Below are 57,671 nucleotides of genomic sequence, written 5' to 3' on the forward strand. Positions count from 1 at the left end.
GCAAACATTAGCAGAAGCTGGTACATCTGACAGTGTATTAATGACGCCGCTGCGAACTCGTCAATATGTAGATACCAAAATACAGAATGACCTTAAATTCAAGATGGAATCAGGCTTCTTGTATTATTTCAATGGATTGGAGTGGAAACGAATGGGCGGCGGCATGATGGTAGCTAGTAACAATGTGCGAGAGACATTTCAGGCTTCTGAAATTTACGGCTCTCAAAACCACAGATTAGTGGGTAAGTTTGCCCCGCCAACAACAGGTGAGATGATAGTAACCGGTCAAATGTGGGGAAGACATCTACAACCAGGATCAAATTGGCTTCGCGGAGGGCTAGTTGCGAATCAGGCAGCAGGAGGGCGTAATGGTGGCGGTACAGCCCCAGGTGGGAACTTAGTCAGCTTTGGTAACACTTATACTCAGGCAAATATAGACTGGCGAACGCCAATTGGCACATACATGGTGCCTTATGCGGGTGTTAAGACGCATATATTTACGGCTGGCGATGATAGTGTTCCTGTTGATACGTGGATCAATTTCGAAACGAGATACCATGTTATAGAACCTACTCCAATCTACTTTTTCCTTGAGGGTTATGTTGACTACATGCATTTGAAAGTCAATAACGTTTCAATAAAATTTGATATTATCTAATACGAGAGGGGGAACAGTATGAAGTATGTTATTTTTTATAATCTAGATGGTTCGCTTATTGGGTACTTACCTACTAAACATGTGGCAGAATCGTATGATGGGCTTGCCTATTTTGTCTTGGATAACCTCCCAGAAATGCTATCAAAGACACCAGAAGATAAAGTTGTATATGTTGATATGATTACCAAAACATTAAAGTTGGCAGAGAAGCCCCTTGAATCTCCAAGGCAGCTTACGGCAGAGGAAGAGATTGCAAAGCTCAAGGAAGAGGTTGCAGCACTTACCGAACTACTGAAGTTACAATTAAAGTAAAAACACAAACGCTACCGATACGGTGAGCGTTATTTTTATGCCCAATGAGGCAGAAGGAGATTGATTATGGAGCGCTGGGAATTGCTAATTAAATGGGGAGCTGCTGCAGTAGGAGGCTTTACATCATTTTTATACGGAGGTTGGAGCTCATTGTTGACAGCATTAGCAGTTATTGTTGCGGTTGATTATATTACTGGATTGGCCGCAGCATACAAGGAGGGAAAGGATAACCCAAACGATGAAACAAAAGGACTTAATAGCGAGGTAGGATTCTGGGGACTCGCTAAAAAATGCCTTATGTTCTTAATTGTCGGGATGGCTCACCACATCGATATTATCTTAGATGTAAATGTATTAATGGTTGGTTCAATCTACTTTTTTATTGCTAATGAAATTATCTCTATCAGTGAAAATTTAGGTCGAGCTGGGATCAGCTTTCCCGACCAGCTCAAAGATGTAATTACAGTATTGAAGGGAAAAGGGGCGGGGAAACAATGAAGATTATCCAAAAAGGGAATAAGTATACAAACTACAGCAGCAGGGACGGACATGTACCATGCTGCATCGTGAATCACATTAGTGCCGGCAGCATGAGCAGCATGGATAACTGGTTCACGAGCAGCGGCAACACAGTATCGTCGGCTCACTACGGAGTGTCCAAAGATGGCCGTATACACCATTATGTTGACATCAAACTCATGGCATGGGCAAACGGAATAACATCAACAGCAACAACTCAAGCGCCTGCTAAGATTGTGCGCGATCATCCAGGAGTCAATCCGAACAAATACACAGTATCGATTGAACATGAGGGCACAGACGGAAATTTGACGGAGGAGCAGTTCGCGGCCAGTGTTTGGCTGCACCGTCACATCCAAGCCGAGATTAAGCGGATATGGAGCAAGGAGCTGCAGCTTGATGATTATCATGTGATCGGGCATTATCAGATAGATCCCATCAGAAAAGCCAACTGCCCAGGGCCAAAGTTTCCATGGTCCCGATTATACAAAGAACTAAAGGGGGAAAATGAAGTGTCAAAGATACCTGTTAAAATTATTGCGGATGGAAAGAGCATACAAAATGGATTGATAATTGAAAATGTGACATATGCACCGGTACGAGTGCTAGCTGAAGTTTTGGGGGCGCAAGTCACATGGGACCAAAAATCTAGCACTGTATTACTCGAATCGCGGCAATTCGGGAAATAAGGGGATATCAATAAGTGAGTAATTTAAATCTGCGTATGGTTATGGCATTGGCAAAGTCTTTAGCAACGAGGATGCAGCAGCCGTCAATTGCCTCTAGTCGAGTAGCTTGCCTGGGGGACTCTGTAACCCAAGGAGATGTTGCTAATGTCAGGAGATATACGACATGGTTGGAGTGGTTAACTAATAATACAGTGATTAACTCAGGCGTAAATGGTAACACAATACAACAAATGCTTGTCCGAGTGGATGTAGACGTTATAGCTCATCGACCTGGTATATGTGTGATCTTCGGCGGTACAAATGATATAAATGCTGGACGTAGCATAGTGGCAATGGCAACGGATATTAAATCAATTACGAGCAAATTACTGGCGGTAAATATAAACCCAATTTTTTGCTCATTGCTACCCAGAAATGATAACGTGGCCTTAATGCCGGCAATATATCGCTTCAATGAGTGGTTGCAGCTTTATTGTCAGCAGCAGGGTTTTATTTTTATTGACCTTTTTAGTGTATTTGCCAACATTGATGGTAGCCCCAAGGATGGTTATTTGCTTGCTGACAAACTACATCCTACAACGACCGGAATGCGCGTTATAGCTGACTGTATTTCTAGGTATATCCCTAAGGCTCGAACATATGATGTTGTCGCTAAAGGCGACATGTCTACGATAGTACCCAATCCGCTGTTTGACTCAGGTACAGATGTTGCTGTTGGATGGGGTAAATACGGAAATGCGGGCTCCTTATTAACTTATAATCGAGATGCAGGATGGCAAAGTGTAATGAAAGGTAAGGGGGGAACAGTTCAGACAGGCGGTTTTCAGGTTAAACTGCCTACATCTCTAGTAGAGAGTAAGACATATCGTGTCGAGATGGTACTAGACTTTATTGCCTCTGTTGAGAGTCAGGTGATGTCTTACTTTCAATTTAAGAATAATGTCGGTGGTGTAGTAGGCGGAGCTATCTATTTTCTTCGTTCTCCGACGTTAAACAGACTTGATACATTGAGGATATTTGCTGATATCTCTGTGCCTACAGGAGCTATTACTACTGAGTGGATAACATTTGCACAATCTACAGATACGTTTACATTACGTATTGCTAATCCGAGGATTACAGAAGTTCTATAGTAGTAATAGTTCTATCGCTCACAATTATTTAATGATAGAAACGAAAAATAATTGCGGTAAATACCACTCAGTTTTTCGTTTACGAATACCTCCAAATAATATAGATTTACAAATGTAGAAACTATAATATTTGGAGGTAATAATTTCCATGAATAAAAAGTTTGTATCTGTTCTTGTAGCAAGCTTTGTGGCAACATCATTGTTTTCTACATCAGTGCTCGCATCAACACCATTAAATGCCCCTAAAGATATTTCACAAAGTTCGGAGAGAATCATTGAGCTGGGTAAAGATGAGTTTTCTGCACGAGTTTTAAAGTCAATGAGTGACATCAGCCCATACATATCTGTTGATTCAAACAAACAATATCATCTAGATCCATCAGCAGAAAAAGTGGTTGGTAAAGAAATTTATGAACATTATTTGCTCGGAGTAAATAAATTAAATATAGTAAATCAACTTACGCCAGCAGCAGTCAACAACGACAAAATCATTAATTATGCATACAGCAATTCATATTGGTGGGGTGTTGCTGTTACGTATGACGATGCAGAGACCAAGAGAATGGTTTATGCACTTCAACAAACAGCTGCGGTAGGGACTTTCCTTGCAGGAGTCGCTGCATTTATTCCAGTTGCCCATTTAGGCTCTATCGTGGCGTTGGCTGAGACATTAGGTGCTACCTGGCTTGCAAATTCTATGTCTTATCACAACAATGGTAGAGGAGTCACAATGAACATTCATTGGTTGATGGTTCCTTATATCGAAATTACTTCAAATTAATTTATTTAATCAACTGGGGAGGTGACGAACATGGCTCTACATTTGACGTCGATTTTGCTCCTCATATTTATTCCGATCGTGTTATTTACTGCGGTAGTGAAAATAATATTTAAGAAAAACACATCTCGAGCAGATAATATTATTTTTGGTGGGGTGCTTGGTTTATTTTTTTTAGTTGTACTTCAGCTTTTGTACTATGGTAATGCCACTCTCCAAAATTTATTACCACTGTTACTCTCCTTAGTCGTCCTAATTCTGATTAAATCAAGATGGAAAAAAGGAACACGTTCATAAATTGTTCTTTTAAAAGAGCCGGCGCTCTTATAGTCGGCTCTTTTTTGTCTATTTATTTAAGTCACTTAACGGGGTATTCTCAATTCCACGCTCAGAAATTATTCTGTTAACTATGTCTTCATGAAACCCCATGAATTTATTTCTATTGGATGCGATTGTGTTGATTACAAATGATCCAATAAAGAGACTGATAGTAATAGCTAATAGGATTGCAATTGGTGAGTCTATGTAATCACCAAGAACTTTTAAGAAAGAGTCGAACAACAGCTTGAATGAGTTTGGCTCTTCTTTACGATCAACTTTATTACTCATTCCAAGGAAGTAATTTGAAATACCAGTAATTGAGAACAAAAGCACAAATGTCATAAATGGAAACATTAGCTTAACGAAAAGATCCGTTATTATATTGACCATTTTAGATTGATACATATAGCTTCTTACTAAAAATTTTTGAATGACGATTTCTCTGTCACTGCATTTTGAATATGCGTTGTAGGTGTTAATGTATTTACCACGTGGACTAATTTTTTTTCCTGTATTTATATAGTATTTAATAGGTAGTAAGACATATCTTTTATCGTCAAGAAACTGACTTATTTCTCGACCTATAATAATCCCGATAGGTCCGATTATTAAGATGAAATAAAGATAATGCATTGAAAGCTCCTTTCATATATTCACTGCATTTTAAACATAGATGATTCACGATCATAATAGATTCACCGGAACTATTCCGTACCTTAATGGAACGTGGAGAATATTTTAATACAACTCCTGCATCAACGAAGCAATATACTCCTGCACTATCCTCTTGCCAGACTTCGATGTTGGCTTGAAAGAAGGCAGCAGCTAAGAATTCAATATCTGCGTTTAACATGCGGTTCATAGTGACAACTCCTTGTGGTGAGTATGTGGATTGTATTCGACAATGGTGAGTGATTTCCTTCACGTTGAATGTACTATTAAAAATGAATGATATTCCACAGTTACCCCAAATGATAGACGTTATTACTAAATAAGGACGTATTGAAATCGATCGGAGCGCCGATAAAAAAGAGAACCATAGGGGCTGCGATCAGGGGCTCTTATAGTTGTGGAGTAAAGGTCGTTATGATATAATAGAACATGTGTTCCTATTGTAAATCCGTTCATAATCAGGGAGTATGTAACTATATTACATGTCGAAAAATACCTGATAATTGGGACGGAGGACGGATTGTGTCTAGAAGATTTCATTATTTCAATGTATTCATTACCAAGAATGGAAATGCTACAACATTGCAGTTTTCTGATTTTATTGAGCAAGTACTTTTGATTAATTGGGCCAATAGAATTAGAAAAATAAATCTACATCCAACTTCTTTATTTGAAGTCGCTGTTCCTGTAGTTGATCAAACTTGTCGAGTTGCTGCAATTGGAAAGTACAGACAACAGGTGAAACCATATATTGGCGACATTAATACTGATACTGCGAAAATGATTAATAACGATATTATTGAAATGGTAACTTTGGTAGTAGCTCCAATGACAAGAACTGTGCTTGTAGAGTTTAATTTCTATGGTTGTAAAGTAAAGGATATAGAAGCATACTTTAATTCTTTTTTCGCAACAAATGATCAAAATGAACAATGGGGAGTTATTTTTACTCCTGTGAATTCTGATAGGAGTATAGAAAATATACGAGCTTCTAATGATATTAGAGACGTAAGCTTAAAGATGAATACGAGCATTAGTAGTTTTGAAAAGTTGTTAGCCACATCACAAGAGCCCAATCGAAGAAATACATTGTTTGGAAAATTACTAAACCTTATCAAGGATATTGAAGAAAATACCGATGCTCCTATTGTTAACCTATCGTTCGGAAAGGGAAGGAAAAGAAAGATTGATTTAGATGCAGGGGAAATCTTGAAACTAATTGAATTATTGGATATAGATAATAATGAATCTGTTCAATCATGCCGTGTGGAATATAAAAATATTTCCACAGGTAAGTATGAGCCTTTGGAGTTGAAAAACGTAGGTATCCGAAGCGACGTAATTCTAGAGAATGATAATGGAAATCCCGGTTGGGATTTTGTGGGCGATAAAATTCTTGAAAAATATATTGAGAAAAAACGGCCTGGGAGTGCTTCGCGACTTGATGGTAAGATATCTTATGTTAAGGCAAAATTACCAGATTTGATAGAAGAACCGAGAGAAGAACATGCAGTACCAGTACAAGAAGGACAAAGGCGAGATCTTCAAGAGGATAATCTGTTAGCCCTGCATGACTAAATTGTAATGGGGGTTGTACAAAATAAAATGAAGAAGGATACTGATTGGATCGATATAATAGGATGGGTAATAGAGAAGGGCGCCATAAGATTTTTATGTTGTACATATAGTCTAGTCTTTCTTATAAATAAATTATTGCTTAATATGCACTTAGGTTCACACTCAATTGATAAATTTCTTCTGGTTAACTATGAGATGTTAATCGAACCCAACATTGGAACAATCACTACCATAGCTGCTGTTTTTGTTGGTATTTACGTCACTGTACTTTCAGTTTTAGGGAGTATAAAAGCGAATTCATTAATTGCTTTATTGAAGGGTAATGATTTAAGTGAACTTTTTAAATTTATTAGAACGGGAATGATTTCATCTTTTTTTATTATTTTTTACTCTTTGTTTGCAGTGGCCGTACCAAGTAAGTTTACTCAAGCTTTTATATTCTTTCTTTTAATAATTTGTATGCTCTTAACTGCGCTTCGATTTGGAGTTAACATACTGATCATCTATAGTCACGACTTGAAGGAACTTGCGGGTAATCTTGATAAAGAAAAGGAGGCCATTGAGAAACAAAATTATCTGATGATTAGACTAGAAGAGTTCTTAGAACAACAAGAAATTGAGAGACTTAAAAATTCCTCTCTAAAGAAACAAAAAGTAATCAATTTAAATAACAAATCTGAGAATTAATAGTCAGTTCTTTTACAATTTCAGAGTTCTCAGTAGGACTATTACAGCCGATATTATAGACCTAATAAAGAGCCGCAGGGATTATCCTGCGGCTCTTTATTGTTATTGAACTAAGCGTAAATGTCCATAGTTCTTAACGTATAGATTCTTAAACTCAGAGGTGTTTAACGCAAGGGCGTTGCTCATATCTTGAACAGAATATTTTAGATCATCCTGATATATTTTAACAACATCATCAAGAAGAGATGGTTTCTCAATCGGAGGAGCAAGTTCCGGTGGTTCAGTAGTTCTATAACCTAATTTACCCATTTGCATCCAATAATACCTTGTTTGTCTTTCGTTAACATAACCTAGATCTGATGCTTTTTTAAGCATTGATCCCATTGATGTTTTCCAGTATGGCTTAATTGAGGCCAGCTTCTGGATAGAAATATCTTTTAACATAGGCGCGATATCCTTTGTTGGCATCAGAAACTCAGAAGAGAATCTATCTGCCTGTTCTTCAATGTCCTCTCCATCAGAAGGAAGGTTTCTATGAAGTACCAAGTGACCTAACTCATGACAAAGCGTAAATCGAATTCTATCCATAGGTCTGTCATAATTAACAAAGATCAAAGGCGGAGATCCTGGCGGCCATAAGGAGATCCCATCAATGTTTGCTTTCTCAAAATCGAAAGGAACGATTATTGCACCTGCTTCTTCTATCAAATCAACAACGTTATCAATCGGTCCCTTGGGTACCATCCATGCTGCTCTAACAATTTGAGCAATTGTTTCAATATTGCCATCATGTTCGTCGGGATCAATATTAGGAACGTTTATATCGCCGATATCAATGGATTTGAGTAGTGTGTCAATTTCCATCCTTCGTATTTCGAGTTTGGCATAGATTTTATTAAGCAACTTTTGTGAAACGGATTGGCGCTTTCTATGAAAGTACTCACTAATACCAACCCCATAGATGCGATCATTCCGCATAAAAAATGATTCAGGGTAATTAAGAGTTGAAGACAATTTTTCTACATCGTCTGCAGCTAAAGGAATTAGCCCGTTTTCTAATTTAGACAACTTACCTTGGGAAATTCCTGAAAAATCTGCAAGCTCTTTCTGTCCTAAACCTCTAGATTCACGTGCAAGTACAACCATTTTGTTATTAAAGGTATCTTCACTTTTAACTGTTCTCATTTACTACATCACCAACATTTTTGTTTTTAGGCTGAGGCCTTCTTCTACGCTGTCTGGTTGTTGCTTCTTGGGTGAATGCAATTTGTTGAACATTATTCATCTCAGATTCAGTTATATTCCACTCCCACAAGTTGTGATTGCCGTGCCTGTATGTGATATGGATACTTTCAATACCGGTGCGCAACGCATTAATACAATATCCAACATGAAGCAAACCATCTGGAGGCATATCTGGAAGTTCTAATTGTTCAATTTCTTGATAATTTAATTTAATAAGTTGCTGTGTGCTAATTCCATGACCAAGTCTATTTTGATCAAACATTTTAAAGCGCAATACAACTCTTTCCTCAATAACAAGTAAAAACAACTTGTTTTTATAAATAAATCTGGTTTTAGGTACTCCATCAAAACAATCTTTTATACAGTCTACCACTAGATCATGGCAATTTGACGCGTCAGACCTTTTGGATAGTTTGTTTCGAAATAGAGCTAACTCCGGCCCAGAAAAGTAACGATTAACGGGTTCAAGAATTGAGCTTCTCAATTTAGATAGATAAGGCCTTAGAATTGTTTGGGCTTCACCCTGTGTAATTGACGGCATAGAAGAGTCCCTTTCTTTGTTATTTATAATATGCATCTTAACAAATATCATTGTCAAAATCAATGAAAAATATTCCTAAAATATTCTTCAGTGGATTTCTGGTTGAGTTCGCCTTGGAGTTGAGCCTTAATCTAGCTTAAGACTGTAGTTCTTTGTTGAGGTGTTGTTATGAGCGAGTGGTATGTACAAATAAATGAAACAATGCATCACCTCAATATAACCAAACTTTAGCATTGAGGTGATACATTGACGATGAGATTTCAAACACTCATAAGCTCAAGCTTGCCATTTGTCTTATTAAATGCAAATGTGTACACGGCTGCAATTGCATCGCCTTTAATGTACCTGGCGCCGGCCTTACAATGCGGGCAGTCTCGATCCACCCAAGGTACAAGGTAAAAGCCTTTGCTGCAGCAGCCACATAATACATGCTGGACGATTATTTCCATATGGTCAACTCCTTATTTCATTCTCCACCTTGAAATTTATTTTCTATTCCGGAATGCGATAACCAACGCGACAAGACTCACTACCAGGGCAGCTATACTGAATGACCAAGTAATATATTCCATAGCTTGTCCTTCCTCCTGTATTGTTTTGAGGGGAGGGCATATGATAAGATTGGGGGAGTAAGGGGTGGTGCTACACCCCTTACCAAAAAGGTACTAACGTTTGCGCTGCCTGCGCCGTTTAGTGCCTCTTTTCTTTTTACGGCTTGCCTTATGTAGCATCATGGCTGTGATCAATTGTACGACTGCCGTAAAAAGCTGTACCCAATCCTTCATGCCCTCACCTCCATTACGTGATTGACACCAAAATCGTGTCATTCGCACTCATAATATAACATGACACTATTTTGGTGTCAACGATTATTTGACACTTTTTTGGAGTCGTTATATATTGGTGTCAGAGGTGAGACAAGTGAAGAGAATTAAATCAAATTTAAAACCTCTTGCAGATGCTCGGGGGTTAAGTGTTCGTCAAATTGCACGTGATATTGACTATCGATTCGAATCTGTACGACAACTATATAATGACGAATCAAGGCAATTCCCTCGTGATTTACTGGACAAGGTGTGTAACTACTTCCATTGTGATATAAGCGAGTTATTGGTTTTAACTGAATATGAAATTGAACAAAAAGAGCCGCAGGAATAATCCTCGGCTCTTTTGTATACTATTCGTTTAGCATCTGACGGCAATCTAGGCTTTAGTTATTAGATAAGGGGTTATGGATCTAGTTACAGAAGTGTCATTAAAAACACTAATCACCCATTGATTGATCTGTCTAGGATAGCTTTCAATCGCAAAGGCTTTTTGAAAATTTGCGATAGACCATCCACCACTAACAACTTTCCTATTGCCACTGTTTATTGTGATTTCAAGAAAAGAGTTCGGTTCGATCTGCACATCAGTAAATACCAGTCGTCGGAAACCACCTCCGAGATTATCTGTAGACTTTAGATCAAAATTAGGTCGCAGAGCAACAGTTTTTTTCTTTTTTAAGCGTCTATTTTTTAAATTGGGTACCAACGATTTTCTAATCATTTATTATCCTCCTTAGTTCAACTAACTTAATTAAATGCTCCTACTTATTAAATAGTGTGGTTGGGTGTCATGGCTGCAGGTTAATTAAGCTGTTGACTATTTCTGCGGTTTTTTTGTTGAGAGGTAAAAATTTCGTTTGATAATAGAACGTACATTCGCATATAATACTCATTGACAGAACAGATGTTCTATTTAGGGGTGATTGGTGTGTTTGAAAAGTATATTGGGCAGACCGTCGAAATCATTTACGAGGATCAACGAGGTAATATCACACAACGCAATATCTTAATTCGGAGCATTAAAAACGGATCTGTTTATGCAATATATCTAAAATCTAAAGCCTGTTTCTCGTCCGAAATCGATTTATCTCCTACTAAAACCAAAAAGCTGTAAGGTTTTGAAGTGAGGGACTTTTCGACCGAATACGTTAAATAAAGATTTCATAAAAAACATAAGACATAACTTGATTGATTCCTAAGTATGATATATGGTATATCGAGTAAGGGTAATCCCATATTTATACTTTATTTCTAGTTATTATTTATCCTGGAACACAATCATTTAACTTAGGTGAAGCGAAATGACCCAGTAAAGGAGGAAAAAGCGACGCCACCCTTGAGAGATAGAACGAAGAAATGTAAGTGCATAGACCCAGTATGACATGGGAGGGTAAACCGTCGAGGGAATGGTGTGGATATCCAAGGTGCGTTCATAGGAACGTATCCATAGATTGGGAAATGAGTCCCAAGCTCTATTCCACCTACGGTTTTCTCAAAGACACATGTCATCACAGCATGATCTCTCTATCTATTGAGAATGTAAACGTAGAATACTAAGAAAACGAGAGCAAATGAAAGATAATATTAATTCATATTGGGAGATGAAAATTTGTATGAAAAAAGTATTTCCTATTTTTTTAGCTTTTGTTCTTTGTTTAATTCTCTCAACTAGTGCTTTTGCAGATATTTCAGTATCTGATGACAAAATGAAAGAAATCATATTGGAAAAATACTCGTTTTCAGAAGATTTCGTAAATGATTTATCATATGAAGATCTTCAGAAGTATTATAAGAATAGTTACCAGATATTAAATTCAACTAAGACTGAGACATATATCAAATTTAAATATGATATGTCTGAACCGAAAAAACCCAAAGAGATATCTCAGACTAAAGCAACAAAAAAAGAATATGAACTCTCTCTCAATCAGCCAGCAATTCAAACAAGATGTGGTATTTCAAGTGGTTATGATTGCATCCAAGAAGGTTGGGTGAAATTAGAAACGTATATCAGCAAAACTTCATCAGATGAGGGAAATGTTTCTGCCAGATTTCAATGGCTAAAGGCACCATATTTTAAAGAAACGGATGTTTTAGCAATTGGATTGAATTCAAACTTCTCTCCTGTACCTGGCACTGAAAGTGCGTCTTATACATACGAAATATGGGACGGAATATTACGAACAATAAGTTATGGTATTGCTAGTAAAAGAGATAGTGGTGGATATGCTTATAAAATTGAACTACTCGATAATTTATCTGCAAGTTTTCCTTTTGGAAGACATAGTGAAATTTTTAGAGGTTATATGCAATACGATTTTATAAAAATTAGTGAGGATGCAAAAGCTGTTGATGCCTTTTCTCATTATGCGCATCAGGAAACACACAAACATTTAAATGTCTCAATATCAATGCCTGTAGGTGGTGGATTTTCGCTTTCAAATCAAACAAAATTCGATATCTTAACTGGCCACGCTCAACTAAAGTGGTAATATCGAGAGAGAGTGTTCCAAAAGTAACAATTCAAGAAGATTGGTTTCATCTTATTCCCAGAAATCATGAATATTAGAATGGAAAAGGAGTTAAGCGACTTGCATGTGCTTAACTCCTTTGTTTCTTTCGTCTATGGCTGCTTTTTCGCAGATTGTGGGAAAGCGAAAGCCACTCGACCTCGAGGTTTACCTTGGGTAAGTCTCGAAGCAGGAATCTCTTAAATCCCAGGTTGTTCTTTATATCACCAAATACAGGCTCTGGCTCAATCAACCGTTGAATCGCTAGCGCATATTCTTCCATGTGTAAAATATCTAAGGTAGCGGCTGAGATATGAGTGAGTGGTGATTGATATGAACCTGATCAACAGGCGTGTTAAGCTGCTGCAGGATGATGAGTGGCAGTGGATCAAAGTAGAGGATATATTATCTATATCTTAAGTCCTAATTTATTAGGGCTTTTTTTGTTGGTTTACCATCATTTGCATGGCTTTATATCTATCTACTATTATAATAGTTATATAAACAGCGAGGCGGTGAACTGGTGTCGAGCGCACTATTTATTGTGATAGGCACAATTGAGGTATTTGCAGTACTAACTACAGCACTTAGGATTTTTAGATTTAAGGTCAGCTGGTATTTAAGAGATATATTGATTATGTCGGTTGTTCTTGCGTTATCATCATATTTAATACGAATTGTCCTAGCTATACCGTATTTGGATATGCCAATAGCAATACTAGCTGTTATTGTGTTTATGAGATTTGCAATAAAAGTTAAACCGCATTATGCCGTGATATTGTCTTTGTCAGGTTATGCATCTTACATATCTGTGCAGTCCATTGTTTATTTTTTATTAAGTCTCATTTTAGATTTCGACAGTGCACTATTAACTCAGCAACAAGGGACTTATCTATATTTGCTTCAATTGACTACAGCCGGCACGACGATGCTATTATCGTTTCTCTTGTACAAGTTAGGACTAGGGTTTACTTTCATAATTCATCCACCTCATAGCTTTAACATAAAAATTAATAAGAAAAAAGAAGGTAAGGTGTTTTACGCTACTGTAGCAACATTCTTGATACTGTCCGGAGCTTTAGGTTTTCTGCTGTCAGGGTATGGGTGGGTTGCCTACATAATCGTAGCTCTTAATTTTATTGCACTTTACATTTTGCTACATCGTAGGAGCGAGCAAGAGTGATAGATAAATCTGCTAGTAGCTTGGCAAAATACTTAATTAACAACGGTAGTAATGTAAGTAACGAAATTCTTTGTTATGCTATCTCAAACATTTTAAATATAGTTTTAGTATCAGTTGTGTCGCTTACAATTGGTTTTATTACAGGTACGCTGATAGAAACGTTAATCGCTCTAGTTGCCTTCGCAGCTATTAAGCATTACTCAGGCGGAGTACATATGGCATCTATGGATCGATGCTTTGTATTGTCAACAATTATAATCACTGTACCACCTCATGTTGTCATGACGAACAAAATTGTGTTGATAATCACGCTTGTATCCATCGTCGCTTACACGTTGTATGCACCGAATTACACAGAACAATTAGTACGCCCTTTTAATAAGAGACGTAATAGGCTTATATCAATAGTTATAGTAGGGGCTAACCTATATTTACAATCGTCAACACTTGCACTTATTTATTTTGTTCAAGGATTGATGATAGTACCATATTCGAGGAAAGGAGAGACTAAACCATGAAAAAACAACTAGTACAAGTAGCATCTAAAGCTCTTTTGTCAGCTGCTCGTAGGTTTTCAAAGCAAGCTAAAGTGTTTGCTGGAGCGCTTCCAATACCGAAAGAATTGCAGAAATAAGGTGTTGATATGGAGTTATTAGGGGTAAGAGTTGAGAATGGTAGACCAGTAGGGGACTTTGACACGTTTACCATAGATGACTTGTACTTTGCCGAAACGTTCAGCCCAAAAGCCAATCACTTGTTACCCCTTTTTCACACTCGTAAGGGTACATTTACAGTTCTCACAACCTTAGATGAGCATTATGTTGCTTTTTCAAAATACGAGTTCATAAAACTCCTTGATTCAAAAAACTTTGCTAATTTAAACAACATAACGCACGCAGAACCATTTGGTAGGGGGGCAAAAGCATACTTTAATGATTACCCTCTGCCGATCACGGTGTCTCGCGACAAGAAAAAATATATTCGACATTTAATGACAAAGGGCCTTTAATTAATAAGGCTCTTTTTCATTCCTATTACCATGAAAAAAAAGATGGGTCAAGGCCAGTTCAACCTAGGGTGATCTGGCCGATTTTGACGACCTGATTCGACACAAGTACCAAGTAATTTGTGCTAAGCTTAATACGTAACATAACATGTCAGGAGGGAGATAAAGTAGCTTCACCCCGTAATTTGATTCGATAGTACTTCAATAACACTCCTCAATTAAACAAAACCTAGCAGATAAATTAACAGACAAAACAACGAAGAATCACCATAAAAAGAACACGTGTTCGTATATAATAAGAACAAAGGATAAGTAAAAGGGGAATTAATAAGGAAGGAAGTGATAAATAACCTGTCGGCTACACGAATGATAACGATAACAATTGTATAGGTATAAATTGATTGGGAGCAAATTGCTCTCATTTTACCCGGGTGCGGATACCTATTATCCGCTGTGCTTACTCTTTTTTTTCGATAATCCACTCATGTAAGTCTTCCATACGAACGTCTAGTAACAGCGCAGCCATGTATTCGTCTTCTGGCTTCATTACACGTTCATTGTTACAGAAGTGAGAGATTATTCGCTTTGGTCGCCCAGACCTCCGTGCATATTCAGCTTGCGTCCAGCCTTTTTTGGCGATCATTTCCCCGAGTAAGCAACGTCCTCGGGTGACATGCAATTTTATTACTCCTTTCTATAAGAACTGTAGAATTAATTATACAACAAATAGGAGAGTCACAGATGACAATATCGCACATTATAAGCGTCCCGTTTGAATTGGATGAAAAGTGTATGCTTATTTATTTACGAGCAATACTTATTGCGCTTGATGTTAAAACACCAGTGGCCGTCCAAGCCAACACTCCAACGAAGACAATTAGATTTGATATAAAATAAAATGGGGCGCCCCCAATGATGCCCCCAGAATGCCCCCAAAAGTATTTAATCATATTTAATCCTATTATATTAGATGCGTGAATTTACACGAAATATAAGGTTATTTTCATACTTATTTATCTGTATTTCAAGCGCAGACATGTATCGCACACAAGTTCACCAATGGGAACGCGATCAATATATGACGTTGTACTAATGCATCCAACCCCTAGGAGCCACAAGGCTTCTGGGGTTTTTATTTTGTTGGGCATTTTTATTGTTTGCTAAGATGATTGCCATTTGCCCAACAAATGCCCAACTATTTATTATGAGAGCCAACAAAAAGTGAATTGAGCTTGTCCTCATACTTATCCAAATTCCTCGCTTATAGTTTTTAGAAATGTGTGCGTAGACATCTGAAGTGATTTGTATACTTCCATGTCCAAGTCTCTTTTGTAGGTATTTCATATCTACATCTGCTTCAAGCATAATTACTGCATGAGTATGTCTAAGTGCATGTATCGGTACTGATGGTAAATCTGCACGTTTCGATCTTCGCTCGAATGCGTTGAATAGGCTTGATTTAGGCATAAAATTACCAGTATCTCTGCACAATACTAGATTTAAATCATGATGATACTTATCATTCAGGTTTAATTTATTTCGGTTCTGGTATTTCATATGATCTTTTAAATCATTTACTAGTGATTGGCTTATTTTAATTATTCGTGGAGAGTTAAATGTCTTGGTATCGCCAAATAACTCTTGGTCTTCATCCGCAGAAAAATCAAGGGTCTTATTAATGTCTATTTTCATTTCATTCAGGTTAATATCAGTCCATTGCAGTGTAGCGGCTTCTCCTTTCCTCATTCCAGTTTCTATGAGAACCTTGAAAAAATCCAATAGATGTAACCATATTCATAAGCAGATTTTAAAAGAACTGGGACATTATCAGATTCAATAAAGTTAATTTCACCCTTTTTCTTTTTTTGCCCTTGATTACAACTCCGTTACAAGGGTTCTTCTCCAACTTCCCAATAGTAACCGCTATTTTCAAGAGCACTATGATTGTCCTCAGAGGTGACAAGGTTCGGCTGAAGACGGGGAAGTCTGCGGAAGTCATAGATGTTTGGGGTACCGCTCGGACCTGGTACAAGTTTAAAACCAATGATGGACAGATCGCCATAACGATGTCTGAAGCTGTTAAATCGATTATCGTCAGCAGCCTGAAAGTTAAATCTAAATCCAGGAGGATGTCATGATAAAGATTAGCAAACTTGAGATAGAAAACGTCAAACGAGTCAAGGCCGTTTAGATCGAGCCGACAGCAAATGGATTGACCATTGTAGGCGGTAAGAACGAGCAAGGGAAGACAAGCGTTCTTGACTCAATAGCTTGGGGGCTAGGCGGTAATAAATATCGGCCATCATAAGCAGCGCGTGATGGCTCTGTGATCCTGCTTTACCTGCATATTGTGTTGAGCAATGGCTTAATCATTGAGCGTGAGGGTAAAAATTCCGATCTGAAAGTCATTGATCTGAATGGCCAGAAGGGTGGTCAGCAGCTCCTTGATAGTTTCGTCGAAGAGTTGGCCATCGATCTACCAAAGTTTATGAATACTTCCAAATAAGGAAAAGGACAACATACTGCTCCGGATCATCGGTGTGAGCAATCAACTGCACGAGCTTGAATAGCAAGAACAAGAGGTTTACAACACGCGGCGTGCAATAGGACAAATTACTGATCAAAAGGAAAAGTACGCCAAGGAACAACCATACTTTACAGACGCTCTCAAAGGAACCTATCTCTGCGTCAGCGCTGATTCGGCAACAGCAGGATATTCTAGCACGAAACGGCGAGAACCAACGCAAGCGGCAACGGTTTGGTGATATTCAGGCACAGCGTGAACGTCAATGGCAAGAAGTCGAGCGAATAACAAAATATGTTAAATGATGCACGTGCAAAAATTGATCATCTTTCTAATGACATGGAGATTGCGCATAAAGACTCCTTAGATCTACTGGACGAGTCAACAGCCGAACTCGAAACTAACATTTAGAAAATAGACGAGATTAGCCGAAAGGTAAGAGCCAATCTAGACAAGGACAAGGCTGAAACAGACGCAAGTGACTACCGTGTGCAGTATGACAAACTTATTTCTCAGATCAACAGATCCGTCAGCAGAAGACTGACTTGCTGGCAAACGCAAATTTACCACTGCCAGGTCTATCCGTTGATGATGGTGGGCTGATAGACAATGGCCAACGCTGGGATAACATGAGTGGCACCGTTCAAGGCTGGAGTGCTCCTACATCATCGCCAGGGACATGGAAGGCAGGTGAATTTTAATGTTCACGTTGACAAGTGGCAAAGTCCAGAAAGCTAAAAAGGTAGTGCTGTATGGTCCGGAAGGTGTAGGCAAATCTTTGCTTGCTGCACATTTTCCTAACCCCGCATTTATCGATACTGAGGGATCGACAACAGAACTCGACGTGCGACGATTTCCCAAGCCCACAAGTTGGGAGATGATCAGACAGCAAGGACCATCAGAAATCGGGACGTTGGTTATCGACACGATCGACTGGGAGGAAATGCAATACACATCATCTGTTTGTGCGCAATATGGTAAATCTGGAATCGAACAATTTGGGTGGGGCATGGTTATACGTATGTAGCTGAGGAATATGGAGCTTTTTTAAACTTGCTCAGCGATGTAGTAGATGCAGGCATCAACGTAGTACTGACAGCTCACTCTAATATATCCAAATTCGATCAGCCGGATGAGATGGGATCATATAATAGATACCAACTCAAATTAGGAGCGAAAACAGAATCTAAGACAGCAGCACTTACTAAAAAGTGGGCAGACATGGTCCTATTCATCAACTACAAAACGTTTGGCGTAACATCTCAAATTGACAGCAAGGGTAAGGCAACAAAATACAAGGCGCAAGGCGGAATACGGACCGTCTACGCTACGCATCATCCTGCTTGGAATGCGAAGAACCGACACGGTCTGCCTGATGAGTTTCCGCTGGCCTATTCGTATATTGCTCATATCTTCAATGGTCCTAGCAATACAGCTCCGCCGCTTGTCCCTCCACGAAATTACCAGCAGGATGAGACGTGGACAGTGCTACAACCTAGTGGTGGACAAGTGAATGCTCCACCAGCACCAGCACAAGTCCATGATACATCATCACAGGCAGCATAACAGGCTTTTGGACAAATGACAGGCGGACAGCAACAACTACAACAAGAGCAGCCGCCCACACAGCCAGCAGGCAGTGACATAGCGGCAACTATTAATTCAAACATTCCGAAATCGCTGGCAGATTTAATGGTCCAGCATCAAGTATCGGAACTTGAAGTTCAAATGGTCGTTAGGCGAAAGGGATATTACCCAATGGATACGCCAATTACCAATTACGATCCATCCTTTATCGATGGCGTACTGGTGGGGGGAATGGCAACAAGAGTTCAGCATGATTCAAAAAATCAGGGAAAACATCTCGTTTTAATACAGCATAGGGGAAATTCAATGACACAAAACGTAGAATGTGAATTAGATTGGGATGATCAGATTCAAAAGGACGGCGGAGAATTTATTCTGCTGCCAGCTGGTGACTACGACTTTACGGTGACATAGTTTGAGCGTGTGCTCGTCCTTGCCCACCGAGGAGAGTTACTAGACCAGGCAGCGGACAAGTTGGAGAAGTCAACTGGTCTAAAGTGTGCCGGGGAAAAAGCAGAACAAACATCTGTTGGCAGCTGGTTCCGGGTAGTCGTGGGTAGTGTGCAGACGCTCATGCGAGACAAACGGCTGCTGCAGATCATTTTGACACGATCATCATCGACGAGGCACATCATTGTATATCGATTAGCTATCAGCGAGTGCTGCAGCATTTCGAGAAGGCAAATGTATTAGGTGTAACAGCTACACCGGATCACGGCGATATGCGTAACTTGGGGGCGTACTTTGAGAGGCTGGCATATGAGTATACGCTGCATAAAGCAATCAAAGAGGGGGTTCTCAGCCCGATCAGGGCATTAACAATTCCGCTTAAACTCGACCTGTCCGCCGTTGGCCAGCAGGCTGGTCACTTTAAATCAGGTGACTTGGGTACGGCATTGGATCTGTATCTGGATTCGATTGCCGCCGAAATGCTAAAAGCGGCCAAGGATCGTAAGATTGTCGTGTTCCTACCGCTAGTCAAGACAAGTCAAAAGTTTACCCGCATCCTGAATGAGATCGGATTTAAGGCAGCAGAAGTAAACGGCGAATCGCAGGATCGAGCGGTAGTGTTAGCGGACTTCGATGCGGGCAAGTACAACGTTTTATGTAACTCCATGCTGCTGACGGAAGGCTGGGATTACCAAGCGTCGATTGCGTAGTCGTGTTGCGGCCAGCAAAGGTACGCAGCTTATATAGCCAGATGGTTGGGCGAGGTACCCGACTGTATCCTGGTAAAACTGAATTACTCCTGCTTGATTTTGTATGGCATACAGAACGGCATGAACTTTGCCACCCTGCACATCTCATTGCTGAGAACGAAGAAATAGCTCAAGCCATGACCAAACAAATTGAGGCAGCTGGTGTTCCACTTGACTTAGAAGCTGTTGAAAAGCAAGCAGGAGAGGACGTAATTGCTCAGCGAGATGAAGCGACGTAAACGTGCATTGGTGGATCCGCTGCAGTTTGAAATGAGTATACAGGCTGAGGACTTGGCCAGTTATGTTCCATCGTTCGGCTGGGAAATGGGTCCACCGAGTGATAAGCAACTTCAGATTCTTGAGAAGTTGGGTATCTTGCCAGATCAAGTTGATAACGCTGGCAGGGTAACTAAGCTGCTGGAACGCCTGGACAAGCGACGGGAAGAAGGACTGACGACACCAAAGCAGATTCGTTTCTTAGAGCAGCGCGGATTTGAACATGTGGGAACCTAGTCCTTTGAATCTGGTAAACGTTTGATCGATCGGATCGTGGGGAGTCGTAATGCATCTCTATGAATATTCAAATTACATGGGAGGAATCCTCAACCCACACAATTTAACAAAGCAACAAAGATCCCCGCAAACCGTGTGGATCTGCAGGGATTTTTTTGTTGCTTAATGACGTCCTCTTATCTTGTTATTGCATATACGCTTACAACAAAGTTGGCTGTTGCGCCATTTGGATTTGCAATATAAAGAGATCTGTTTTGATAAACATCGGTATACTTACCATTTACTACGCCTTTAAAAATAGTTGGATCGCTGCCACCACTTACATCCTGCGCAACAATGAAACTAATAGAATTGGGATCATCGCTTCCAAAAGGTGTTATTTCCCACTGGAAATTGATTGTGTTGGCAGGCAGAGTATCCGTTGAAAAGTTCCCGCTGGAACGGCTTGATTGGCCAGCTTGAGGGGGTGGTGAAGAAGTAACGCTGGAAATAAGTATTCTGGACATACATTTTCATCCCTTCACTTATGTGATGTCATACAACACATGCTTATGAAAAAATGAAAACTTATTACAGCTTTTGTTTCAACCAAACTAATAGCTGAACACGGCGGGAGACAATTAACACAATGGTAGGAGGGGGAGCCAATGGAACATAAATTGGATCTTATTGCTTTGTTGGGATACGTTGACTCCACATATCTAGATTACCAGGAATGGGTCAATGTTGGCATGGCGCTAAAATACGAAGTCTATACGGCCAGTGATTGGGACGATTGGAGCAAACGGGACGGCAGTCGTTACCATCCAGGCGAATGCTTCAAAAAGTGGTCGACTTTCGAGGGATCAGGCATACCAGTTACTGGCGCCACGATCACGCAGATGGCCAAGGATAATGACTGGATGCCACGCTCTCGGTCCAAATCGCCAGTTAGAAAGCTGAAACAACTAGGACTCTTTTATATCACTAAGGAAGATCGGATAAGAACAGTTAATCAATGTGACTGGAAGACTGCCTTGCTTTTGTAGATAAAATAGAAAATTAACTTACAGGGTCATAAGGGGAGAACGGGATGTAACGAATGGAAGATATTGCTGATTGAGTCGAGATAGTACTTATAGAGAAAGTAATTGATGCAAGATGGACGAACTCAGACATGAGGAAACAAAATGCAAAGAAAAAAGTGCCAACCCTAGTAGGATGACACTATTAATATTAATTATTGATAGTTTTGTAGCTTGCCTACTGCGGAAAAAGCTCCATCAGTCTTAACATAGAGTCTATACGAACAACTAGAGTTCATGTAGTAATCTATATTCTTAGTTCCTCCGTCAGGCATGTTATAATTGTAAACAGTGTCTGTGTCAGAGGCTTTGCTGCAATATTCATGAATAAAACCAGAAAATGCACCACTTGCATTGATTGTTGCTTTTCCATATTGATTTTGACCGGTAATAGCCTCGGTTGCTTTTGCGAAGTAAGTATTGCCCGGCACATAAACTGAAACGGAAGAGTTAGCAGCAAATACAGCAGTTGTTGTCATCAATAAGATGAGCAATGTGAGGCCAATAATTTTTAAATTCTTCATAGGCACCTCCAATATTTTCTAATCCTTTTCGCTAATAGTTCCCTGTTCACCTTAGAACAAGGTACATGTAAATAATTCTCTATTAATTCACAATATCCTCCATAAATAAAAAATATATTGAAAAAAACCTAATATTAATGAAGTCATTAAACATTACTTGATCGCTACTATGATAACATCATTACAAATGAGCGAACAACTTTAGAGAATGAAATTACTTTATTGGACAAAGACATTAATCTACTCGGAGAAATGAATTGGGATCACGAATATGACCTTGAATGGATGGGGACAGGACGGCGAACAGGTAATAAAAGAGGGGTAGAAAGCATGGAAGCGCGTATTAGTTTCAGATGTCCGATATCGTTTTGTGAGCGATATTAGTACGATGGAGAATGAATAACGATAAATCATAGCAAATATAAGAGGCAGACCACAACTGGTGTGCCTCTTAACTCTATATAGGTTCTAGGTTACTATCCCTTAATAGATGGTGCATGCAAACAAAATGAATATCGGTGCATTAAAATAACGGATGATATAGTTTAACTTAAGAAACAAAAGATGGAACTAATGTTCTTTGCATATATGCCACAATTGAATAAAGTTAAAAGAGCTGTTTTATTCATAATAATAAAACAGCTCTGAATGATGGACATACATCAGAAGAAATTCTGAAGTATAACAACATTATCTTCTGTATGCTCTTTGTAATTCCTCAAGATCAAATTTCTTCATTTTAAGAAATGCTTTTGTTACGGAAGCAATTTGCTCAGGTGTACCCTTGCTCATTATCTCGTCCATTTCCCTCGGTACGATTTGCCAGGACATGCCATACTTATCTTTTAGCCAGCCACATTGCTCGGCTTCAGGAACCGCAGAGAGATTTTCCCAATAGTAGTCAATTTCATCTTGTGTGTCGCAATACACCATGAATGATATGGCCTCGTTGAAACTAAATCTATGCTCATGCGCGCTGTCCATTGCGGCAAACCACTGATTTTCAAGCATGAAATCAGCGAACATGATCGTTCCTTCTTTGTCGGGCTCCATGCCTTTTGGATAGCGAGCAGTAAGTCCCTGCTTGGAGTTCTTAAATACTGACAAGTAAAAATGAATCGCCTCTTGCGTTTTACCGCATACCTCACCGACAAACAATATCGACGGTATTATCGTAGGGCGTACTTCTCCATTCGGTATGGTAATAATTAACTGCCGCGTCAAACCATACTTGTCTTGAATCCAGCCATATCTCTCACTAAACGGATACTTATCGAGCGGCATTAACTCTGTGCCACCATCGGATAATTTATTCCACACCTCATTAATTTTCTCTAACGCATCTTTGTCTCTAGATGGGTCAAAATGAACCGTGAAAGACACTGACGGATTAATTTTAAAATAGGGACCTGCGCTGATCGCCATGAACTTCTGACCCCATAATTCGAAAGATACTATTTGGCTATCACCAGATGGTGTGTTATGTAATGTGGTTACATTCGTAATTTTTGAGTCTGGGAACAAGGAAGCGTAAAACTCTGCTGCTTCTTTAGCCTCCTTGTCGTACCAAAGATGCGGAACGATTTTTTGATCTGTTAAATGGATTGACATTATTCAACAGCCCCTTTATGGAGAAATTTTGACACCTAATATTGTTATATACCATAATTGGGACATTCAAACACTATTTGGGAATAAAGCAACTGTATATTTGAAAATATCAAAAACGTCCATTCACTTATCTCCACTCACACATACAATGTTTTAGCCCATCAATAAAGGAGTGAAAAAGCTCCGTTTCACTAGGAATGAACATTTTCGTCTGTGTGTTTACAATCGATTTTTCTGTAAGTAATCTCTTTTTCTCCTTTACTTAGCTTCTAGCTGAATTAGTCCTACAGCCCCAATAGCTCCGAGGGTAAGGATATATATTTTAGTAGCGGGCGTATACCACCATTATTCTCTGTGATAAGCAGACAAATGCACTCCATTTGTTAAAAAAGTCTGTCCTCAACGCAAAACACCTTCAGGAGTTGTCCACATATCTCTAAATGATATGGGCATTCTCTTGAAGGTGTTCCTAATGAATGTTACATGATGAGATCTGTTTCAGAATCAAAGCTCCGGAGTGGCTTCTTCTTACTTAATTCCGTTCGAAAACTGCAATCATCTTTTCGATTACATCATCTGGCGAACGATCTACCAGCCAGGTTTGGCCAAACATCTGGAAGATTTTAATGGCCGGGAAATCGCCCCAGAAGCCGACAAATACATCGTCAAGGATTACTTGTTCGTTAACATGCTTGTTCATTTCAGCAAGATAGCTCTCGAAGATTGCCTTTGCCTTCGGAGTGCTAATCCAGTCGTTGACCAAGCTGAACTTGTGGTAGGAGACAGGCTCCTCACCGAAGTTGCAATAGACGCGTTCACGCAGGCGAATGTCTCGAGAAGAACTGCTGATCGCAATTTGGAAGTACCCAGTCTCAGCAACCCATTTGTTATATTTAGTGTTGTAGTAAGCGAAATCGCGCTTTTCCAGCACAAAACGAACCTGCTGCTTCTCGCCTGGTGCAAGGGCAATTTTCGCAAATGCTTTAAGCTCCTTCTCTGGACGGTTCCATTTACATTCTTCATCGTGGACATAGAGCTGGACAACCTCTTTGCCAGACATCGTTCCCGTATTCTCTACAGTAAAGGTTACATGCACATTTCCTTCTTGCTGGACAGACTTCAGGTCGGAATAAGCAAATGTCGTATATGACATCCCATGTCCAAACGGAAATTGTGGCACCATCTCCTTACGGTCATAGTAACGATAACCGATGAAGAGTCCTTCACGATAGTAGAGCTTGCCGTTCTCACCGTGAATTCGCATATGCGACGGGTTATCAGACAGCTTGACAGGGAAGGTCTCCGACAATTTACCGGAAGGGTTGACTTGCCCGAACAGAATTTCAGCAATCGCTCGGCCGCTACCTTGTCCCGTAAGCCAGGAATGAAGCGCACCTGGTACATATTGAATCCAGGAATGCATAGCAAGCGCAGATCCGCTGCTGCTTACAACGATGCAGTGCGGTTGAACCTCTGTCACCGCCTTGATCAGCTTCTGCTGATGCAGAGGTAGCTCGATCGTCTCCAAATCATGCATTTCCGATTCAACGTACTCCGGTTGACCGACGAACAGCACTGCCACATCTGCAGACGCCGCAAGCGCTACGCTCTCCACGATCATTTGCTCATCGAGATGGTCATCCTTCGGATAGCCATCGGCATAGACCATTTCCACCTTATCACCGACTATATTCTTCATTTCATCCCATGGAATATCTACACGAGTTGGCGTAACTTTCGCACTGCCAGCTCCCTGAATTCTCGGTTGCTTCGCGAACTTCCCGATTACAGCTATTTTAGAAATCTTCTCAGAATCAAGCGGAAGAATACGATTATCGTTCTTCAACAAGACGATACTCTCGGCCGCAGCCCGGCGCGCCAGTTCATGATAATCAATGTTCGATGGAGCTGATTCTATATTAGCTTCCTTAACCTTGCGTACAAGTTCCAGAATACGACCAGCTGATTTATCAACGACCGCTTCATCCAGCTTGCCTTCCTCAACCGCCTTAACAATCGCTTTCGTGTTGTAGTAAGCAGGGCCCGGCATTTCAAGATCCAGACCTGCACCCAAGCCGCGAACCCGATCATTGACGGCGGTCCAGTCAGAGATCACAACCCCGTCATAGCCCCATTCCTCGCGCAAAATATCGTTCAACAAATGCTCGTTCTCACTTGTATAGGAACCGTTAAGCAAGTTGTAGGAGCACATGATGGTCCAGGGGTTCGCTTTTCTCACAATACGCTCGAAGGCACTCAGATAAATTTCACGCAATGTACGTTCATCGACTTCAGAGCTTGTTACCATCTTCTCGAACTCCTGATTGTTACAAGCAAAGTGCTTCACGGATCCGCCGACGCCTTGGCTTTGCAAGCCATTGATAAATGCGGCTCCAAGCTCGCCCGACAGGCACGGGTCCTCTGAATAATATTCAAAGTTGCGGCCGCCAAGCGGGGTACGCTTCATATTGATCCCTGGCCCTAAGAGCAGGTCAACTTCCATCTGGCGCCCTTCAACCCCTAGAGCAACACCGAGTTCATGCAGCAGTTCTGTGTTCCAAGACGAGCCGATCGCAGATCCTGTAGGATAGCAGGTTGCAGGGATATTCTCCCCTGTAATACCCATTTCTTCGTTGCTGTTCGTTTTACGAATTCCGTTTGTTCCATCATACATTTGGAGTGCTGGAATCCCATGATGTTCGAAGCCTTGGGTCATCCACATATTTAGTCCGGCGCATATTGCCGCCTTTTCTTCCAAAGTCATAGCTGCGAGCAATTCTTTCGTTGGTTTCATAGTACTCTCTCCTATCCTTATAGAGGTAGTTAAAAAGGTCGTTTTTTGAAGCCGCATATAAATTATTTAGTAGCAAGCTGTTCTTTTTTAAGCTCTTGCTTGTCGTATACTTTGACAAATGGGAACCAGACGATGAACATCTGCAGTAATACCACTGCCAGAAGCAAGAGGCCTTTAAATCCGGTTAAGATAAACGTTGAGATTCCAATCGGCGTATACCAGAGCTGGAATACTTTACTAGGAATATCTACAAGCCCAAGATCAAGTACGATGTAGACAATAATTGGTGTAATGATGCCGTTGATCCACATAGGGATCATCAGGATCGGGTTAAAAGCGACTGGTGCCCCGTAAATAACGGGTTCATTAATATTGAACAGTGACGGTACAATCGTTGCTTTCCCGATTGATTTCAGTTTTTTCGACTTAGAGAACAAGAACCAGACAATCAGCGGTAAAGTTGCCCCAAGTCCGCCAACGCCAACCCAACCAGAGAAGAACGTCTCGAATGTGTTGATATTAATAGGATCCAAACCTTGAGCGACAAGGGAAGCATTCTGTTCAATTGCCGGAATCCAGATCGAGTAGAAGATAGGGGTCATAACCCAAGGGCTGACACCAAAGGAATAGAGCAGAACTCCGATAAAGTTGAACAAGACAAATCCTGCAAGGGTCTGGCTAATCTTTTGTAATGGGGTGAAGATGTCTACAATAAGAGCGAACATATCAAATTGCAATTGATAGGTCAGAATCCAGCCGATGACTAGAACAATCGCAATTGGAACAAGGAAGTCAAACCAATCTTTAATAAATTCAGGCAATGACGTGTCTTTCTTAAAGAAAGAGAAACGATTGAAAGCATTGATGATTACCGCTACAAAAACTCCAACCAAAAGAGCTGTAACCATTCCGGAAGGCCCAAATCGTTCAAGAACGAATTGCACCGTTCCATCGTCTTGGAAGGTGGGCTTGAGCAGCATCATGAACAAAGATAAGCCAGTTGCACCTGCTATGAGCTTTATTTTGTCATGGCCTTTTTTCTGCATAACGGTATACGGGGTTAGAAAAGCAATAAAAATTCCAAGTAACCCGAAGCTAAACGTCGTGATGGGTGATAAATCCGGCAAGCTTGGGATGAAATCATTCAGAATGGATACTAAGGTAATTAATGAACCAATGAAGATCATCGGTAAAGTAACCATAATCGCTTCCTGAATGGAATCCACCCATACATTTTTTGTGAATGCTTCTAAACGTGGCGCAAATTTCTCTTCCATCCACTTCATTAGACGCTGCATGATGATTCCTCCTATTTGATTAAGCATATATTAAACGCTTACATTCCTATTATAAGAAGGATTGATAACGCTTTCTTGTTGTTCCTTGCCTTATGCAGGTTTGTTTTTTGTCATGTTGGATATCAATTCATTAACTTGCTACAAACACTTCCCATTTATACAGCAAAAAACACCTCTTCACTTGAAAAGGCGTTTTATTAGGTTCATGCGTATTAATATTGAGGTTGTAAAGTTATTAGCAGGATACCATGCGAGGGGATGATAAATGTCCTCTCAAGCTGTCCTACCGCGTCCAGCCATTCAACATGGATTTCAGGAACACTTCTATTCCGCAAAAATTGCAGCTCCTCCTCTGTTGGATAGGTCGGTGCGCCTAAGCAAATCCATTCATCGAAGACAGATCCATGTTCACGATCCAGCCGGTAGCTTGTCATTTTATATTTATGTTCCTGTCCATCCAGATTAAGCTTAAAGGAACAGTTTCCTTTTTCTTCAAAAATAGTATACCGACTTGTTTCAGTCAATCCTGACCAATCACCGCTTGCAAAAAGTTGATCCACATGGGTGTAATTATACATCAGAATTTGCAAGCATCCATCTCTGGCACTCGTTACGATATATCCGTCACCTTGGGCCAAAATACAATCCCCCAGTCTAGTAAGCAGCTCAAAGGCATGATAACTGGGTTTCTTCAAGCCATTACGGTTGATGAGGCCAAAACCGCCGTAGAAAATGGAGGAAGGTACTAAGCTTTCTTCAAAAACATCCGTAAATGACCAGAAGGCAATGGATTTTAATGTACCCAGCGTTTGTAGCACATGATGAACGACAAACGCTCCCATAAACATCGTATCGTGGATCAGATTGCGGTCATACAGTGAGAAATTCCATTCTGTCATGTGAAGCTCAAGTTCTGATATGTCCGTCCCTGTAAGCTTTGATCTCAGACGCTTCACGCTATCCAAATAGAATGAAGGAGGCATGAGCGTCGTTAGTTTATCTTTTTCACTTTTCTGGTTCGGGTATTCCGAATAGACATGGAATGAAAAAAAGTCAATCGGAATCTGTCTTTCGCTGCAAAAGGCAATGAATTCGTCAGCCCAGTTATCGTTCCATACAGAGCCGTAGCCCATAGCAGGTCCACCTACGCGGAACTTGGAAGAAATCGATTTGATCGCGGCTGCCGTCTCAGCATAGAATTCAAAATATTCCTGCTTTGTTCCTGCCCAACATACACCGGATAGATCAGGTTCATTCCATACTTCGAAGTACCATGTTGATACTTCCTCCATGCCGTAACGGTTCAAGCAGTGAAATACGAATTCACGAACAAGTGCATTCCATTTATTCTGATCTTTGGGTGGTGCAATATGCCCTCTCCACCAGAAGATCGTTTCATTCGAACGAGCAAGTACCGATGGCATGAAACTTAGAGCAACAAACGGGCGGATGTCGGCCTTCAGTAAAAAATCGTAGAGCTTATCGACATAAGCCCAGTTGAAAATGGGTTCCCCTTCTTCCGTCTCTGCATACACCATCATCTCATCATTAAAGATGCCATGAAATCGTATATGCGAAAACTTTAGATTACGCTGCAATTCCAATAACTGTGACTGCCAATCGGCACGTAATCCTTCAACTGCTCTTCCTGCTGTAGTAAGCCAATTCCAATGTTTCATATAAGGAATACCTGCAGCTTTTATATTGACGGATATTTCCATTTGATTGTAAATGACGTTCTCCGTAGAGGATGTGAGAAATGATTCTTGTGATGTCTCCAAATATCGATAGAGCGACTCCATCGCTTGGATCGTATCGACTTCATAATAATCGGCGCTAGTCGATTCTTCATAAGTAAGCGGTTTGCGAGTAGGATCTGCAGCCTTGGATTCCATTATCGACTCACGGAAAACGCCGGGAGTGGTATCGTATTTTTCTTTGAAATATTTATTAAACAACTTGACGTTTGCGAAACCGCAATCCAACGCGATCTGAGTCATGCTGAGATTAGTATTTATCAAAGCATCAACAGCTTTCTCCAACCGAACCGTAGTCAAATATTTCTGAAACGGAATGCCGATTTTGTCGCTGAAGAAATGAGAGAAATAGTGTAGGCTTAAATGCTCTTGATCAGCAATGGATTGCAGCGTGATTTTCTGGCTGTAATGGCGGTCAATAAATTGCAGTACGCGATTCAAACGCTGATAATCATAATCCTTAACATTCCTACGCTTCTCTTCCGTCATACGCCTGGAAAAAAAACGCATAAGATGTCCCGCTAGCATATACAATAGACCCATCGAATAATTCCGGCTGCCTTGTGTTTTCTTACTCGCTTCCCAAGCCATTTGTGCCAGATAACAGCGAATTCGATCATAATGATTCCGATTCTCGGGTGTCTGATACAATGAATTGCAGGCCACTAGCATATGCTCATCAAGCAGTTCCGGACTAAATTGGAGCGTAAGCAGAACATTGTCCTGATTTGTGTGCTCAATCTGATGAACGGACATGCTATTCACGACAATAATATCGTCCTGATTCAGTGTGTAACTTTGCTGGTCCAGGTGCATTGTAATCGCGCCCTGAAGAACATAGATAATCTCGACTTCCTTATGCCAATGAAAAGGTACATACGCAACGCTGTTGACGAACAGCCTGATTGGCAGGTCCTCCTGATAGTCGATAAATTCGTACAAATAACTCATCGGCAAGGATCTCCTTTATAAATAATTGTACCTTGCTACAAAATAACGAGGTTTCAAAAAAGGTTTGAGCGTTAAAGTGGGGGAGCTATAGCTAAAAATAATATTCCATATTTCACCTCGTTTATCCATCTTTATTCTCTACCCTGCTATACTATCCGACACTTGTGCTAAAGACGAATAGAAATGAGTGATAGAACTACTCATTTTTTAGTATTTTTTTCGCACTAATTTGTAGGTGGATACGTCAAATACGCTTGTAATAAATAATTCTATCAAGCTAAGAAGGATGATTTCAATGATAGTCACTATTGAGGGGACAAAGAAAGTGGCTCCTATATAGTAAAGATATACGAACAAGATGTTTATAAAGCGAAAACAATAAAGGCAATGGCTTGGTGGAATACCGCAGATGGATGGGAATAGATGGGGACCTGGAATGTGGGCGAGGGGAGGTGAATGGAATGAGGGTTGCGCCAGTATACAATGTAAGTCTGTTGCATTTAATCAAACAACACAGTGGTTTAAGCATTGAAGATATCCAGAATCACGAGGACTATAAGGATACTAGTATAGCTACTTTGGAGAATGAACTAGTAGTATTATTGACATGAGAGAAATAATATTAACAGATGATCATAAGTGTGTTTAAGCACCCTAACCGGTGCTTTTTTCTTTTGCCTAAAAACCAAAATTCAAAACGCTTATAAGTACTGTTTAGTTTTGTTTTATGGTAGAAAGATGACTTTCTTCGGTGCTTTGATTACTGTTTCTCCCAAATCTATTGCTGAGTAATTGACTATGTATAATAATGAGATTGCAGGACGATTATATCCCAAATATTAGGAGGTCTTTGTGTGCTTTATATGAAAAAGAAGTTCGTAACAGGTATTTTAACACTTGCCATGGCAGTTGGAATGTCCTCATCAGCTTATGCAGATGATATTAAGCGAGTTCAAGAAATTGAACCTAATTTCAGTTTCGCAAAAGCTACTAACTTTACTATTGTAGATTATGTTATTCTTGACGGTGAGATGTCTAGTGATTCTGATTTCGATTATTTCAGGTTTCAAGCCCCAAAAACCGGAACCTTTTCAATCGATTGTGGCATATTGCAGGATGTTCCTGCTGGGGATTTAGAGGTTTTACTCTATTCCAAAACAGGAGCGGTATTGAAAAGCAAAAAATTGAATTCTCGAAACGAGCTAAGATTTGAGTATCAATTAACTAAAGATGAGGTTTATTATATCGGCGTAGAATCTATGTATTCCAAGCCCTTCGAATATACAATTGATTTCGAAGCTAAGTGAAGACAAAAACTCTTTGCAGTACAAATAATTTATTTTAAAGCACCCATCGCGGTGCTTTTTATTATGTCCAGAAAGGATGAGAGGCAATGAACTTTGGTCAATCAATTGAATTGCAAAGGGCAGGTAAGAAATTTACGCGAAAAGGATGAAATGAGCAAGGGGGGGGGCTAGCATATGTATCTTCTTCACCTTTTCGTATACCAGATTCAAATAGAATCTTGAAGGAAATCGATTAAATGTAGCTATTACTTGTATGATTTTTGAATAAAACGAGGAATATCACTTGAATCCATGAAGGTAGAATGGAGGTCAACCAGTCATAACACAGAATGCAAAAGAACTAAAAAAGACAGCGCCTCTAAGAGCTAATTAGATACTCCTAATGACGCTGCTGCTTATGTAAGTTACACAATGTCTGAGATCAGAAGTGTGTTGTCCTCCATAATGAATATCACCTTTTTAGTTAACCCTGAAGGAGTAGCATCGCCTGGGATCACTTGAGCATCACCATATGACCCTGTTTGTGAATAATAATATTGAAGCTTATAATCATCAAACCAGAATGTAAATGTATTGTTATCGCCTGAAATTGTCATGTGATGTTCAGCGTAATACTCTGGTCCGCTACAATCAGGAATATCACACCCTTCATCATGTTGGCCAGAAGTTAAATTAACACTAGGTAGAGTTGAGGAAGAATATGCTTGAATTAATGTACTATCTTTGGAACACTCCGTGTTCGTAAAACTATACTTTTGATTGGTTTTGTTGATAACGATTAACAACTTTTTAAGCATATATTCGCCTCCAATAATAAGTTGCTTTCAAAATGAATATATTCTGCAGCATTGATATATATGTGCTTTGGGTAAAAAAGTGGTGAAGGCCTTGGTGAGGTGAAGTTCTGCAATGAACTTGCTGAGTAGGTAACCGAACAGACAGATAATGTGAACAAGTGGGATAAAAGATAATTAGGGCTAGAGAATGAGTAGACCAAATTTGCATGCATATTTTGCTAAAACATAAGGAGATAACAATGTACAAGCTCTACACTGACTGACAGAGTTGAGTTTGCATTAGGGCAGTTGTCGCGACAGGAACGAGGATGTTATAAATTGGTCAGGGAAACTGTTTTCTTATGGAGGAGCCAGCGAATATATTGGGGTTATAAAAGAGCACTGTACAAAGGTTTGTTGAGGCTGCTGATACAAAGTTACAGCATCTTATTAATCATCTGACTTATTTAACAGAAAAGAGCGCCAAATCAAGGCGCTCTTCGATAAAATTAATAATGAAATAGTGAAAAGTGATACACTCTCATAGAATCAATAGTTAAATTTATCCCACGAATCCTAACAATATAAGCTTTACCTTCAGTTGCTTGGAAGTTTACATAAGACGGTTGTTCAGCGTTAAAAAATTGTGTTGCAATACGTCCTTCGTTTTGATCAAACCCTTCTTTATCAAAAACTTCAACTACGTATTGCTGATTATCGGGTGGATAAAAGTAAACACTGTGAATACCCGTTACGTTAGATGTAATTGCATAATAGTCAAGATCATATAGGTAATCCATTGTTCCGAAAAATGTTTCGTGTGAACCATATTTTTGATCAGGTATGTAAAGAAGATTACTAGGCGTGTTGTTCATTGGCTCAATATCATAGCTTCCCATATTGGGATCAAATGGAGCTGCACTAGCTGGAATGGCAGCGCCAATTGCAAGAACAGCACCTAGCAACAATACAGTTAATTTCTTCTTCATGTAATAACCTCCAAAGGGATATAATAGAAACATATAACATATTCTAGAACATTATCAAATATCCTTCTTTTATTTAGGAAAAATCTAGGAGTGTAAAACAAGGAGATCTAACACATGTTCGAAATCACCTCGGTAGACTGCATCTATAAATAGTGAGACAAAAAAATATGCACAGATAACAACCTACGGGAGCAACTGTACAGTGTCTAAACTATGGTTTATCCTCCTTTCTATATATTTTTCCCTTCGGGACGGTATTTTACATTACAGGTGATTAAAACCTGATCGAGGAAGATTAGGTTTGTAGTGCGTGCTAAGCTTTTTGGAATTTTTAATATTCATCACTCATGGATAACTGCTAACATTGCATGTTCAATGTGCTTGCCATAATTGTAGCTGTGACTGTTTTAACTCAAACCAAGAGAGCTGAGCGGTTAAAAAATCAGGTATAGCTCTAAGGGTTCTGTAAGAATAGTTGTTCAGGAAAAAAGTATAGCAAAATGTAGGATTAAAAGCTGTCCAAGAGGCTCAATTACAAAGGAGGAATATTAGATGGAGTTCATGTTATCTAAGCGCATCAGAATCTATAGCAGGAGCAAATTTAGCTGCAGATTCTGATAATGACGAATCTACAGTAATTTCTATGACTGGTCGAAACGTGGGTGGTGACAAAGACCATATTGTAAAAACTTTCACGGAGCCAGTAACAGTAAATGCAATTAGAGTAAGTGCCACAAAATCTATTAATTTTGGATTTTACGATAAAAGTGGAAAATACAAAGCCTTTGATTTACATTAGCGGACATGTTATCGTATCGTAATTGGCTTATTAGCGGTCATTATCCCGACCTATGGCTAAACAATATCATCACACTAAGGAAGAGAGCAAAATGTACACGATCAGCAGATTTTCTCAGCTTTGTAAAATGAGTGCGCGCATGCTGCGTCACTATGACAAGGAAGAACTCTTGAAACCCGTTCATGTGGATACCACGAACGGCTACAGATATTATGAGAAGAACCAATTAGAAACGGCATTACGAATTAAGAAGCTGAAGGAATATAGATTCTCTCTGCCAGAGATCAGAACGGTTCTGCAGACAGCGGACAGAAAAATGCTTACTGGATTAATACATTTAAAAATAAATGAATTATCCGACGAGATGAATCGAAATAGGCAGATCATTAAAGAAATGCAAGAAATGATAAATACAGATGTAAATTTGATGGGTGAAGAACATAGATCTTATGATATATTGCTCGGCATGAGGAATGAGAAAAGTGTTATATATCAAAGAATGTCTATAAACATTGCAGATATAGACCAATATATAGATTCTTTATACGAAAAGGCGGGAAAAGGTAATATCCCGGTGCTTGGTGTTCCGTCTGCTGTTTTTTTTGATGAAGAATTTCTCCCTGAACATAGCGATATGGAATTGATGATTCCCATTATGCTCAGGAATGAAGAAGCCATATCAAGGGATTGTAACATAAAAAAACTACCCCAAACCATGATTGCTACTACCCTGCATATCGGAGATTACGACTACATCGGATACGCACATTTGGCACTTGAAGAATGGATAGAACGTAATGGCTATGGCTTTGAGGGCCCACCTTACGAAACCTACTTAAAAGGTCCAGAATGTGACTGCCCAGTGGAGGAATATGTTACGCAAATCTGTTTTCCTGTCCGTATAGAGGCAAAGTAATAAGTGCTTGACCTTAACACTATGTCAAAGCTTATTCTACATCTGAGAGAAAGTTAGTCACATAAAAGGAGATTTAAAGATGAAGAAGATGGTTGTTGTGTGTTCGGGAGTAGTATTAACGGCAGGAATCATAATGGGATGTTTTCATAGTACAACTGCTGAGAGTCAAAGTGTGAAACAGCAAAACGTAGGCAAATACACCATGCCGGATGAGAGAAACAAACATGAAGGGACATGGCTACAATGGCCCCATAACTTTACGTACGGTAAAGGCCATAAAGAGAAGCTTGAGGCGATTTGGATAGAGATGACCGCTGCGCTAAGTGAAGGTGAAAATGTTCATATCATCGCATATGATAAGTACGAAAAAGAATACATTTACGATCTTCTGTATGATGAAGGTATAGATATGGACAAAATCGACTTCTATATTGTTCCTACGGACGATGTATGGGCAAGAGATACCGCCCCAATTTTTGTATACGACAAGGATAACAATATAAAACTCATGGACTGGGGATTTAACGGGTGGGGAAAGAAAACACCGTATAAAAAGGATGCTCAAATAGCGAACAGACTTGGTAAGCAGTTGGAGAAGGAAAGAATTGATCTCAATGAGGTCGTACTTGAAGGTGGAGCCTTTGAACTGGATGGTAATGGTACATTCTTATCGACACGAAGTGCAGTTACAAATAAAAATAGAAACCCTGAATTCTCAGAAGCAGAAATAGAGGAGTATATAGAAGAATATCTAGGGGCCACTAATTTTATTTGGTTAGATGGTGTGCCGAATCAGGATATTACTGATTTTCATATTGATGGGTTTGCAAAATTTTATGATAAATCCACAATTGTAACAATGAAAGGGGACGATTTAGAAGAATGGGGTGTCTCCATAAAGGATATGAACACACTAATGAAAGCGAAGAATGTTGCGGGCAAGCCTTATAAGTTTGTGTATTTGCCAATTAGTAAAAACAATGTTGTACTCAACAGCGGGGAAAATCTAGGATACAAAGGTTCTTATATAAATTATTATATTGGAAATACAGTTGTATTGGTTCCGAATTACAATGATCCTAATGATCAAAAAGCTAACGATATTATCCAAAAACTATACCCTGATCGTAAAGTAATAGGCATAGATGTGAGAGAGCTGTATAAAGACGGTGGTATGATTCATTGTGTTACACAACAACAGCCAGTTAATCTGCAGTAATAGTTGCACCATAAATTTCAATATATTATTTTATAGGTATAATCATATGTAGAGCATTACTTTTTGCTGCAAAGCTTATTTCCTCACTTCTCTGGGCATTGTGTGATTACCTTGTCCCGGAAAAGTAACATTACCCTAGAGTCATTCCATCATAGGAATCGTTTCTAGGGTCATTTTTATTTGATTTTATATATTCGCTGCATTACAAACTGAATGGTGAGTAGCGACCCCATTAGCTTAGCTCGTATAAGTCAATTCTAAAATTTTCCTTAACAATAATGTGTTCACCACACCTTTTCTGATGATATGGGGTAAGTACTACTGTAAGACAATCACTTAACTTTATATGAAAGGAAGTGGCATTTTGCGAACAAATCGTAAACTTAAAGCAGACTTTATTGTGTTAGGTGGAGGTCTCGGCGGTTGTATGGCTGCTTTAGCAGCAGCTAAGTCAGGCTTGACCGTAATAATGACAGAGGAAACAGACTGGATTGGCGGACAGCTCACAGCCCAAGCTGTTCCACCAGATGAGCACCGTTGGATTGAGCAATTCGGATGTACGCGAAGTTATGCTGAATTCCGTCGTCGTGTGCGGGGCTACTATAAGTCAAATTATCCATTGGTCGATACTGCAATGAATAATGAGTTCCTTAATCCCGGCAATGGCTGGGTCAGCCGGTTATGCCATGAACCTAAAGTAGCGCTGCAAGTCTTGCAGGACATGCTAGCAGCCTACACGAATAGCGGCCGCATCCAAATTTTATATCAACATCGAATAATAGAAGCCGTGATGGAAGGAGATCGTTGCGTATGTGTGAAAGTGATCAATGACGATGACGATCTAGTCACGCTGCAAGGCAAGTACTTTGCGGACGCTACTGAGTGCGGGGATCTGCTTCCTCTTGCTGGAGTGGAACATGTTATGGGCGCCGAAGCGAGAGCAGATACAGACGAACCTCATGCTGCTGATAATGCGGACCCGCTGGATATGCAATCAATAACCCATGTGTTTGCCTTGGATTATGAAGAAGGTGGGGATCATACTATTGATCGTCCTGCCCAATATGATTTTTGGAGACAGTACGTACCTCAGAATTATGAGAATTTGCCGCTGCTAGGCTGGCTGGTACCGGAGATTAGCAAGAATGGCACAATTAAGGAGTATGGATTGTTTCGCGGCAAACGCGGAGAATGGTGGGAGTCATTGTTTAATTACCGCCGCATGATCGACAAGTCTCTATTTAATAACGAACTTTACAAGAGTGATATTTCTCTTATCAACTGGCCGCAAAACGACTACCATCTTGGCTCTATTTATGGTGTGTCTAGTCATGACAGACGTAAGCATCTTAGAGGTGCGCGTCAGCTAAGCTTATGTTTGCTGTACTGGCTGCAGACAGAAGCACCACGCCTTGACGGTGGTAAAGGATATCCAGGGCTTCGTTTGCGGAAGGATGCACTCGGAACAGACGATGGCTTTGCCAAAGCTCCTTACATTCGGGAGTCCAGACGTATTGAATCGTTATACCGGATTACCGAGCACGATGTGAGCAAAGAAATACGTGGTGATCAAGGAATTCGAACGTACGAAGACAGTGTAGGTGTAGGCAGTTACTATTTAGACCTCCATATGACAACGGTATCATTTCGTAGCTTGTACGTTCCGACATATCCATACGAAATTCCACTGGGCGCTTTGCTTCCGGTACGTGTAAAGAATATACTTCCTGCCTGCAAAAACATCGGTACGACTCAAATCTCAAATGGATGTTATCGCCTTCATCCTACGGAGTGGAACATTGGTGAGTCTGTAGGCTACTTGGTTGCCTATGCGCTCAAAAACCAGCTTGATCCACATGATGTTAGGGAGGATTCTGTCCATCTGCAAGCGTATCAGGATCTGCTGGAGCAGCGAGGCGTACAGCTTCATTGGCCAGAGGACATACAGTTGCCTTAAGATCCTGTTCGTGAATGAAGCACAATGATTTATGAGTCATGGGAGCCCAAAAGACAGCACAACCATTCAAAAGAATCTTCATATCCACTGTAAGTAGTGGGTGTGGAGATTCTTTTATTTCACTCTAGCGGGAGGGCATCATTTCACCATGTACATGGACTACTGCTTCTCTATTCCTAACTCAAAAATTTACACCATTACTTAGCGTTCGACAGACATCGTTAGACAGCTTATGCAAAGGTGAAGCAGTACAATTTGAATGAAGATGGTTATAACGGAATAGTAGCAGTGATGCGGTATATAGGATAACAACCTTTCAAAGGAGGTTTCTTACATGTCACATGGACTCACCTTATTTCTGATTATGCTTGCAGCAGGCATTGTGGGAGGGGGAGTTAATTATTTATTAGTAGGTAAGTATGGGACAGTATTTTACAAAGATTGGATGCTTTATAAGGCGGTTTTTGTTGGAATTGCAGCTTCTTTCCTCGTACCTCTATTTTTGAATACGATATCTAGCAATCTGCTTCTCGAAAGTAAGCAAGAAGGCACCCAATTATTTGTATTTGCAGGATTCTGTCTGATTGCCTCTATCTCCTCTAATCGATTTATTAAATCTATTTCGGATAAATTTATGCAGCAATTACATGACGTTCAGCATCAGGTGAACAATGTAAAGCAAGATGTCGAAGCTTTGACGGAAAAAAATACGGAAGCGGACGACTCTATTATTCGTAATGATCCTTATGAAATACGGATGTTGCATCGTGGCACGGTGGCAGAGGAGATTCAGCTTGAACAGTCTCCAAGTCTACATGCTGACCCGAGCCTAAAGGTTCTTCAGGCGCTTCAGGAAGGGGACTATGTATTCCGTACAGTCACTGGTATTTGTAAAGAGACCGAATTGAAAGAAAGCTGCATTCTCCGCATTTTGCAAGAGCAAATACAATTGGGAAACGTAGTTCGTTCAGAGCGGGAAGCTGGTATCCGGTATCACATTACACCTGCCGGTCGCAAGTACATAGGCCGTCATGATCATGTCCGAATGGATATCTTATCGGAAAAAGGCGAGCAGATTTCATGAATATTCATATCATGGTTTATGGGTATACACGTAGTAGGTAGTGAACAGTTCATGTGAATTAATGACAAGTGAAGTGGTGAGAAAGATGAATTATCGGTATGGACTGCACCAGAGACAGACGTTGCAGATGACATCACAGATGCAGCAGTCGTTAAGTATACTTCAAATGTCCTCGCTGGAATTGTGGGGGTATGTTCAGGAACAAGTAGAGACGAACCCATTGTTAGAAGTTAATGGTGAAGGACATCCGCTGTATGCAGCGGATGAACTGGGCTATGGATATAGATATACAGGCGCGCAGGACAAAATAAGTGAGGATAAGCATACACTTTGGTACGATCTGGAACGTGAAATGACATTGGAGGGTTACTTGTCTCAACAAATAAATTTCATAGCTAACCTGCCTGATAACCTTCGTATGATCATGAAATATATAGCAGGTAACCTCAGCCCACAAGGTTATTTGGAGTTGTCCATTTCTTTCGTTGCGGATCAGCTAAAGGTTACGCTTGAAGAAGCGGAACAAGCGCTGCAGCTCATCCATACACTAGAACCTACAGGAGTAGGTGCCCGTACCCTGCAAGAGTGCTTACTGATCCAAGCTAACATGATGCCAGATTTTGATCCGCTAGTGATTACGCTTATTACGTATCATTTGCCGGACATTGCAGCACAAAAAATAACGGCACTTGCAGGCAAGTTGAAAACATCTGCACAAGAAATCGTGAAAGCGATCTCAAAAATAAAGAACTTAAATCCCAAGCCCGGAAATCAATTTTTCCATTCCGCAGTTCCGGTTGTTAGACCTGATATGTCTATTCAAAAAGCGGGCAGTCGTTATATTGTTGTTATGCACGATTGGGCAGCTCCGCTGCTTATTCTTCAACCTGCGTATGCAGCTATGGGCGCACAGAAGGGACAATACTTGCAAGGGGAATATGAATATATTCGTCATCAACGTGCCAGTGCCCTGTGGCTGCTCAGAAGTATAGAGCAGCGCAAGCAGACGCTGCTGCGGGTGGCACAGAGTATTGTGGAGGAGCAGCTTCTATTTTTTCAGGAGGGACCTTCCGGCTTAAAGCCGATGAATTTGGCGCACATAGCTGATAGGCTGAGTATGCATGAGTCAACTGTTAGCAGATCAACTGCTGGGAAGTATGCCGAGACGCCATGGGGTACATTTGAATTAAACTATTTTTTCCCGACGGGCATTCATCAGGATAACGGGGAACTGGCGTCTGCCGCAAGTATTAAACTAAAAATAAAGGCGATTATCGCTGGTGAGCCGCAATGTTCGCCTGTCTCTGATCAACACATTACTTTATGCCTCCAGAAACAAGGCATCCGTATTTCCCGGAGAACGGTTGCTAAATATCGAGAAGAGCTTGGCTTAGCATCCTCGTTTGAACGGAGACGACGGTAGCCAAGCTTTTTATTGAGGTAACGTTTTAGTCCACACGTTCATATCCTCGAATTTATCATAAATATTACAGTTTTTAGTCATTCGTCCCCCGTATTCATAACCGAGTTGTTTAAACACAGCGTTCATACCCGTTGATAAGGCCCTTGCAAGAGAATAGGCACAGGTAATGTTTCGCCGCAAAAGTTCTTGCTCCAGTTCTTGCAGCAGCAGCCTCATCAAGCCTTTATTTCGGCAGGTATGTAGCGTTGCGCAGTCTGTCATCTCGGCATTGTGGAAGGTTGTATTTATTTCTGCAGAGGCTGCACTGACTAGTTGACCTTGAAGCTCTGCTACGTGGAAGATCGTTCCTTCCTGAATGATATGCTCCACATATAGCGGATCGTGCATCGGGGTAGGGTACGTCGCAAAAACTTGGCGATATAACGCTGCCAGCGCATTTGCATCCTGATCAGTCGCTTGACGAAGCAAAAATCCAGCAGCGCTCTTATTTAGTTCTGATTTTAAGGGAAGTGTCTGGACCTCAGCTAATAACTGGTCTTCGTAGATCCAATAGTCGCTTGTTCTACGTTCCAAATCTGTATACAACGCCATATTAAAAGCATCATGACCTTGGAAATAACCTTTAATAACAGCTTCTAGCATATAACCATGCGTAAGGAAGCAGCCCCAATCATAATGACGCGCCTTGATAAATACCTTTGTGAAATAGTGGAGCTGCATAAGCTCCTGAACGCGCTCAAAGACAGAGTTCGGATTGCCTCGATAATCATCTACTCGCAGTCTTTTATTGTAATAGTCAAGGCACATGTGCAGACTGTAATCGCGTCCATTTTCAACCAGATTAGTGTAGTACGTATCGTTGTTAGACATACGCGGCCCTCCTTTATTGACTAGAACATTACTGATACCACCGATATGTATGTATTTTATACGCAAGATGCATGCCAACCTTATCTGTCATTCTGTAGAAAGGACTAACTTGTGTTCTTCGCAGGCAAACTCTACAATGTGGAATAATAGTCTGCATGAATAGCAATCAAGCATTTAATAAGGAGGAACGCCATGTTAGCCAATGTTCAGAAAGTGGAGCAAGGTTATATTGCTCGATTTGAACGTCATTTTCCGTACACCGTTGAGCAGGTATGGGCTTGGCTTACGGACAATGAAAAGTTGAAGCGCTGGTTTGCCGAATTGCGAGTCGTTGAGCTTCGTAAGGGTGGTATCATTACATTTGACATGGGCGATGGTACTTTTGAAGAGCTTGAAATTACAGCTTATATGGAACAAGCTATTTTGGAGTATACATGGGGCAAGGACAAAGTTCGTTTTGAATTGTCTCCGCTCAGTGAAGGCTGTCAGCTCAATTTGATTGAGCAGATCACGATCATGACGGATCATACTGCCAAAGATCTTGCTGGATGGCATGTGTGTCTTGATGTGATTAAGCTACTGCTTGATGGCAGTACCACCTTGTCGCGTGAAGAGGAGTGGAAGCATTGGTATGCGGAATATAAAATGCTGATTGCCCTTTATCAATAGTTGATTTAGTCAGGGATTCCGACAAGCGATAATTTGGCCATACATATAAATATGCGAAAATGTCTATAGAAGATGCCATTACTCTTACGGAGTGACGTGGCATCTTTTTGACTTTGTAATTAGTTGAAATACATGCAGCGCAGTATATACAGCACGCAACAGCTCTGTTGTTAAGAGCAGTGGATCTGACCATTAACGTGGAACGCAATCAGGTCAGGAGCAATGTGGTTGCCTCGTTACCTTGTCGAACTTTCCAAATAACGTTTTATCGAGTTGGCATGGAGTTTGCGTGTTTCTATTTGACGCGGCATGCTGCGCTGGAGGACAGAATAAGATGGAGGAGGAGGTGGCAGCGATGAATCGGGAATATTTGATCAAGCCTATGCTGGACCGTCATTATCCAGCTATCCAATATGGGCATGGCGTGTATTTGTACGATGCCGCCGGCAGCAAATATTTAGACGGTTGTTCCGGTGCGGTAACAGCTAGTCTTGGTCATGGCCTGCAAGAGATTGGTGAGGCTATGGCCGAGCAGGCACGGAAAGTATCGTTTGTGTATCGTTCCCAGTTTACGAGTGAACCTGCGGAACGATTGGCCAAAACACTTAGCGAGCTGGCACCGGGTGGGGAATATTGGTCTTTCTTCGTTAGCAGCGGCTCTGAAGCGACAGAGACAGCGATGAAAATTGCCATTCAGCATTGGCAAGAAAAGGGGCGCCCGAGTAAATACAAAATATTGTCTCGGCATATGAGTTATCACGGAATTACGCTGGGCGCTTTATCGATGTCAGGTCATGTGTTAAGAAGAAAGCGGTTTATTCCACTGTTAGAGGATTTTCCTGTCGTGGCAGCACCTTATTGCTATCGTTGTCCTTATCAACAAAGCTATCCTTCGTGCGGTATGAAATGTGCAAGCGATCTGGAAGTGGCCATTCGCCGGATTGGGGCTGATCAAGTAGCGGCATTTATTGCAGAACCGATTGTAGGTGCTGCTGGCGGCGCCGTTGTCCCTCCAGCGCGCTATTATAACGAAATCAAAGAAATCTGTGACCGTTATGAGGTGCTGTTTATCGCAGATGAGGTGATGACTGGAATTGCGCGGACGGGCAAAATGTTTGGCATCGAGCATTGGGGAGTCGAGCCTGATTTGATCGCGCTAGGCAAAGGAATGAGTGCAGGTTACACGCCGATGGCGGCTGCCTTGGTTAGCGATCAAGTGATGGAGCCGATACTTGCAGGATCAAAAAGTATTATGGCTGGTCATACGTATAGCGCCAATCCTCAGTCCGCAGCTATTTCTTTAGCTGTGCTGCAATACATCAAGAAGAATAAGCTGGTGGACGCCGCCGTAGATAAAGGACGCTACCTAAGAGATAAGTTAGACCATATCGCCCAAAAATCCTCGATTATCGGTGATATACGCGGGAATGGGATGCTGCTGGGACTTGAATTGGTATCCGATCAAGCAACTAAAGCAAGCTTTGCTGTGGAGCGGCATGTGACGTCACGTATGACTGAACTTGCGTTCCGTAACGGACTGCTTATATATCCTGCCGGAGGCGGTTTGGATGGTACGGGAGACGCTATTATTATTGCTCCGCCATTGGTCATTACTAACGAAGAGATCGATGAGCTGGCCGAAAAGATGGCACAAACGATATTCGAAATGCAAGAAGAACTGCGGGCGGTGGTTTAATTGGATGGCATTGATAAGGTGGGAACTTTAACAGCGGCTCTTGCTCATATAAAAGATGGCAGCACGTTAATGTATGGTGGTTTCGGAGGTGTTGGCACACCGCCGACGCTTGTTAATGGTATTTTGGAAAAGGGGATTCGAGACCTCGTTGTAATTGGAAATGATACTGGATTTCCCGATATTGGAATCGGGAGGCTCGTAACTGCAGGTCGGATCAAGAAAGTGATTGCTTCTCATATTGGCTCCAATCCCAATGCTGGGAACATGATGACAGCCGGTACGCTGGAAGTCGAGTTCTACCCGCAAGGAACTCTTGCTGAAAAAATTCGTGCGGGTGGGGTTGGTCTGGGTGGAATTCTAGTTGATGTTGGATTAGGCACCGTAATGGCGGAAGGAAAAGATCAATATACACTGGCAGGTGCCTCGTATATTGTGGAGCCCGCGCTGACCGCTGAGATTGCAATTGTACACGCCAAGCAGGCGGATCGTTTTGGCAATCTCGTCTATGACAAGAGCGGTCGCAATTTTAACCCGCTAGTTGCGATGGCAGGCGTGTTTACAATTGCCGAAGCAGACGAGATCGTGGCGCCTGGCGAGCTTGATCCAGAGATCATTGTGACGCCCAGTATATTTGTGGATATGGTCATACCAAGCGAAGGGGTGCCATGGAAATGGGTATGGGAGAAGAAGTCCGCTGCCGAATAGCGAGAAGAGCTGCACAAGAGGTTGTTGATGGTATGGTTGTCAACTTGGGAATCGGCATTCCTACGCTTGTTCCCAATTACATTCCAACGGATGTTCATGTCCTTATTCACGCCGAGAATGGTATTCTCGGTTCGGGACCTACGCCTGCACAGGGCAAAGAAGACCCTTATTTGTGTAATGCGGGGGGATATCCGATCAGTCTAGTCGAAGGTGGGTCCTACTGTGACAGCGCGGTGGCTTTTGCAATGATTCGAACAGGAAGGATAGACATGACGATTCTCGGTGCATTGGAAGTAAGTGAACGCGGCGACCTAGCGAACTGGATCGTGCCTGGACGTCGGGTTCCAGGTATTGGGGGAGCAATGGAGCTGGCACAAAAAGCGAAGCAAGTTGTTGTACTGATGAATCACCTGAATCATGCGGGCGAATCTAAACTCAAGCCACAATGTACTTTGCCTCTTACAGCTCCTGAATGTGTAGATCTGATTATTACGGATATGGCTGTCTTTCGAGTTGGGTCTCAAGGGCTGATCCTCTGTGAGATCATGGCTCCATACACAGTAGAGCAAGTGCTTTATTACACAGATGCGCGTGTGTGTTTAGCTGAACATATTATAACGATTCCTTAACAAATAAAAAGGCTCCAATTCAACGAACGGGTTACTACATACCCATTCTGTATCGAATGAGCACGGGAGGGAGTGATGAACAAATGTCCATCTCATACATGAGACAACTTATTCACGATTGGTTGGTGGCCCATCGTGATGAAGGCATATTGCTACTGCAGCGGCTGGTCCGCTGTCCTAGCAAAGCCGGTGCAGAAGCAGAGGCGCAGCAAATCATTGCAGACCATTTGCATAGCCTGCAACTGGAAGTCGACATGTGGGAACCCGATGGCTCTCAGTTGGCTGAACACGATTACTTTTATTCCCCACGAAAGGCGTTCAAAGGTAGCCCGAATATTGTCGCCAAAATAGTGGGAACCGGCAAAGGGCGTTCCATTCTGATGAACGGCCATATCGACGTAGTACCAGAAGGCAACCAAGGGGATTGGAGACACGATCCCTATGGCGGCATCATTGAAGAGGGTAAGCTGTATGGTCGCGGATCTTCAGATATGAAGGGGGGAACGGTTTCCTTACTGCTAGCCATACAGGCCATCAGGCAGCTTGGTATTCGGCTTGTGGGAGACGTTATTTTTCAAAGTGTGATTGAGGAAGAGAGCGGAGGAGCGGGGACACTCGCAGCAATATTAAGAGGGTACAAGGCGGATGCTGCTTTAATACCGGAACCAACCAATTTACGTATTTTTACAAAGCAGCAGGGTTCGATGTGGTTCCGGATTACAGTGACGGGAAGAGCGGCACATGGTGGCACAAGATATGAAGGCGTTAGCGCGATTGAGAAAAGCATGTTCATTATTCAAGAGCTTCAAGCGCTGGAACGCCACAGAAATACCAGAATTACAGATCCGCTGTACGCGGGCAACCCGATTCCCGTTCCGATCAATGTTGGGATCATTCAGGGAGGGAATTGGCCTTCCTCTGTACCGGATACGGTTGTGCTGGAAGGGAGAATGGGGGTTGCACCAAATGAGACCTTGGATCACGCTAAACAAGAAATGGCCGAGTGGATTAGAAAATTGGTAAAGCAGGATGTATGGTTGCTAGAACACCCTCCTGAAGTGGAGTGGTTTGGTGCACGCTGGATACCAGGAGATGTCGCTCCAGATCACGAGCTTGCACTTGTTCTAAGGGATCAATTTTGTGCGACGGTTGGGCATGAGCCAGGGGTGGAAGCTTCTCCGTGGGGAACGGATGGTGGGCTACTGACTAATCTGGCCGATACACCCTGTATTGTGTTTGGTCCCGGTGTTACCGAGGTAGCACATTATCCAAATGAATATATCGTGCTGGATGACGTATTTACGGCGGCTGAAGTGGTCGCTATGACGTTGATCGAATGGTGTGGAATGGAGGTAATTCAGGATGAAACCGACACGCACGACACATATCAGCCTCAAGACTGAAATCCCGGGACCAATTGCACAGGAGCTTATGCTCCGACGCAAGGAGCATGTTCCTCAAGGACCTTTTAACACGGTTCCAACCTTTGCTGCTTCTGGAAAAGGGGCACTGCTAACAGATGTCGATGGCAATACATTTATTGATCTGGCAGGTGCAATCGGAACGTTGAATGCAGGACATTGTCCGCCGCAAGTTGTTGCAGCGCTCAAGGATCAACTGGATAAATATATACATCCTTGTTTCCATGTCACGATGTATGAGCCTTATATTGCATTAGCGGAGGCCTTAAATCGAATCACACCAGGTGACCATCTTAAGAAAACTTTCTTTTTGACTAGTGGAGCTGAGGCTGTTGAGAACGCAGTCAAGATTGCACGCAGATATACGGGGCGCCGCGGAATTGTCTCTTTTGAAAGAGGATTTCATGGCAGAACCTATATGGCGATGTCTTTGACAAGCAAGGTAAAACCGTATAAAAACGGATTTGGCCCGTTTGTTCCTGATGTGTATAAGCTGCCTTATCCATATTATTACCGGGCACCCGAAGGCATGACAGCTGATGAGTGGGATGATGCGCTGCTAGCAAAGTATGAAGACTTTTTTCTGGCTGAGGTACCAGGTGAAGATGTTGCCGCCATCATTATGGAACCTGTGCAGGGGGAGGGAGGATTTATAATTCCTTCAGTCCGGTTTGTGCAAGGCGTGAAGGCGATCTGTGAGCGCTATGGGATACTATTCATTGCCGATGAAGTTCAGACAGGGTTTGGTCGAACAGGCAAACGGTTTGGCATTGAGCATTACGGTGTTGTTCCAGATCTAATGACGATGTCCAAATCGATTGCTGCCGGGCTCCCGCTTAGTGCTGTGACAGGAAAAGCAGAGATTATGGACGCACCCGGCATAGGGGAAATTGGAGGCACTTACGGGGGCAGTCCGCTGGGATGTGTAGCGGCGCTAAAAGTAATTGAATTGATGGAGACGGAGGATTGGTGTACACAGGCAGTCTGTATCGGCAACTTGTTTCAAGATCGTTTTAGCAAGCTGCAGCAGGAGCTGCCACTTATTGGCGACGTAAGGTCTCTCGGCGCTATGAGTGCGTTTGAGATCGTATCCGATCCCCATACAAAATTGCCTGATAAAGCCTTAACCCAGCGCATCATTCAGCTGGCGCATCAACGGGGTGTCTTGATTATGAGTGCCGGTCTATATGGGAACGTAATCCGATTACTAAGCCCACTTGTTATAACCCTTGAACAGATGGAAGAAGCGCTTGACGTTGTTGAATCGGCCGCCCGAACGTGCATCTTGACACATAATGGCGCATAATGGAGGAAGGAGGGATCGAGATGAGAAAGCATTTATATATAAAGGGAAGCTGGGTAGAGGCTGCGGAATATCGCCCCTTATATTCTCCTTACAATGGTATGAATATCGCTGAAGTTGCTTATGCGAACGAAGCAGAAGTGGAGCAAGCGATAGCTGCGGCAGAGCTTGCTTCACCATTAATGGCACGTATGCCTGCGCATGAACGCGCTTCTATATTAGGGAAGGTTGCCGCATTAATAAGCGAACGGGCAGACGAATGTGCCCATCTTATCGCGCTGGAAGCAGCTAAGCCGCTTAAGGCGGCACGTGCGGAAGTAGATCGCACGGCGATGACCTATCAATTAGCGGCGGAGGAAGCACGGCGGATTCACGGGGAAACGATTCCTCTGGACGCTGCACCAGGAGGAGAGGGGCGCATCGCGTATACGATACGGCAGCCGCTAGGCATCGTTGCTGCTATCACGCCGTTTAACTTCCCGATGAATCTGGTTGCACACAAAGTAGGACCTGCGCTTGCCGCAGGTAATACGGTTGTATTGAAACCGGCTGGGCAGACACCACTGAGTTCTTTGCTGCTGGCCGAGCTGTTTGAGGAAGCTGGCCTGCCTGCCGGAGCGTTAAATGTGGTCACGGGAAGCGGAAGTATTATTGGCGATATACTTGTTCAGGATGCAAGAGTCAAAGCGGTGTCATTCACGGGCAGCCCTGAAGTTGGAATTGGAATTCGTCGTAAAGCAGGCTTAAAGAAAGTTACGCTTGAGCTCGGCTCTAATTCGGCCTTGATCGTGGATCAGGGGGTCCAGCTAGATAAAATGATCAGCAGGGCGGTGACTGGCGCATTCTCCAACTCGGGTCAAGTATGTATCTCTCTGCAGCGAATATATGTGCATGAGCTGTTGTTCAATGAGTTTGTGGAGAAGTTTGTAGCATGTACAGAGGCGCTGCATGTTGGTGATCCTCTGGACCCGTACACGGATGTATCAGCCTTAATTGCTCGAAAAGATGTTGAACGGTCACTTGAATGGATTGCGGAGGCGAAGCGGCTGGGTGCGGAAGTGGCAACGGGTGGCGTGAGTCAAGACAACGTGGTTCACCCAACCGTGTTGTTAAATGTAGACGCCAGTGCGCAGATTTCGTGCAGTGAAGCTTTTGCGCCTATTGTCCTCATTAATCGTGTATCTTCGATGGAAGCGGCGATACAGGCAGTAAATGATTCTCGTTACGGTTTACAGGCGGGCATTTATACCAATGACATCGGCACAGCTTTAGCCGCAGCCGAACGACTAGAGGTTGGAGGCGTAATGATTAACGATATTCCGACGTTCCGTGTGGATCATATGCCCTATGGCGGGGTGAAGGATAGTGGAATCGGACGCGAAGGCGTGAAGTATGCAACGGAAGAATTTACGGAATTAAAGCTCATCTGTTTTAAAAAGGAATAAGTGCGCACGTTTGTCCATGAGCAAAGAAGAGCACGCCAACGTCGGTCCAAGACCCGCGTTGGCGTGCTCTTTTTATTTAAGCAGGGGCGTCTTGTCTGGTGACCATTAAACTTAAACACAGCCTTGGTGCGGCAATAACCGCATCAAGGCTGCTGCTTACTGTTGGTCAGCTGTCTGTACAGGCAGCAAGTATCTTAATGGGTTAATGGCCCTCATCATTCTCTGTCAGTACTTCGTTGGCTTCCTCACTACAGAAGCGAGAGTTATTCATTACAGACGTGGCATTGTTAATCGTTAACCTTTGGGGACGTATCCTCAGTATTGCTACTCTCGGAAGCATTTACATTCTTCTCGTCTTCTTTCTTATCAGCCTCGGCAGAGCGATACTTTGCATCTTTGCTATCAATAAGTTTTTGCTTCATCTCGTCGCGCTTTTGACGTTTGTCTTTTAACGACATATGCTCTGGAGACTCCTGATAGGTCTGGCGTCGCCCGATGCGGCGCAAATTTTCTGGCACCAGATTAAATTTCTCATCTTTCATTAAAGCAATAATGCCCGTGCTTTCAGGGGCTTTACCAAGTTCGTATATTTCGTTAAAATACTCATCTGCTCGTCCTGGCACGTACGCTTTGGGCTCAGGATACCCCACGATAACGCCTTCATAATTTCGCAGAATGACTTTATCTTGGCTTTGCGACAGCAAATAATTTGGCTGCAGTGCAATCTTGCCGCCGCCCCCAGGAGCGTCCACGACAAAGGTAGGCACAGCATAGCCACTCGTGTGTCCGCGGAGTGCTTCAATAATTTCCAACCCTTTAGAGACAGGGGCACGAAAATGCCCAATGCCTTCCGACAAATCGCATTGATAAATATAATAGGGCCGAACACGTATCTTTACTAGATCGTGCATCAGCTTCTTCATAATTTGGGTGCTGTCGTTGATACCTGCCAAAATAACAGCTTGGTTGCCAAGTGGTACACCGGCGTTAGCCAGCATCTCACAGGCAAGCTTCGCTTCAGCAGTAATCTCTAAGGGATGGTTAAAGTGGGTATTTAACCATACGGGATGATACTTCTTTAGAATGCTGCATAAATTTTCGGTAATTCGCTGCGGGAAAACCACGGGAGCCCTTGTTCCGATACGGATAATTTCAACGTGCGGGATCTCACGTAAATTTTTTAAAATATACTCTAAGATTTGATCATTTATAAGCAGTCCATCTCCACCGGAAAGCAGTACATCCCGTACTTCTGGAGTATTTCTAATGTACGCAATTGCGTCGTCCATTTGCTTCTTAGGAACGCCCATGCCCACTTGACCGGAGAAACGACGGCGCGTACAGTAACGGCAGTACATAGAGCATTGATTCGTAACGAGGAACAGCACGCGATCTGGGTAACGGTGAGTCAGACCTGGAGTAGGGGAGTCCTCGTCTTCGTACAGCGGGTCTTCCAAGTCATATCTTGTTTTCATAATTTCAGCCGAAATAGGTACCGATTGCAGCCGGATCGGGCAGCGCGGATCGTCTGGATGCATGAGCGCTGCGTAGTAAGGAGTAATATTTAACGGAATGGTGCGGGTAGAGATACGAACGCCTTCCTCTTCATCAGGTGTCAGATTGACAACCTGCTTCAGGTCTTCGAGTGTACGTATCGTATTGGTTAACTGCCATAACCAGTCATTCCATTTTTCATCGGGTACATCTTTCCATAACTCGATTTGTTTCCAGTGACGTTTGCTGCTGAGAGGAATTGCATGTGTTCCATCTGATGTGAGATCGTTCTGAAGTTCCATTAGTCCGCACCTCCGATAATGATTGTTCTTGTCTATATTCCTGCTCTAAATAAGAAGCAAGAACGATGCCAAGTGGAGGGCAGACGTATATTCTGTATAACATTTGTAATAAAAGGTTATTATTCTTTGTCTACTCAGGCCTGCGGCTGATCCCATAACGAGTCAGCTTATATTGCAGTGCTTGACGCTTAATGCCTAAGGCTTGTGCGGCCTGTGTAATATTATACTGATGGCTGTCCATGGCCGCTTGAATAGCTTCGCGCTCATACTTTTCCAGCATTTCAGGCAAATTAGTGCTGCGTGCTGGCATTTCCATAGCCAGTGTCAAAAGTGGAGTGTGTTGTTCACTATGCTCGGCAGCAGAATAATTCAGATACGGAGGCAGGTGGGACACCTCGATCCGCTCATCGTGCAGTTCCATCATATTGAAGGCGGATTCGATGACATGCTTCAGCTCGCGAATATTGCCAGGCCATGAATAAGTGATCAGTCGTTTCAGGGCGGTAGTACTAATGGCAGATACTTTTAATCCGAACAGGGGATTAAAAGCTTCGATATAATGCTGAACAAGTAGATGGATATCTTCCTGTCTCTGGCTTAATGAAGGGAGGTGGACATTGATGACGTGCAATCGATAAAATAAATCGGAGCGTAATATGCCCTTCTCCAGTGCTTCCTTTGGCTCCATATTCATAGCAGCGATAATACGAATATGGACTTGTTGTTCAGTCGTTCCCCCAATTCGTCGGACGATTCCATCTTGCAAGACGCGCAGCAGCTTTGCCTGCAGATACAGATCAAGACTATTCAGTTCATCCAAAAATAACGTGCCGCCATTTGCCTGTTCAAACAAACCTGGCCTGTCAACAGCACCTGTAAAGGCTCCTCGCGAGGTGCCGAACATCAATCCCTCCATAAGTTCCCCTGGGACCGCAGCGCAATTTTGTGCAATAAAAGGTTTCTCTCGGCGAATGCCTGCATTGTGGATGCTTTGAGCAATCAGCTCTTTGCCTGTTCCTGTTGCACCGCATATAAAGACGGAAGAGTTAGTACGAGCTGCCTTTTTTGCAATAGAAAGCGCTTCTAAAAATAAGGGGCTCTGTCCGATAAGGTCACTAAAGTGATAACGAGCGGCCCCTGAGCGGCGATGATCGTGCTGCTGGGCTCTGTAGAGCTGGTGCCTCAGATCGAGAATCTGGTCATGAAGCTGAACAATGCTCGTAATATCTTTGGCAACTTCCAGCGCACCAACGATATGATTATTTTCCACCAACGGAAATGTGCTGTTTACAGTTGTGATTCTTTTACCCGACATATTTACGTAAGTTTGAATATGCTCGGCAATCTCTTTACCGGTACGAAGCACTTTGATTAATGTACTTGTCTCATGCGTCAGGGAGGGATACAGGTCGAACACACTTTTTCCAATGACTTGAGCACGGTGTAGACCATCGATCTCAGCCATCTTGGCGTTATAAAGGATGGTGATTCCATCTTGATCCAGAAGATGAACTCCAACGTCAATCCGATTAATGATCCACTCCAAATGTGTAGATCCCATGCTGCGTTCCAACATCTATTCACCTGCCTGTACAAAATAGCGATCATTCTATGAATATGCTGAAGCAGCAGAGTTTACCCCTACCATTTGGCAGTAGAAAAAGAGTGACATCTCGATTACTCGAATGTATGTCACCCTAATTGTTTATTATTTTAAATGTGTTGTGTCCGGCGTATCGTACACGTGGAATCGGGAGAACAAGCGCCATAACAATTCTCTGCGGCTGGTTACGCCTGTTTTGATAAAAATGGACTTGAGGTGATCCTGCACCGTATAAGCTGAAATATGGAGGGACAAAGCCAGCTCTTTAGTAGAGAGTCCCTTTACAACACGATCGAGAATCTGCTTTTCGCGCTCAGATAAGCCGTACGCTTCTGACAAGTAGGGCAGCATGTCGTTGGGAGAGGCGGCACCTATCCATACTGCGAGCTGGATTGTCCCTGCCGGACCGTTAAGGCGGCTGGCTTGAATCGTCACATAATGCCCATTAGGAACACGCAAGCATACTTTTGCCAAAGAGGAAGATCCGGCACTCCCAGCTGAATCAGCTAAGGCACGCGTACACACGGCTTGAATCGGCCTCGGAATAACATGACTTGTAATGTGTTCCCATTGTCTTAGCAATTGCAACCAATACGCTGAAGCATCGTTGTACGAGATAATATCTAATTGATCGGACAGCACCATAATACCCGGTCCTTCCTCTATCCAGACGGTGTCCTCAGCCGGCAGCGAAAGATGAATAGCCCGTAACTGATAGGCAATAGCAGGGACAAGCTCAGCGACGAAATCCCGTTCACTTTCTGTGAACAAGGGAGATCCTTGCTTACGGAATAAGGTCAAGTAACCCCAGCAGGACTGATCATTAACTAAAGCAGCCCGCAGCTCGTCTTTAAATCCAGCTGGCTGCAGGACGTGACGATAGCGTGCGCTGCGTTCCATTTGTCCATTCGTTGCCCCGCTTAAAGTAGCAACGGGTATATCCGACTCTACTAATTGAGTATAGGTGTTAAAATCTGCTTGCACATATTCGTACTCAAACAGGCGGTGATGAATGGCTTCTACACCTTCTTCGGTCACTGCACCCGTAGATAGTAAGGTTTGTGGATCTACCGCGGTAAAACAGGCGGCATCAAAAGGGATGATCTCACGGAGTCGACTGATTAAGGCTGTTCTGAATTCATACGATGTTGCACCGTGACCTGCCAGTTTGTTTATGAGTTGTTTGAACGATTCTATCTTTGCATTCATGGTTGATTGCTCCTAACTTATCACTAACTTTAGTGTAATGGACTGAATTAGGAAAGTCATCTCACTCCTTGATCGTATATGGGATGCGAGTGAAACAGGTTAAATCTGCTATACTGATATAAGCACTTGAAGTTGTAGACATCGCTATAAATATGAGAGGGTGGTGCACGATGAAAATTGGGATGATCGGGATTGGAGACATCGCATCCAAAGCCTATTTGCCTATATTGGCCACTAGACAGGACATTGAGTTATCGATTGCAAGCCGCAACCAGGAGGTTGTTCATCAAGCAGCGCAGCAGTACCGCATTAAACAAGCCTACACTTCCGTCAGCGATCTGATTGCTTCTGGTATTGATGCGGCATTTGTACATACTGCAACGATGTCTCATCCAGAAATAGTGAAGCAGCTTATCAGTGCAGGAGTTCATGTATTTGTAGACAAGCCTATTGCTTACACGTTAAGTGAAGCAGAGCAAGTTGTGTCTTATGCGAAGCAGCACGATGTACAGCTCATGGTCGGTTTTAACCGCAGGTTTGCTCCTATGTATAGGGATGTGAAGCAGCATATTCAAGCACCGGAGACCATTTTTTTGCAAAAAAACCGGACGGGCCCTTTATCTGACTTGAGAACAACCCTGTTTGACGATTTTATACATGTTGTAGATACACTGCTTTATTTTACGGGTGAACCAACAGCGCTGTCGGTGAATGCCAAGATAGAGCAGCAAAAGGCTCATTATGTCGTGCTGAATTTACATAAGGACAACACGACGGCTATCGGTATGATGAACCGCAATACAGGTGTAACAGATGAGCGATTGGAAATGACGGGTAATCAACGAAAGTTGGTTGTACACAATATGGTGAATGCCATTTCTTTTGAGCATAATCAGGAGCAGCATCGTACATTTGAAGATTGGACAACGACACTGTATCGCCGCGGCTTTGTCGATATGATAAATCATTTTATTGAACATATTAAGCAGGGGACAACGTGTGATTCAAGTGGAGAAGCTGCATTAACGGCACATGAAATATGTGAGCGAATGATACACGAGCTAGTCACCCGCTAAAAAGATGGCAGGAGTTAAAGTCATTTGAAGATCTTAAATTGGTTAATTGTAGTCACGTAAATAGAGGATGGTTAGTGTTAACAGTAAGGGTAATTTGACGAACAAATGATTCGTTTGCTACAATGTCCCCATCAAATAGGAATAGGATGAGGACGATGGTTCGTCGTTTGAAACGGTTAAAGAACGTTGCTACTGCATTAAGCTTCTAAGTAAACAATTGAGTTATATTACTTAGAAGCGAGGAAAAAGCATGAAACCATATAGATATAACCACTGGTCTGAAATTAAGTATCTGAAGGATATTGTCACCAACCCAATGATTGAAGTAGGAGAGTACTCCTATTATTCTGGGTATTACGATAGTCATGATTTTGAAGACGGATGTGTTAGATACCTTTGGGGAGATGAAACTTCAATAAAGTTATTTAACCCTATCGTAGATTATGGTTGGCATTTAGATAAATTGATTATAGGAAATTACGTATGCATTGCAAGTGGTGTCATAATTTTAATGGGTGGTAATCACAATCATCATCCTGATTGGATTACTGTGTATCCGTTTGTAGAGCAGATTGCAACCTCTTACGAAGCAAAAGGGGATACAATCATCGAAAGTGATGCCTGGATTGGCATGAATGCAATGATTTTGCCTGGTGTGAAGATAGGTGAAGGTGCCATTGTTGCAGCAGGATCAGTTGTTGTAAAAGATGTCCCACCCTATACGATAGTAGGCGGCAACCCTGCTAAAGAGCTAAAGAAACGCTTTACAAACGAGGAAATCGCAAAGTTAATGGAAATGCGTTGGTTCGATTGGGAACGTGAGAAGATTGAGCGAGCCAGTCATATCTTATCAAGTAGTTCTGTTCATCAATTATATGACTTTTATCAAAGTGAAATAAGTCCATAAGGTAATCTCATTTAATAAAGATGAGAATGCACAGAAAGTGAACTATGGATTAGTCTAATCATAGATTCAACTAACGGGTGCAATAGTGCTATACAATTGATTAAGACCTCCCATTTGATGAGAACCTAGAGTTAAAAGGTCAAATGGGAGGTTTTATTATATTAGGTGAACCCTGAACCTACGATTCCTGCAATTGCCCTGGCTCCCGGCGGCGACTTATGTGTACCAAAGACAAGGCAATTACCGTAAGGATAATCCCAAGTGCTTGAAAGCCCTCGATGTTGAACTTTCCTCCCATGACGATACTTATTAACAATGAAGAAAGAATGGTTCCCAGGTATCTTGATGTATTAAATAATCCGGATGCTACACCGATTATTTCTTTTGGACAACTTTGGAACAAGGCTGCTTGCATGCCTACATTGTTCAACCCGTTGCTGATGCCGAATGCAGCCAAAGCCAAGCATACACTGATAACTGGTGAAGTTTGATTCAATGTCACGAGCCACATTGATCCCAATGTCATCAGCATTGCAGACACCAGCAATGCTGGTCGAGGTCCTGATTTATCGATCCATCGTCCTGCTATTGGAGAAGTAACTAGCGAGCACAAGCCTAAGCTTAGCATGAGAATTCCTGTTTGGAACTCGCTAACATGACGTACCATTTGCAAGTAGGATGGAACTCCGAAAAAGAGGGAGTAATAAAGTATGTTCACGAGCATGAATTCCACATTAACCCAAGTCATTGCAGGATATTTGGCGAATGTGCGTAAAGGAATAAAGGGTGACGTCACTTTTAACTCATGTCGTATGAATACTCCAAGTAGAGCGAGGCCTATCAGCCCCACAGTGACATTTCCTAATGAGATGTGCCCTGATGATTTGACTGAGAGTAAACCAACAAGTAAGGCAACCAGCCCCACTGTGAAGAGCAGGATTCCAAGCGCATCAATTAAATCAACCCACTTTCGAAAGGACATGCTGCGTGCAGCGGAAGTTGACGGCTCGTCCTTAGGAATTGTCTTCCAAGCGAATAGCAAACTAGCGAATATAAACGGAATATTGATCAAAAAGATTGCAGGCCAACTCCACCAATGAATCAAGAGCCCGCCAATAAAAGGCCCAATTGCTGCCGCTCCCGATAAGAAAATGGATAAAACAGACAGCGCCGTCGCTTGTTTCTCCGTAATATGGATTCGAACAATGGCCATTCCAATCCCAACCATCATGCTTGTTCCGATAGATTGCACAATGCGGAACACGATGAGCCAGCCGAAGCTTGGTGATAATGGAGCTAATAAGGATGCAAAGAAAGATACAACAAGCCCGGCAAGAAATATCTTCCTCCGCCCGAATAAATCGCTGGCCTTTCCCATGACGGGTTGCGTG

At 42.0% G+C, this 57,671-nt stretch carries 60 protein-coding genes and 1 pseudogene (2 of these 61 running past the window's edge); 40 read left to right on the forward strand and 21 right to left on the reverse strand.

What is annotated here, in order from left to right; translation table 11 throughout:
- The 7 genes from MH117_RS05110 to MH117_RS05140 form a co-directional block, all read left to right on the forward strand.
- On the forward strand, positions 1-658 hold the 3' portion of the coding sequence (locus MH117_RS05110; RefSeq protein WP_239327552.1) for a hypothetical protein. Its footprint begins 281 nt before the window's first position; the window shows 658 of its 939 coding nt (coding positions 282-939); the start codon falls outside the window, past its left edge; it ends in the stop codon at positions 656-658.
- Positions 659-676: 18 nt separating this feature from the next.
- On the forward strand, positions 677-970 hold the full coding sequence (locus MH117_RS05115; protein ID WP_239327553.1) for a hypothetical protein: 294 nt from the start codon (positions 677-679) through the stop codon (positions 968-970).
- 66 nt (positions 971-1,036) lie between these two features.
- Positions 1,037-1,468, forward strand: coding sequence for a phage holin family protein (locus tag MH117_RS05120; protein WP_239327554.1), 432 nt, complete (start codon positions 1,037-1,039; stop codon positions 1,466-1,468).
- The gene (locus MH117_RS05125; protein WP_239327555.1) at positions 1,465-2,178 is read left to right on the forward strand and encodes an N-acetylmuramoyl-L-alanine amidase; all 714 of its coding nucleotides are present in this window, start codon (positions 1,465-1,467) and stop codon (positions 2,176-2,178) included. Before MH117_RS05120 ends, MH117_RS05125 begins: the two co-directional genes overlap by 4 nt.
- A gap of 14 nt (positions 2,179-2,192) precedes the next feature.
- Positions 2,193-3,311: a GDSL-type esterase/lipase family protein gene (locus MH117_RS05130; RefSeq protein ID WP_239327556.1), complete on the forward strand. Its 1,119-nt coding sequence runs from the start codon at positions 2,193-2,195 to the stop codon at positions 3,309-3,311.
- A 148-nt stretch (positions 3,312-3,459) separates the two neighbouring features.
- Positions 3,460-4,092, forward strand: coding sequence for a hypothetical protein (locus MH117_RS05135; protein ID WP_239327557.1), 633 nt, complete (start codon positions 3,460-3,462; stop codon positions 4,090-4,092).
- Positions 4,093-4,122: 30 nt separating this feature from the next.
- Positions 4,123-4,386, forward strand: coding sequence for a hypothetical protein (locus MH117_RS05140; RefSeq protein WP_239327558.1), 264 nt, complete (start codon positions 4,123-4,125; stop codon positions 4,384-4,386).
- Between the two features lie 48 nt (positions 4,387-4,434).
- Here MH117_RS05140 and MH117_RS05145 read toward each other — a convergent pair whose 3' ends face one another.
- Positions 4,435-5,043: a hypothetical protein gene (locus tag MH117_RS05145; RefSeq protein WP_239327559.1), complete on the reverse strand. Its 609-nt coding sequence runs from the start codon at positions 5,041-5,043 to the stop codon at positions 4,435-4,437.
- A 561-nt stretch (positions 5,044-5,604) separates the two neighbouring features.
- Between MH117_RS05145 and MH117_RS05150 the strand changes: the two genes are divergently transcribed.
- Positions 5,605-6,660, forward strand: coding sequence for a DUF6731 family protein (locus MH117_RS05150; RefSeq protein ID WP_239327560.1), 1,056 nt, complete (start codon positions 5,605-5,607; stop codon positions 6,658-6,660).
- Positions 6,661-6,666: 6 nt separating this feature from the next.
- Positions 6,667-7,347 (forward strand): hypothetical protein, encoded by a 681-nt coding sequence (locus tag MH117_RS05155; protein WP_239327561.1) that lies wholly within the window; start codon positions 6,667-6,669, stop codon positions 7,345-7,347.
- 102 nt (positions 7,348-7,449) lie between these two features.
- On the opposite strand, the gene MH117_RS05160 is transcribed toward MH117_RS05155, so the two are convergent.
- The 3 genes from MH117_RS05160 to MH117_RS05170 form a co-directional block, all read right to left on the reverse strand.
- Positions 7,450-8,532 carry an XRE family transcriptional regulator gene (locus tag MH117_RS05160; RefSeq protein ID WP_239327562.1) on the reverse strand — a complete coding sequence of 361 codons (1,083 nt, stop codon included), beginning with the start codon at positions 8,530-8,532 and terminating at the stop codon, positions 7,450-7,452.
- Positions 8,519-8,965, reverse strand: coding sequence for a hypothetical protein (locus tag MH117_RS05165; protein WP_239327563.1), 447 nt, complete (start codon positions 8,963-8,965; stop codon positions 8,519-8,521). The genes MH117_RS05160 and MH117_RS05165 overlap by 14 nt, the downstream gene beginning before the upstream one ends.
- A 428-nt stretch (positions 8,966-9,393) precedes the next feature.
- On the reverse strand, positions 9,394-9,582 hold the full coding sequence (locus MH117_RS05170) for a hypothetical protein (protein ID WP_239327564.1): 189 nt from the start codon (positions 9,580-9,582) through the stop codon (positions 9,394-9,396).
- Between the two features lie 472 nt (positions 9,583-10,054).
- Here MH117_RS05170 and MH117_RS05175 point away from each other — a divergent pair, with 472 nt between their 5' ends.
- Complete coding sequence (locus tag MH117_RS05175) at positions 10,055-10,291, forward strand: helix-turn-helix domain-containing protein (RefSeq protein WP_239327565.1); 237 nt, start codon at positions 10,055-10,057, stop codon at positions 10,289-10,291.
- A gap of 45 nt (positions 10,292-10,336) precedes the next feature.
- Here the strand turns inward: MH117_RS05175 and MH117_RS05180 are convergent, their stop codons facing one another.
- Positions 10,337-10,681 carry a hypothetical protein gene (locus MH117_RS05180; protein ID WP_239327566.1) on the reverse strand — a complete coding sequence of 115 codons (345 nt, stop codon included), beginning with the start codon at positions 10,679-10,681 and terminating at the stop codon, positions 10,337-10,339.
- An 892-nt stretch (positions 10,682-11,573) separates the two neighbouring features.
- Between MH117_RS05180 and MH117_RS05185 the strand changes: the two genes are divergently transcribed.
- Entirely contained in the window at positions 11,574-12,452 is an 879-nt protein-coding gene (locus MH117_RS05185; protein ID WP_239327567.1) for a hypothetical protein, read from the forward strand.
- 109 nt (positions 12,453-12,561) lie between these two features.
- Here the strand turns inward: MH117_RS05185 and MH117_RS05190 are convergent, their stop codons facing one another.
- Positions 12,562-12,753 carry a transposase gene (locus MH117_RS05190; protein ID WP_239327568.1) on the reverse strand — a complete coding sequence of 64 codons (192 nt, stop codon included), beginning with the start codon at positions 12,751-12,753 and terminating at the stop codon, positions 12,562-12,564.
- A gap of 240 nt (positions 12,754-12,993) precedes the next feature.
- Between MH117_RS05190 and MH117_RS05195 the strand changes: the two genes are divergently transcribed.
- From MH117_RS05195 to MH117_RS05205, 3 genes are all read left to right on the forward strand, one after another.
- Positions 12,994-13,653, forward strand: a complete 660-nt coding sequence (locus tag MH117_RS05195) for a hypothetical protein (RefSeq protein ID WP_239327569.1) — start codon at positions 12,994-12,996, stop codon at positions 13,651-13,653.
- Positions 13,650-14,171, forward strand: coding sequence for an accessory gene regulator B family protein (locus tag MH117_RS05200; protein WP_239327570.1), 522 nt, complete (start codon positions 13,650-13,652; stop codon positions 14,169-14,171). The genes MH117_RS05195 and MH117_RS05200 overlap by 4 nt, the downstream gene beginning before the upstream one ends.
- A gap of 125 nt (positions 14,172-14,296) precedes the next feature.
- Entirely contained in the window at positions 14,297-14,662 is a 366-nt protein-coding gene (locus MH117_RS05205; protein WP_239327571.1) for a hypothetical protein, read from the forward strand.
- A gap of 454 nt (positions 14,663-15,116) precedes the next feature.
- Here MH117_RS05205 and MH117_RS05210 read toward each other — a convergent pair whose 3' ends face one another.
- Positions 15,117-15,338, reverse strand: coding sequence for a helix-turn-helix domain-containing protein (locus tag MH117_RS05210; RefSeq protein ID WP_239327572.1), 222 nt, complete (start codon positions 15,336-15,338; stop codon positions 15,117-15,119).
- 62 nt (positions 15,339-15,400) lie between these two features.
- Here MH117_RS05210 and MH117_RS05215 point away from each other — a divergent pair, with 62 nt between their 5' ends.
- On the forward strand, positions 15,401-15,556 hold the full coding sequence (locus MH117_RS05215) for a hypothetical protein (protein WP_239327573.1): 156 nt from the start codon (positions 15,401-15,403) through the stop codon (positions 15,554-15,556).
- A gap of 372 nt (positions 15,557-15,928) precedes the next feature.
- On the opposite strand, the pseudogene MH117_RS05220 reads toward MH117_RS05215, so the two are convergent.
- Positions 15,929-16,583: pseudogene (locus tag MH117_RS05220) on the reverse strand (site-specific integrase); the annotation flags it as partial.
- Between the two features lie 288 nt (positions 16,584-16,871).
- Between MH117_RS05220 and MH117_RS05225 the strand changes: the two are divergent.
- From MH117_RS05225 to MH117_RS05265, 9 genes are all read left to right on the forward strand, one after another.
- Positions 16,872-16,967 (forward strand): ATP-binding protein, encoded by a 96-nt coding sequence (locus MH117_RS05225; RefSeq protein ID WP_239327575.1) that lies wholly within the window; start codon positions 16,872-16,874, stop codon positions 16,965-16,967.
- Between the two features lie 45 nt (positions 16,968-17,012).
- A complete protein-coding gene (locus MH117_RS05230; protein ID WP_239327576.1) occupies positions 17,013-17,165 on the forward strand; it encodes a hypothetical protein in 153 nt (50 codons plus the stop codon).
- Positions 17,166-17,728: 563 nt separating this feature from the next.
- Positions 17,729-17,884 carry a hypothetical protein gene (locus MH117_RS05235; RefSeq protein WP_239327577.1) on the forward strand — a complete coding sequence of 52 codons (156 nt, stop codon included), beginning with the start codon at positions 17,729-17,731 and terminating at the stop codon, positions 17,882-17,884.
- Positions 17,884-18,210, forward strand: coding sequence for an AAA family ATPase (locus MH117_RS26480; protein ID WP_275444485.1), 327 nt, complete (start codon positions 17,884-17,886; stop codon positions 18,208-18,210). The genes MH117_RS05235 and MH117_RS26480 overlap by 1 nt, the downstream gene beginning before the upstream one ends.
- The gene (locus MH117_RS26485) at positions 18,186-18,749 is read left to right on the forward strand and encodes an AAA family ATPase (protein ID WP_343224432.1); all 564 of its coding nucleotides are present in this window, start codon (positions 18,186-18,188) and stop codon (positions 18,747-18,749) included. Before MH117_RS26480 ends, MH117_RS26485 begins: the two co-directional genes overlap by 25 nt.
- A gap of 15 nt (positions 18,750-18,764) precedes the next feature.
- A complete protein-coding gene (locus MH117_RS05245; protein ID WP_239327578.1) occupies positions 18,765-19,184 on the forward strand; it encodes a hypothetical protein in 420 nt (139 codons plus the stop codon).
- Between the two features lie 245 nt (positions 19,185-19,429).
- Positions 19,430-19,930, forward strand: a complete 501-nt coding sequence (locus MH117_RS05255) for a DEAD/DEAH box helicase (RefSeq protein ID WP_239327579.1) — start codon at positions 19,430-19,432, stop codon at positions 19,928-19,930.
- A 2-nt stretch (positions 19,931-19,932) separates the two neighbouring features.
- The gene (locus MH117_RS05260) at positions 19,933-20,208 is read left to right on the forward strand and encodes a P-loop NTPase family protein (protein ID WP_239327580.1); all 276 of its coding nucleotides are present in this window, start codon (positions 19,933-19,935) and stop codon (positions 20,206-20,208) included.
- Positions 20,195-20,482: a hypothetical protein gene (locus MH117_RS05265; RefSeq protein ID WP_239327581.1), complete on the forward strand. Its 288-nt coding sequence runs from the start codon at positions 20,195-20,197 to the stop codon at positions 20,480-20,482. The genes MH117_RS05260 and MH117_RS05265 overlap by 14 nt, the downstream gene beginning before the upstream one ends.
- Before the next feature lie 176 nt (positions 20,483-20,658).
- On the opposite strand, the gene MH117_RS05270 is transcribed toward MH117_RS05265, so the two are convergent.
- Positions 20,659-20,988, reverse strand: coding sequence for a DeoR family transcriptional regulator (locus MH117_RS05270; protein WP_239327582.1), 330 nt, complete (start codon positions 20,986-20,988; stop codon positions 20,659-20,661).
- A gap of 141 nt (positions 20,989-21,129) precedes the next feature.
- Here MH117_RS05270 and MH117_RS05275 point away from each other — a divergent pair, with 141 nt between their 5' ends.
- A complete protein-coding gene (locus MH117_RS05275) occupies positions 21,130-21,510 on the forward strand; it encodes a PriCT-2 domain-containing protein (protein ID WP_239327583.1) in 381 nt (126 codons plus the stop codon).
- Positions 21,511-21,701: 191 nt separating this feature from the next.
- Here the strand turns inward: MH117_RS05275 and MH117_RS05280 are convergent, their stop codons facing one another.
- From MH117_RS05280 to MH117_RS05300, 5 genes are all read right to left on the reverse strand, one after another.
- On the reverse strand, positions 21,702-22,070 hold the full coding sequence (locus MH117_RS05280; protein ID WP_239327584.1) for a hypothetical protein: 369 nt from the start codon (positions 22,068-22,070) through the stop codon (positions 21,702-21,704).
- 690 nt (positions 22,071-22,760) lie between these two features.
- On the reverse strand, positions 22,761-23,681 hold the full coding sequence (locus tag MH117_RS05285) for a VOC family protein (RefSeq protein WP_239327585.1): 921 nt from the start codon (positions 23,679-23,681) through the stop codon (positions 22,761-22,763).
- A gap of 532 nt (positions 23,682-24,213) precedes the next feature.
- The gene (locus tag MH117_RS05290) at positions 24,214-26,475 is read right to left on the reverse strand and encodes a beta-glucosidase family protein (protein ID WP_239327586.1); all 2,262 of its coding nucleotides are present in this window, start codon (positions 26,473-26,475) and stop codon (positions 24,214-24,216) included.
- 62 nt (positions 26,476-26,537) lie between these two features.
- Positions 26,538-27,773 carry a PTS sugar transporter subunit IIC gene (locus MH117_RS05295; RefSeq protein ID WP_239327587.1) on the reverse strand — a complete coding sequence of 412 codons (1,236 nt, stop codon included), beginning with the start codon at positions 27,771-27,773 and terminating at the stop codon, positions 26,538-26,540.
- Positions 27,774-27,985: 212 nt separating this feature from the next.
- Entirely contained in the window at positions 27,986-30,481 is a 2,496-nt protein-coding gene (locus tag MH117_RS05300; protein ID WP_239327588.1) for a GH39 family glycosyl hydrolase, read from the reverse strand.
- A gap of 854 nt (positions 30,482-31,335) precedes the next feature.
- Here MH117_RS05300 and MH117_RS05305 point away from each other — a divergent pair.
- Positions 31,336-31,788 (forward strand): hypothetical protein, encoded by a 453-nt coding sequence (locus tag MH117_RS05305; protein WP_239327589.1) that lies wholly within the window; start codon positions 31,336-31,338, stop codon positions 31,786-31,788.
- Between the two features lie 404 nt (positions 31,789-32,192).
- Here MH117_RS05305 and MH117_RS05310 read toward each other — a convergent pair whose 3' ends face one another.
- Entirely contained in the window at positions 32,193-32,585 is a 393-nt protein-coding gene (locus MH117_RS05310; protein ID WP_239327590.1) for a hypothetical protein, read from the reverse strand.
- A 488-nt stretch (positions 32,586-33,073) separates the two neighbouring features.
- Entirely contained in the window at positions 33,074-33,553 is a 480-nt protein-coding gene (locus tag MH117_RS05315) for a hypothetical protein (protein ID WP_239327591.1), read from the reverse strand.
- Between the two features lie 890 nt (positions 33,554-34,443).
- Here MH117_RS05315 and MH117_RS05320 point away from each other — a divergent pair.
- The 5 genes from MH117_RS05320 (at position 34,444) to rpoN (ending at position 40,951) form a co-directional block, all read left to right on the forward strand.
- Positions 34,444-35,268 carry a MerR family transcriptional regulator gene (locus tag MH117_RS05320; RefSeq protein ID WP_239327758.1) on the forward strand — a complete coding sequence of 275 codons (825 nt, stop codon included), beginning with the start codon at positions 34,444-34,446 and terminating at the stop codon, positions 35,266-35,268.
- A gap of 79 nt (positions 35,269-35,347) precedes the next feature.
- On the forward strand, positions 35,348-36,487 hold the full coding sequence (locus MH117_RS05325) for an agmatine deiminase family protein (protein ID WP_481857228.1): 1,140 nt from the start codon (positions 35,348-35,350) through the stop codon (positions 36,485-36,487).
- A 346-nt stretch (positions 36,488-36,833) separates the two neighbouring features.
- Positions 36,834-38,444, forward strand: a complete 1,611-nt coding sequence (locus tag MH117_RS05330) for an FAD-dependent oxidoreductase (RefSeq protein ID WP_481857229.1) — start codon at positions 36,834-36,836, stop codon at positions 38,442-38,444.
- Positions 38,445-38,778: 334 nt separating this feature from the next.
- Positions 38,779-39,528: a YEATS-associated helix-containing protein gene (locus tag MH117_RS05335; protein ID WP_239327592.1), complete on the forward strand. Its 750-nt coding sequence runs from the start codon at positions 38,779-38,781 to the stop codon at positions 39,526-39,528.
- Between the two features lie 85 nt (positions 39,529-39,613).
- Positions 39,614-40,951 carry an RNA polymerase factor sigma-54 gene (gene rpoN, locus MH117_RS05340; RefSeq protein WP_239327593.1) on the forward strand — a complete coding sequence of 446 codons (1,338 nt, stop codon included), beginning with the start codon at positions 39,614-39,616 and terminating at the stop codon, positions 40,949-40,951.
- Positions 40,952-40,960: 9 nt separating this feature from the next.
- Here rpoN and ablB read toward each other — a convergent pair whose 3' ends face one another.
- Positions 40,961-41,821, reverse strand: a complete 861-nt coding sequence (gene ablB, locus MH117_RS05345; protein WP_239327594.1) for a putative beta-lysine N-acetyltransferase — start codon at positions 41,819-41,821, stop codon at positions 40,961-40,963.
- Positions 41,822-42,013: 192 nt separating this feature from the next.
- On the opposite strand from ablB, the gene MH117_RS05350 reads away from it, so the two are divergent.
- The 7 genes from MH117_RS05350 (at position 42,014) to MH117_RS05380 (ending at position 49,689) form a co-directional block, all read left to right on the forward strand.
- On the forward strand, positions 42,014-42,490 hold the full coding sequence (locus MH117_RS05350; protein ID WP_239327595.1) for an SRPBCC family protein: 477 nt from the start codon (positions 42,014-42,016) through the stop codon (positions 42,488-42,490).
- Between the two features lie 355 nt (positions 42,491-42,845).
- Complete coding sequence (locus tag MH117_RS05355) at positions 42,846-44,186, forward strand: aspartate aminotransferase family protein (protein WP_239327596.1); 1,341 nt, start codon at positions 42,846-42,848, stop codon at positions 44,184-44,186.
- Positions 44,187-44,255: 69 nt separating this feature from the next.
- Entirely contained in the window at positions 44,256-44,891 is a 636-nt protein-coding gene (locus tag MH117_RS05360; RefSeq protein WP_239327761.1) for a CoA transferase subunit A, read from the forward strand.
- Positions 44,858-45,520 carry a 3-oxoacid CoA-transferase subunit B gene (locus MH117_RS05365; RefSeq protein WP_239327597.1) on the forward strand — a complete coding sequence of 221 codons (663 nt, stop codon included), beginning with the start codon at positions 44,858-44,860 and terminating at the stop codon, positions 45,518-45,520. Before MH117_RS05360 ends, MH117_RS05365 begins: the two co-directional genes overlap by 34 nt.
- 98 nt (positions 45,521-45,618) lie before the next feature.
- Positions 45,619-46,923 (forward strand): peptidase, encoded by a 1,305-nt coding sequence (locus MH117_RS05370; RefSeq protein ID WP_239327598.1) that lies wholly within the window; start codon positions 45,619-45,621, stop codon positions 46,921-46,923.
- Positions 46,883-48,247: a 4-aminobutyrate--2-oxoglutarate transaminase gene (gabT, locus tag MH117_RS05375; RefSeq protein ID WP_239327599.1), complete on the forward strand. Its 1,365-nt coding sequence runs from the start codon at positions 46,883-46,885 to the stop codon at positions 48,245-48,247. Before MH117_RS05370 ends, gabT begins: the two co-directional genes overlap by 41 nt.
- A 20-nt stretch (positions 48,248-48,267) precedes the next feature.
- On the forward strand, positions 48,268-49,689 hold the full coding sequence (locus tag MH117_RS05380) for an aldehyde dehydrogenase family protein (RefSeq protein ID WP_239327600.1): 1,422 nt from the start codon (positions 48,268-48,270) through the stop codon (positions 49,687-49,689).
- 287 nt (positions 49,690-49,976) lie between these two features.
- On the opposite strand, the gene kamA is transcribed toward MH117_RS05380, so the two are convergent.
- The 3 genes from kamA to MH117_RS05395 all read right to left on the reverse strand — a co-directional run bounded on the left by kamA (position 49,977) and on the right by MH117_RS05395 (position 54,297).
- Positions 49,977-51,485 (reverse strand): lysine 2,3-aminomutase, encoded by a 1,509-nt coding sequence (gene kamA / locus MH117_RS05385; protein ID WP_239327601.1) that lies wholly within the window; start codon positions 51,483-51,485, stop codon positions 49,977-49,979.
- Between the two features lie 130 nt (positions 51,486-51,615).
- On the reverse strand, positions 51,616-53,061 hold the full coding sequence (locus MH117_RS05390) for a sigma-54 interaction domain-containing protein (RefSeq protein ID WP_239327602.1): 1,446 nt from the start codon (positions 53,059-53,061) through the stop codon (positions 51,616-51,618).
- Between the two features lie 132 nt (positions 53,062-53,193).
- Complete coding sequence (locus tag MH117_RS05395) at positions 53,194-54,297, reverse strand: helix-turn-helix transcriptional regulator (RefSeq protein ID WP_239327603.1); 1,104 nt, start codon at positions 54,295-54,297, stop codon at positions 53,194-53,196.
- Between the two features lie 170 nt (positions 54,298-54,467).
- On the opposite strand from MH117_RS05395, the gene MH117_RS05400 reads away from it, so the two are divergent.
- Both MH117_RS05400 and MH117_RS05405 read left to right on the forward strand, forming a co-directional pair.
- A complete protein-coding gene (locus tag MH117_RS05400) occupies positions 54,468-55,373 on the forward strand; it encodes a Gfo/Idh/MocA family protein (protein WP_239327604.1) in 906 nt (301 codons plus the stop codon).
- Positions 55,374-55,623: 250 nt separating this feature from the next.
- Positions 55,624-56,280: a CatB-related O-acetyltransferase gene (locus MH117_RS05405; protein WP_239327605.1), complete on the forward strand. Its 657-nt coding sequence runs from the start codon at positions 55,624-55,626 to the stop codon at positions 56,278-56,280.
- A gap of 178 nt (positions 56,281-56,458) precedes the next feature.
- On the opposite strand, the gene MH117_RS05410 is transcribed toward MH117_RS05405, so the two are convergent.
- On the reverse strand, positions 56,459-57,671 hold the 3' portion of the coding sequence (locus MH117_RS05410; protein WP_239327606.1) for an MFS transporter. Its footprint extends 170 nt past the window's final position; the window shows 1,213 of its 1,383 coding nt (coding positions 171-1,383); the start codon falls outside the window, past its right edge — the gene reads right to left on this strand; its stop codon occupies positions 56,459-56,461.

Origin of the sequence: Paenibacillus sp. ACRRX, from assembly GCF_022346885.1 — a bacterium.
Classification (GTDB): domain Bacteria; phylum Bacillota; class Bacilli; order Paenibacillales; family Paenibacillaceae; genus Paenibacillus_B.

Coding starts and splice junctions, on each gene's coding strand:
- MH117_RS05265 (WP_239327581.1), top strand. CDS start 20,195: ATGAAGCGACGTAAACGTGCATTGGTGGATCCGCTGCAGTTTGAAATG.
- MH117_RS05185 (WP_239327567.1), top strand. CDS start 11,574: ATGAAAAAAGTATTTCCTATTTTTTTAGCTTTTGTTCTTTGTTTAATT.
- MH117_RS05320 (WP_239327758.1), top strand. CDS start 34,444: ATGTACACGATCAGCAGATTTTCTCAGCTTTGTAAAATGAGTGCGCGC.
- MH117_RS05215 (WP_239327573.1), top strand. CDS start 15,401: ATGACAATATCGCACATTATAAGCGTCCCGTTTGAATTGGATGAAAAG.
- rpoN (WP_239327593.1), top strand. CDS start 39,614: ATGAATTATCGGTATGGACTGCACCAGAGACAGACGTTGCAGATGACA.
- MH117_RS05190 (WP_239327568.1), bottom strand. CDS start 12,753: ATGGAAGAATATGCGCTAGCGATTCAACGGTTGATTGAGCCAGAGCCT.
- MH117_RS05120 (WP_239327554.1), top strand. CDS start 1,037: ATGGAGCGCTGGGAATTGCTAATTAAATGGGGAGCTGCTGCAGTAGGA.
- MH117_RS05370 (WP_239327598.1), top strand. CDS start 45,619: ATGAGACAACTTATTCACGATTGGTTGGTGGCCCATCGTGATGAAGGC.
- MH117_RS05315 (WP_239327591.1), bottom strand. CDS start 33,553: ATGAAGAAGAAATTAACTGTATTGTTGCTAGGTGCTGTTCTTGCAATT.
- MH117_RS05355 (WP_239327596.1), top strand. CDS start 42,846: ATGAATCGGGAATATTTGATCAAGCCTATGCTGGACCGTCATTATCCA.
- MH117_RS05180 (WP_239327566.1), bottom strand. CDS start 10,681: ATGATTAGAAAATCGTTGGTACCCAATTTAAAAAATAGACGCTTAAAA.
- MH117_RS05365 (WP_239327597.1), top strand. CDS start 44,858: ATGGGTATGGGAGAAGAAGTCCGCTGCCGAATAGCGAGAAGAGCTGCA.
- MH117_RS05245 (WP_239327578.1), top strand. CDS start 18,765: ATGACAGGCGGACAGCAACAACTACAACAAGAGCAGCCGCCCACACAG.
- MH117_RS05285 (WP_239327585.1), bottom strand. CDS start 23,681: ATGTCAATCCATTTAACAGATCAAAAAATCGTTCCGCATCTTTGGTAC.
- MH117_RS05280 (WP_239327584.1), bottom strand. CDS start 22,070: ATGAAGAATTTAAAAATTATTGGCCTCACATTGCTCATCTTATTGATG.
- MH117_RS05205 (WP_239327571.1), top strand. CDS start 14,297: ATGGAGTTATTAGGGGTAAGAGTTGAGAATGGTAGACCAGTAGGGGAC.
- MH117_RS05360 (WP_239327761.1), top strand. CDS start 44,256: ATGTATGGTGGTTTCGGAGGTGTTGGCACACCGCCGACGCTTGTTAAT.
- MH117_RS05155 (WP_239327561.1), top strand. CDS start 6,667: ATGGGGGTTGTACAAAATAAAATGAAGAAGGATACTGATTGGATCGAT.
- MH117_RS05300 (WP_239327588.1), bottom strand. CDS start 30,481: ATGAGTTATTTGTACGAATTTATCGACTATCAGGAGGACCTGCCAATC.
- MH117_RS05390 (WP_239327602.1), bottom strand. CDS start 53,061: ATGTTGGAACGCAGCATGGGATCTACACATTTGGAGTGGATCATTAAT.
- MH117_RS05325 (WP_481857228.1), top strand. CDS start 35,348: ATGAAGAAGATGGTTGTTGTGTGTTCGGGAGTAGTATTAACGGCAGGA.
- MH117_RS05330 (WP_481857229.1), top strand. CDS start 36,834: ATGAAAGGAAGTGGCATTTTGCGAACAAATCGTAAACTTAAAGCAGAC.
- MH117_RS05275 (WP_239327583.1), top strand. CDS start 21,130: ATGGAACATAAATTGGATCTTATTGCTTTGTTGGGATACGTTGACTCC.
- kamA (WP_239327601.1), bottom strand. CDS start 51,485: ATGGAACTTCAGAACGATCTCACATCAGATGGAACACATGCAATTCCT.
- MH117_RS05135 (WP_239327557.1), top strand. CDS start 3,460: ATGAATAAAAAGTTTGTATCTGTTCTTGTAGCAAGCTTTGTGGCAACA.
- MH117_RS05295 (WP_239327587.1), bottom strand. CDS start 27,773: ATGCAGCGTCTAATGAAGTGGATGGAAGAGAAATTTGCGCCACGTTTA.
- MH117_RS05380 (WP_239327600.1), top strand. CDS start 48,268: ATGAGAAAGCATTTATATATAAAGGGAAGCTGGGTAGAGGCTGCGGAA.
- MH117_RS05310 (WP_239327590.1), bottom strand. CDS start 32,585: ATGCTTAAAAAGTTGTTAATCGTTATCAACAAAACCAATCAAAAGTAT.
- MH117_RS05290 (WP_239327586.1), bottom strand. CDS start 26,475: ATGAAACCAACGAAAGAATTGCTCGCAGCTATGACTTTGGAAGAAAAG.
- MH117_RS05170 (WP_239327564.1), bottom strand. CDS start 9,582: ATGGAAATAATCGTCCAGCATGTATTATGTGGCTGCTGCAGCAAAGGC.
- MH117_RS05350 (WP_239327595.1), top strand. CDS start 42,014: ATGTTAGCCAATGTTCAGAAAGTGGAGCAAGGTTATATTGCTCGATTT.
- MH117_RS05395 (WP_239327603.1), bottom strand. CDS start 54,297: ATGAATGCAAAGATAGAATCGTTCAAACAACTCATAAACAAACTGGCA.
- MH117_RS05145 (WP_239327559.1), bottom strand. CDS start 5,043: ATGCATTATCTTTATTTCATCTTAATAATCGGACCTATCGGGATTATT.
- MH117_RS05335 (WP_239327592.1), top strand. CDS start 38,779: ATGTCACATGGACTCACCTTATTTCTGATTATGCTTGCAGCAGGCATT.
- MH117_RS05405 (WP_239327605.1), top strand. CDS start 55,624: ATGAAACCATATAGATATAACCACTGGTCTGAAATTAAGTATCTGAAG.
- MH117_RS05125 (WP_239327555.1), top strand. CDS start 1,465: ATGAAGATTATCCAAAAAGGGAATAAGTATACAAACTACAGCAGCAGG.
- gabT (WP_239327599.1), top strand. CDS start 46,883: ATGAAACCGACACGCACGACACATATCAGCCTCAAGACTGAAATCCCG.
- MH117_RS05270 (WP_239327582.1), bottom strand. CDS start 20,988: ATGTCCAGAATACTTATTTCCAGCGTTACTTCTTCACCACCCCCTCAA.
- MH117_RS05140 (WP_239327558.1), top strand. CDS start 4,123: ATGGCTCTACATTTGACGTCGATTTTGCTCCTCATATTTATTCCGATC.
- ablB (WP_239327594.1), bottom strand. CDS start 41,821: ATGTCTAACAACGATACGTACTACACTAATCTGGTTGAAAATGGACGC.
- MH117_RS05160 (WP_239327562.1), bottom strand. CDS start 8,532: ATGAGAACAGTTAAAAGTGAAGATACCTTTAATAACAAAATGGTTGTA.
- MH117_RS05400 (WP_239327604.1), top strand. CDS start 54,468: ATGAAAATTGGGATGATCGGGATTGGAGACATCGCATCCAAAGCCTAT.
- MH117_RS26480 (WP_275444485.1), top strand. CDS start 17,884: ATGTTCACGTTGACAAGTGGCAAAGTCCAGAAAGCTAAAAAGGTAGTG.
- MH117_RS05115 (WP_239327553.1), top strand. CDS start 677: ATGAAGTATGTTATTTTTTATAATCTAGATGGTTCGCTTATTGGGTAC.